The sequence below is a fragment of the Micromonospora lupini str. Lupac 08 genome (assembly GCF_000297395.2).
GTDB classification, from domain to species: Bacteria; Actinomycetota; Actinomycetes; order Mycobacteriales; family Micromonosporaceae; genus Micromonospora; species Micromonospora lupini.
The window spans coordinates 3,975,822-4,033,492 of sequence record NZ_HF570108.1; the positions used below are offsets into that span (position 1 = coordinate 3,975,822).

The following is a 57,671-nucleotide window of genomic DNA, read 5'->3' on the forward strand; positions in this document are numbered from 1 at the left end:
GGCGGCGCTCAGCCGCCCGACGGCCGGGGCGAGCGGCCCGAGGACGACGGTGTCCGCCGCGGGCGGCACGGGAACGGCGGCCAGGTGCCGGGCCGCCCCGACGACCAGCCCGGCGGCGGCCAGCGCGGGCGCGAGAGCGGGATGCGGCGGGGCACCCGCGGCGTCCAGCCCGACCACTGTCACCAGCCCCTCCGGGCCGCGCCACGCTCACCAGCGCCTCCGGGTTCGCCAGCGGGTCCGGGGACGTCCGGCTCATCGGGGCCACCGCCCGGACGAGGCGACCACGTGCGCTCCGGCGAAGTCGACCATCGCCACGTCCACGGTGACCGTCGGCCCGGCGAAGCGTCGCAGCACCTGGCCGACCCGCTGGCAGAGCAGGTCCCCGGCCGGGCCGAGCAGCCCGGCGGCCTCCCACAGCTCGTACGCGTGCCGACCGGTGTTCGCCTCGGTCACGGCGGCGACCAGCGCCGGGTCGCCACCGGCGTCGGCCGTCACCGCGCCCAGCAGGGACAGGTCCACCTTGGAGCGGGTGTAGTGGGTCATCAGGATTCCGGCGGCGAGTTTGGCGAGCTTGCCGGCCATGCCGACGAAGACCACCCCGGTCATCGCGTCGCCCACGGCGGCGGTGACGGCGGCGCCGGTGAAGTCGCCCACCTCGACGAAGCAGACCTCGGGCAGGTCGGGCAGCAGCGCGCGGGCGGCCCGCTCGGTACGCCCGCCGGTGCACAGCACCACGGTCCGCTCGCCCTGGGCGGCCATCACGTGCACGGCCTGCACGACGCTGGCCCGCCAGGAGGCCGTGGAGAAGGGGCGGACGATGCCGGTGGTGCCGAGGATCGAGATGCCGCCGAGGATGCCGAGCCGCCGGTTGGTGGTCTTGCGGGCCATGATCTCGCCCCGGGGCACGCTGATGACCACGCGGACACCGACCTCGGTGAGGTCGACGACCTCGGCCACCGCCTCGCCGATCATCCGGCGGGGTGTGTCGTTGATGGCCGGGCCACCGACCGCGAGCCCGAGGCCGGGTTTGGTGACGGTGCCGACGCCGGGACCGCCGGCCAGCCGCAGGCCGGGGGCGTCGGTCCAGTCCACTGTGGCGGTCAGCTCGGCGCCGTGGGTGACGTCCGGGTCGTCACCGGCGTCCTTGACGACCACCGCCTCGGCGCGCACGGGTGGGGTGCCGGTCACCTCGCAGCGTTCCACTCCGAAGCGCACGCGCCGGCCCGCGGGCAGGCCGATCTCCACGTCCGGCTGAATCTCCCCGGTGACGAGGGCGGTGACCGCCGCCTTCGCCGCCGCCGTCGCGCAGGCGCCGGTGGTCCACCCCGTCCGCAGGGCGGTGGGCCGGACCTTCGCCGTACGCGGCAGGTCCGGCTCGCGCAGCGGCGGCTCGGCGTACGTCACGGTGTGCCTGTTCCCCCGGCGCGGCCGCCGGTCTGGCGGCGCAGCTCGGCGCGGGCGGCCGGCTCGGCGCGACGGAAGGTGTGGAAGTGCCCGGGGTGGTACAGGTGCGAGCGGGTGCCCTCGGCGGCGAGGGCCGGCCCGACCAGGAAGAGGGTGTGCTTCCACAGTTTGTGCTGCTTGACGGTGGCTTCCAGGGTGCCGACCGTGCAGCGCACCACCAGCTCGTCGGGCCAGGTCGCCTGGTACGCCACCACGGCCGGGGTGTCCTCCGGGTAGCCGCCGGCCAGCAGCTCGGCCTGCACCTGGCCGGAGCGGGCGGCGGAGAGGAACAGCGCCATGGTGGTGCCGTGCCGGGCGAAGTCGCGGACCCGCTCGCCGGGCGGCATCGGGGTCTTGCCGCCTTCGAGGCGGGTGAGGATCACCGACTGGGCGACCTCGGGGACTGTCAGCTCCCGCCCGACGAGGGCCGCGACGGCGGTGAACGAGGACACCCCGGGCACGATCTCGACGGCCAGGTCGAGGGTCCGGCACAGGTCCAGTTGCTCCTGCACGGCGCCCCAGAGCGCGGGATCCCCGGAGTGGATGCGGGCCACGGTGAGCCCCTGCGCGGCGGCGCGCTCGTACAGCGGCAGCACGCCCTCGATGGGCAGCTGCGACGAGTCGACGATCTCCGCGTCGGGGCGGGCGTGGTCGAGGACGTCGGCGTGCACCAGGCTGGCCGCCCAGATCACGATGTCCGCCGCGGCGATCACCCGGGCGGCCCGCAGGGTCAGCAGGTCCGCCGCACCCGGGCCGGCCCCGACGAACCACACCTTGCCGTTGCGTGTCACAGCTTTCCTCCTCGGTGCTCGCGGCGGGCCGGAACCAGCAGCGTCGACAGGTACGGCAGGTCGTGGTCGGTGTCGTCGACCGGTCCGATCCGTTCACCAGGCAGCCCGAGGCTGCGCCCGAGCACCGCGTCGGCGAGGCGGCCCTGCCGGCGTAGCTCGGCGAGCAGCTCCGGGTGCCGCCGCCAGCCCTTGTAGGCGACAACGGTGCCCGGCCCGGCGAGGGCGTCGGCGAACAGCGCCAGACCGGCGGTGGCCGGCAGCAGCGTCAGCGGTTCGCGTCCCTCGCAGAGTGGGGTGCCGCTGCGGGCGGCCAGCTCCTGCATGGCGGTCACGCCGGGCACTGTCGCCACCCGCACGGCGGGACGCAGCGCGCGGACGCTCTGCGCCAGGTAGCCGAAGGTGGAGTAGACGTTGGGGTCGCCGATGGTGGCGAAGGCCAGGGACCGCGCGCCCGCGTCGATCGCGTCGACCACCGTCCGGGCGGCGTCGTCCCAGGCGGCCGCCCGGCGGGCGGTCACCCCACCCCGGTCGTCGAGGGCGAACGGCAGCCGGCGCAGCCGGTCCGCCGGCACGTACTCCCGGACTGTCGCCTCGGCCCGCCCGGCCTCCGCGCCCGGCGGCGTCGCACCGGCCGTCGCGGTCGGCTCGCCCCGGTCCGCCATCACGGGTACGAAGACCACGTCGGCCTCGCGCAGGATCCGCACGGCCTTGACGGTGAGCAGTTCCGGGTCGCCCGGCCCGACACCGACGCCGGTGAGCGTGGCGTCGGCGCTCATCGGCACGCCTCGACCAGCCGGCGGGCCGCGGCGGGGTGGCCGGCCCAGTGGGTGTGCAGGTAGGAGGCGTGCACGCGGCCGGCGACGAAGCCGTGGTCGGTGCCGTTCCAGCGCCACGCCGCCCGCTCGCCGTGCTCCGGGTCGGTGATGGTGCGGTGGAACTCGTGGCCGCGTACGGGCTCGCCGGCGCGGGCCACCGGGCTGTCGGTGACCGCCGTCGCCTCGCGGTAGCCGAGGGTCAGCCGGCCGGTCATCCGGGCGGTCAGGTCCAGCCGACCGCACATCGGTACGCCGTCCAGGGTCCGCCCGAGGTAGAGCAGCCCGGCGCACTCGGCAACGACCGGCCCGTCGAAGTCGGCCAGCTCGGCCCGGAGCGTGCCGTTGCCGGCCAGCGCCTCCGCGTACGCCTCGGGGAAGCCGCCGCCGATCACTACCGCGCGTGTGCCGGCGGGCAGGGCCGGGTCGCGCAGCGGGTCCACGGTGACGACGTCCGCGCCGGCGGCGGTGAGCAGCTCGGCGGTCTCCGCGTACGAGAAGGTGAAGGCGGGGCCACCGGCGAGGGCGACCCGTGGCCGTTCGATGCCGGCCGGTCCGCCGACGGCGGTGATCGGGTCCCACGCCGGGGTGGTCAGCGGCGGGGCGCTGCGGGCCAGGTCGAGGACGGCGTCGAGGTCCACGGTGGCCTCCACCAGTTCGGCGAGGGCGGTGACGATCGCGACGGACTCGGGTGCGCGCTCGGCGACCGGGACGAGGCCGAGGTGTCGGGCCGGCGCGGCGACCTCGGCGGCGCGGGTGACCGCCCCGAGCACCGGTACGCCCACCTCGGCGAGGGCGTCGCGCAGCAGCGACTCGTGCCGGGGCGAGCCGACCCGGTTGAGGACCACCCCGCCGATGCCTACCGCGGGGTCGAAGGCGGCCATGCCCAGCGTCAGCGCGGCGGCGGAGCGGCCCTGCGCGGTGGTGTCCAGCACCAGCACCACGGGTGCCTCGATCAGCCGGGCGACGTGCGCGGTGGAGGCGAAGTCGCGGCGGCCCACCGCGCCGTCGTGCAGGCCCATGACGCCTTCCACGACGGCGATGTCGGCGGGCGTCGGGACGCTCGCGCCGTGGCGCAGCAGGGCGGCGATCCGCTCGGGCCCGACCAGGAACGGGTCGAGGTTGCGGCCGGGCCGCCCGGCGGCGAGGGCGTGGTAGCCGGGGTCGATGTAGTCCGGGCCGACCTTGTGCGGGCTGACCGTCAGGCCGCGACGGCGCAGCGCGGCGAGCAGCCCGGTGGCGACAGTCGTCTTGCCGTGGCCGCTGGCCGGCGCGGCGACGACCACCCGGGGCAGCGCCCAGGGCGCGCTCACCACTCGATGCCCTTCTGGCCCTTCTGGCCGGCGTCCATCGGGTGCTTGACCTTGGTCAGCTCGGCCACCAGGTCGGCGGCGGCGACGAGGCGCGGGTCGGCGTCCCGGCCGGTGATGACGACGTGTTGGAAGCCCGGGCGGTCGGCCAGGGTGGCGACGACCTCGTCGACGTCCACCCAGCCCCACTTCATCGGGTAGGTGAACTCGTCCAGCACGTACAGCCCGTAGCGCTCGGCTGCCAGGTCACGCTGGATCTGCCGCCAACCCTCCAGGGCGTCGGCGGCGTGGTCCGCCTCGCCGCCGCGCTGGATCCAGGACCAGCCCTCGCCCATCTTGTGCCAGGCCACCGGCGCGCCCTGGCCGGTGCTCTCGTGCACCTCGCCGAGGGCCCGGAAGGCGTTCTCCTCCCCCACCCGCCACTTGGCGCTCTTGACGAACTGGAACACCCCGATCGGCAGGCCGGCGGTCCAGGCCCGCAACGCCAGCCCGAAGGCGGCCGTCGACTTCCCCTTCATCTGTCCGGTGTGGACGATCAGCAGCGGCCGGTGCCGCCGCTGACGGGTCGTCAACCCGTCGGCGGGCACGTGACTCGGCTGTCCCTGCGGCATCAGTGGTCTCCTCATCCCGCGGGCACTCCCGCGACCGTGCGGTTTCTGTTGGTCATCTGCGCGCGTGGTCCGTCATGCCGCGACAGGAGGTGCAAGATCGCGGGGGTGGGTGAGGGCTTCCAGGGGGGTTCGGGGGGCGTTCAGCTGGGTGGCCAGGCGGGCGGCCAGGTGCAGGCGGACGGGGCCGGACTCGCAGTCGACGACCACGCACGGGGCGGCCGTTGCCGCCAGGACCTTCGCGGCTGCCGCCGCGCGGTCGAGCGGGCGGGTGCCGGCGGTGGCCCGGCCGTCGGTGACGATGAGGACCAGCGGACGGCGCTTCGGGTCGCGCAGGCGTTCCACCCGCAACAGATCGGCGGCGGCGAGCAGCCCCTCGGCCAGCGGCGTACGCCCACCGGTCGGCAGTTCGGCCAGCCGGGTCGAAGCGGCAAGCACCGACGAGGTGGCCGGCAGCAGCGTCCGCGCGCCGGCTGCCCGGAACGCGATCACCGCGACCTTGTCCCGCCGCTGGTACGCGTCGGTGAGCAGGGCAAGGACCGCGTCCTTGACGGCCGTCATCCGCTGCCGGGCGCCCATCGAGCCGCTGGCGTCCACCACGAACAGCACGAGGTTGCCCTCCCGCCCCTCGCGGACCGCCTCCCGCACGTCGTCCGGGCGCAACCGCAGCGGGCCGGCCAGCCGTCCCCGCAACGCCTGGTGCGGCGCGGCGGCGCGAATCGTGGCCGGCAGGTGCAACGCGCCGACACGGCCCTCCGGCACCCGGGCGCCGGTCGTGCGGCCCCGACCGGTGCGGGCACGCGAACGCCGGCCGGGCACCCCGTCACCGACGCCGGGCGCGGTGAGCAGCCGGGCCTTCAACCCACTTCGGGGTACGGCCACCGACGGGGAATCCTTGCCGCGAGTCGGGTCGTCGTCGCCGGTCGCCGACTCCCGGCCCCCGCGCGGGCGCGAGTTCTGACCGTCGTCGCCCAGGTCGCCCGGCCGGCGCTGCGGCCAGCTCTCGGCACCGTCGGGGCCGTCGGTGCGCCCGTCGGGGCCACTGCCGTCGCGCGCCGCCGAATGCCCGGCCGACCCGGGTCCACCCTGGTCGGCCCCGTCGCCGCCGTCGTCGCCCTGTGGGCCGCCACCACTCGGGCCGCCACCACTCGGGCCATCGCCACTGGGGCCGCCACCGCCGGCCGGGCCACCGCCCTGCGGGCCCCCGTCGTCCGGGCCACGGTCCTGGGGGCCGTCGTCGTCCGGGTCGTCGGGGTGCGCGTCCTGGGCGCGCTGCAACGCCTCGTCGAGACGCTTCTCGTCAAGCCCCGGGGTGTCGAACGGGTCGCGGCGTCGGCGGTGCGGCAGGGCCAGGCGGGCGGCGACCCGGACGTCGTCGATGGTGACCCGGTCCCGACCGTGCCAGGCCGCGTGGGCGAGGGCGGTACGGGCGGTGACGATGTCGGCGCGCATCCCGTCCACGTCGAACGCGGCGCACACCTCGGCGATCTGGCGCAGGGCGGCGTCGGGCAGGCGTACCCCGGGAAGCCGGCGGCGGGCGGCGGCCACCTGGCCGGCGATCTCCGCGTCGGCGTCGGCCCACCGGGCGGCGAACCCGGCCGGGTCGGCGTCGGCGGCGAGCCGGCGGCGCACCACCTCGACGCGGACCTCGGGGTCCCGGCTCGCGCCGACCTCGACGGTGAGCCCGAACCGGTCGAGCAGCTGCGGGCGCAGCTCCCCCTCCTCCGGGTTCATGGTGCCCACCAGCAGGAACCGGGCCGCGTGGCTGACCGAGACGCCTTCGCGCTCGACGTGGCTGCGACCCATCGCCGCCGCGTCGAGCAGCAGGTCGACGAGGTGGTCGTGCAGCAGGTTGACCTCGTCGACGTAGAGCACCCCCCGGTGGGCGGCGGCGAGCAGACCCGGCTCGAAGGCGCGTACGCCCTCGCCGAGGGCCTTCTCCAGGTCGAGCGAGCCGACGACCCGGTCCTCGGCGGCGCCGACCGGCAACTCGACGAGACGGGCCGGGCGGGTCTCGGCGGCGGCGTCGGCCGGATGCGGACCGTCCGGGCAGGCCGGGTCCGGCTCGGCCGGGTCACAGCCGAAGCGGCAGCCGGCGACCCGGCGCACCGGGGGCAGCAGCGCGGCGAGGGCCCGCACGGCTGTGGACTTGGCGGTCCCCTTCTCACCGCGCACGAGGACCCCGCCGATCGCCGGGGACACCGCGTTGAGCAGCAGCGCCAACCGCATGTCGGCCATGCCGAGCACCGCGCTGAACGGATAGGTGGTGCTCATGCCCGGTCCTCCAGGTCGCCCTCGCTGGCCAGGTACGTGTCGCGCAGCCGGTCCAGGGTGGCCGGCTCCGGTTTGGCCCACAGCCCCCGGTCGGCGGCCTCCAACAGGCGCTCGGTGATGCCGCGCAGCGCCCACGGGTTGGACTTCTCCAGGAACTCCCGGGTGGTGTCGTCGAAGAGGTACGCGGCGGCCAGGTGCTCGTACATCCAGTCGTCGACCACGCCTGCGGTGGCGTCGTAGCCGAACAGGTAGTCCACGGTGGCCGCCAGCTCGAACGCGCCCTTGTAGCCGTGCCGGCGCATCGCGGCGATCCACTTCGGGTTGACCACCCGGGCCCGGAACACCCGCCGGGTCTCCTCACCCAGTGTGCGGGTGCGCACGTCGTGCGGCATGGCCGAGTCACCCACGTACGCCTGCGGTGACGTGCCGGTGAGGTGACGGACCATCGCCACCATCCCGCCGTGGTACTGGAAGTAGTCGTCGGAGTCGACGATGTCGTGCTCGCGGGTGTCCTGGTTCTTCACCGCCACCGCGATCCGGGCGAAGGAGCGCTCCATGTCGGCGCGCGCCTCCCGCCCGTCCAGGCCCCGGCCGTACGCGTAGCCGCCCCACACCGCGTACACCTCGGCCAGGTCGGCGTCGCTGCGCCAGGTCCGGGCGTCGATCAGGGGCAGCAGGCCCGCGCCGTACGCCCCGGGCTTCGAGCCGAAGATCCGGGCGGTCGCGCGCCGCTCGTCACCGTGCTCGGCGAGGTCGGCGGCGACGTGCGCCCGCAGGTAGTTCTCCTCGTCCGGCTCGTCCAGCGCGGCGACCTGCCGCACGGCGTCGTCGAGCAGCGCCACGACGTGCGGGAACGCGTCACGGAAGAAGCCGGAGATGCGCACTGTCACGTCGACGCGCGGGCGGCCCAGCTCGGCGGTCGGCACCACCTCGACGCCGGTGACCCGCCGGGACCGCTCGTCCCAGACCGGGCGGCAGCCCACCAGCGCGAGGACCTCGGCGATGTCGTCGCCCTGGGTGCGCATGGCGCTGGTGCCCCACACGGTCAACCCCACCGAGCGGGGGTACGTGCCGGTGTCGGCGAGGTGCCGGGCCAGCAGCGAGTCCGCGAGGGCCACCCCGACGTCCCAGGCGTTGCGGCTCGGGATGGCCTTGGGGTCGACGGAATAGAAGTTGCGGCCGGTGGGCAGCACGTTGACCAGGCCCCGGGTGGGTGAACCGGACGGGCCGGGCGGCACGAACCGACCGTCGAGCGCGCCGAGGGTGTTGGTCAGCTCGTCGGTGGTACGCGCCAGCCGGGGCACCAGTTCGGTGGCCGCGAAGCGCAGCACGGCGGCGGCGTCCGGGATCGACTGCCCGGTCACCTCCACGACCACCGCGTCGACGACGCCGGCGTCCCAGTCCAGGGTCTCCATGCCGGTGACCAGCCGTCGCGCGAGGGCCTCGATCAGGTCGACCGCGTCGGCGGCGGTGCCGGCCGGCCCGTCGACCGCGTCGGTCAGCGTGACCGGTAGGGCGATCCGCTGCCCGGGCGAGGCGAGCAGCTCCTGCTCGTCGAGGCCGTACGCGGCGGCGAGCGCCTGCCGCAGGCCGGGCAGGGCGTGCTTGCCGCCCCAGATCTGCGGGGCGCGCAGCACGGCGAGCACCAGGTTGACCCGGGGCTCACCGACGGGCGCGTCGGCGAGGATGTGCAGCCCGTCGCGGATCTGCACGTCCTTGACCTCGCACAGGTACCCGTCGAGGTGCAGCACGAAGTCGTCGAAGTCGTCGGCGTCGGGCATCGCCTCGGCGTGCAGGTCGTGGTGCAGCTCGGCGGCGCGTACGAGGTCCCAGATCTGGGCCCGCACGGTGGGCACCTTGGCCGGGTCGAGCGCCTGCACTGTCGCGTACTCGTCGAGCAGTTGCTCCAGTTTGGCCAGGTCGCCGTAGGTCTCGGCGCGGGCCATCGGCGGCACCAGGTGGTCGATGACCACGGCGTGCGCGCGGCGCTTGGCCTGGGTGCCCTCGCCGGGGTCGTTGACGATGAACGGGTAGACCAGCGGCAGGTCGGCGAGGACCGCGTCGGGCGCGCAGTCGGCGGCCAGGCCGAGCCCCTTGCCCGGCAGCCACTCCAGGGTGCCGTGCTTGCCCAGGTGCACCACGGCGTCCGCGCCGAAGCCGCCGTCCGCGACCGGCGCGGCCAGCCAGCGGTACGCGGCCAGGTAGTGGTGACTCGGCGGCAGGTCCGGGTCGTGGTAGATGGCGATGGGGTTCTCCCCGAAGCCGCGGGGCGGCTGGATCAGCAGCACCACGTTGCCGAAGCGCAGCCCGGCGAGCACGATGTCGCCGCCCTCGGTGTACAGCTCGCCGGGCGGCTCACCCCAGTGCTCCCGCATCCGCTCGCGCAGCTCGGCCGGGACCGCCTCGAACCAGCGCCGGTACGTCCGCCCCGGTATCCGGGCCTCGGCGGCGGCCAACTGCTCCGGGGTGAGCCACTCCACGTCGTGACCGCCGGCGGCGATCAGCGCGTGGATCAGCGCGTCGCCGTCCTCGGGCGGCGGCGCGTCACCCAGGTCGTAACCCGCTTCGGCGAGCGCGGCGAACAGCCGGACCGCCGAGACCGGGGTGTCCAGCCCGACGGCGTTGCCGACCCGGGAGTGCTTGGTGGGGTACGAGCTGAGGACGACGGCGACCCGCTTGTCGGCGTTGGGCACGTACCGCAGCCGGGCATGGCGCACGGCGATCCCGGCGACCCGGGCGGCCCGCTCGGCGTCGGCGGCGTACACCGAGAGGCCGTCGGCGTCGATCCGCTTGAACGAGAACGGCACCGTGACGATCCGGCCGTCGAACTCGGGGATCGCCACCTGCATCGCCGCGTCCAACGGGGACAACCCGGCGTCGCTGCCGGCCCACTGCTCGCGGGTGCTGGTCAGGCAGAGCGCCTGGATGACGGGCACGTCCAGGGCGGCGAGCGCGCCGACGTCCCACGCGTCCTCGTCGCCGCCCCCGGAAGCGTCGGCGGCGACCGCGCCGCCGGCCGCGAGCACGGTGACCAGCAGCGCGTCACACCGGGCGAACAACCCGAGCGGGCCGGCGCCGGTGGTCAGGCCGCGCAGCGAGCCGCAGAAGATCGGCAGCGGGTTGCCACCGGCCGCCCGCACGGCGTCGGCCAGCACGTCGACGAAATCGGTGTTGCCGGCGAGGGCGTGCGCCCGGTAGAAGACGATCCCCACGGTGGGCCGATCCGGGTCGGTCGGGTGCTCGCCGTGCACCCCGTACGCCGGGGTGGGCGCGGGCGGGGCGAACCCCTGGCCGGTGAGCAGCACCGTGTCGCCGAGGAACCGGGCCAGGTGCCCGAGGTTGTCCGGCCCGCCCTCCACCAGGTACGCCAGCGCCTGGGTGACGACTCCGGACGGCACGGTGGAGACGGCCATCAGCTCCGCGTCGGGCACCGCCTCGCCGCCCAGCACGACCGTCGGCACGCCGGTGGCGAGCACCGCGGCGAGGCCGTCCGGCCACGCCTGCCGCCCCCCGAGCAGGCGTACGACGGCGAGGTCGACCCCGTCGACGAGGGCGGGCACCTCGTCGGCCGCCACCCGGGCCGGGTTGGCGAGCCGGTAGTCGGCGTCACTGGCGCGGGCGGCCAGCAGGTCGGTGTCGGCGGTGGAGAGCAGCAGAACGCGCACGGCAGGCTCCGGACGGTAACGTCGGCACGCTCGCGGGAGCGGCCTGGCGACGTGGGATGGGCGCAGGGTTCAGCGGAGGCCGCGATCCGGCCGGCTCACCGGCGTGCGGCCGGGGACGACAGACGACGCGGTCCGGAACTCAGCGGTGAACGGAGTCGATGCCGATCGCGGCGGCGACACGGCCGCGGTGGGGAAAACGGCAATCGCCGTCGATGATGGAGACGCCAAGCGTCATCGGGTCCTCCTCGGGTGTCCACGCCCTGGGGTACGTCCCGACGGCCGAAGTATCCTGGCTTCCGGATCGACGCTCTCCCCCGGCCTTCCAACCGCAGACACACGGCCGTGACTCACGAGGGGGGATCGCTCCCCGGTGACAGTGGCGGGACCGCGTCGGATTCGCACCGACTTCCTTCACTGCCGTCAGGCCGCGAATGCTGCCACACCCGTCCGCCGCCGGTCAACGCAGGTCCCGGCATCGCCGGCCGCGCTCACCTGCTCCGCAGCGCCGGCGCGACGAGTCTCACGTCACGAGTCGCACGCCGTCCCACGCCACGAACGCACGTCTGCGGCAGGCGCACACGTCGCCACTCGCCGACCCTGCGGATGCCGCCGTCGCGGGCCGCCGAAGGCAGGGCCGGCCGGTGGCACGGCCGGCCGGTGGCACGGCCGGCCAGCCGGTCGCCGGGCGCTCCTGCCAGCGGGGAGGGTGCGGGTCCCTGGGCCCTTTGGAGCTGATGTCGTAGACGACATCGCTCTGACTCCCGCTCCCTGACCCCGTTCACTGCCGCAAGCCCTGGTCGCCCTGCCTCCCGCTTCCCGACTCCCGTTCACTGCCGCAAGCCCCGATCGCCCTGCCTCCCGCTTCCCGACTCCCGCCCACTGCCGCGGGCCCACCCGCTTCCTGACCCGTCCACCGCGCCCGCCCCGTCCACCGCACCCGCCCCGTCCACCGCACCCGGCCCGTCCACCGCGCCCGGCCCGTCCACCGCACCCGGGTTTTCCTGAGGCGCGCCAGTCGGTTGGTTTCGCTTCCGCGGCGATGTCGTCAACCGCATCAGCTCCAAAGGCATCGAACACCAGCCGCGAAGGGTCGAGCGGTGCTCGGCTCCGCGCAGGACGCCCGGTGCGGGGCGACACCCGATCAGCAGGCACGGGCGCTCCAGCCGATCGGCGGGCACGGGCGCTCCACCCGATCAGCGGGCACGGGCGCTCCACCCGATCAACGGGCACGGCCGCCCAGCCGATCAACGGGCACGGCCCCCAGCCGATCAACGGGCACGGCCCCCCAGCCGATCAGCGGGCACGGCCCCCCGGCCGATCAGCGGGCGTGGCGCTCCGGGTGAGCGCGGTTCCACACCCGCATCCGCTCCGGGTAGCCGGTGCGGGCCGCCTCGTACAGCGGAACCGCGTGCTTGCGGGCGATGGCGCCCGCCGCGCGCGGGGTGCCGGTGCGGCGGCGGATCCACTCGCCGTCGTGGGCGATCGCCACCACCGTGGTGTCGGTCGCGGTGGTCTCCGGTTCCAGGTAGAACTCCACTCCCCGCCGGCTGGCGACGAACGCCTCCAGCGCGGCGAGGTCGTCCCGGGTGGCCTCGCGGTCCAGCTTCGTCGGGGTCGCCTCGGCGCCCCGTGACCGCCGGTTGAACCAGCTCATGCCCAGCCCCTCTCCTCGGACGCCTCTCCAGTTCAGCACCGATTCCTGGCAATACGCTGCACGCCGGGTGGGAGAAATCTGACTCGCCGGACCACTGGCGGAACCTGGGGCACGCGGGCGGTGTCAGCACTGTGAGGAATCGGAGGTCTCCCTGGACGACGACGTGCTCGTCACCCGCGCTCGGGCCGGTGACCTGGAGGCGTACGACCTCCTGGTTGCCCGGCACACCGCGTCCGCGCACCGGACGGCGGTGCTGCTCGGTGCGGGCTCCGACTCCGAGGACGTCATCCAGGAGGCGTTCGTGAAGGGGTACCGCAAGCTGTCCCGTTACCGGGGAGAGTCGTCGTTCCGATCCTGGCTGCTCGCTATCGTCGCCAACGAGACCCGCAACCTGCACCGCTCCCGCGTACGCCGCGACGGCCTGGTCCTGCGGACGGCGGCGGCGAACCCGACGTCGGAGGTCGCCGAGGACGACGCGGTCGGCGCGGTCCTCGCCGGTGAGCGCCGCGCCGCGCTGGTGGCGGCCCTTCGTCAACTTCCGGTACGCGACCGTGAGGTGATCGTCTGCCGGTTCTTCCTCGACCTCAGCGAGGACGAGACGGTGGCGACACTGGGCTGGCCCCGGGGCACGGTGAAGTCACGGACCTCACGTGCCCTGGCGAAACTGCGCGCCCTGCTCGCCGACGAGGAGGTGCGCCATGGGTGACCTCGACCGCCGCGCAGAGGGCCTCGAAGCCGAGCTGCGCGACCTGTCCGCCTGGCTGGAGACGCCCGACCCGCCGGACGTGACAGCAGGCGTACGCGCCCGCCTCGTCAGGGGCGTACGCCGGCGTCGCCGTTGGCGCTCCTATGCCGCGGCGGCGCTGGTTGCCCTGCTGGTCGCGGTGCTCCCGCCGACGCGTGCCGCCATCGCCGACGCCCTCGGGGAGGTGTTGCGCTTCGCCGGCGTCAGCATCGCCACGTCGCCCACGCCGTCGCTGCCCGCGGGCGAGCCGTCGCCGCTGCCGTCGCAGCGGACGGTCGGGCTGGACGAGGCGCGGCGGGCGGTGCGCTTCCCGATCCGGATGCCGTCCGCGCTGGGTCCACCCGAGCGGGCGACGGTCGCCGCCCCGGACGGCACCGGCACGCATCGGGTGGCGACGCTGCTCTACGACGGCGGCGCGCTGCGCCTCGACGCGTTCGACGGTCGCCTCGACCTGACCTTTCACAAGCAGACCAGCCGACCGGGGGCGGAGTGGACGGAGGTCAACGGCAGCTTCGCCATCTGGGTCGACGGCCCCCACGTGGTGTCCTACGTGGACCGGTCGGGACAGGTCCGCAAGGAGACCGCCCGGCTCGCGGCCTCGACCCTCATCTGGGAACAGTCCGACGTGACGTACCGCCTGGAGGGCTCACTCACCAGAGCCGAGGCGCTCAAGATCGCCCGGTCGCTCCCCTGACGACCGCCTGGACGTCTGTCGGAAGGCGGCCAGACGCTCAGAGTGGCAGCAGGCGGAGCCGCTGCACGACCTGTAGCGCTTCGGCCGCCCGGCCCTGTGCGCGCAACAGGACGACCAACTGCTGCCAGGCGTCGTGGGCCTCCCGGTTCTGCCCGAGGCTCTCGTGCAGGCCACCCAGGCTGTCCAGGCAGTCCGCCTCGCCCCGGGTGTTGCCGACGTCGTGGTAGACCGCGAGGGCCTGCCGATAGTAGGCCAACGCGGCGTGCTGCTGACCGGTGTTGTGCGCGATCAAGCCGAGGCTGTGCAGTGTGTCGGCTTCACCATCGGGGTGCCCCTGTTGCCGGAACAGGGTCAAGGCGCGCATGCAACTGTCCTGCGCCTCCTCGTTGCGCTCCAACTGGGCGCACGCCCAGCCGATCGCGTTCAGGACCCGGGCTACCTCCACCGTGTCGGCGAGATCCTGGAACTCGGCCAACGCCTGCAGGGCATGGACCAGCGACTGTCGAGGGTCACCAGCGTGATCTGCGGCTACCGCCAGCGCGTAGTGACCTCGTGCCAGTTCGGCGGCGTCGCCGGCCTCGCGGGCGCGGTCGACGGCCAGCCGCAGGTGGCGCAAACCCTCGTCGCGCTCACCATTCTGGCTGTGTGCCTGGCCGAGATAGCGGTGCGCCATGGCTCGTGCCGAGGTGAGGCCCCCCTGCTCCGCAGCGGTCAGGCCCATGTGCCACACGGCCATCTGATCGGTGACCTGGCGACGTCGGGCGTGGAACGTGACCAACGTCCGGGCCAGTTGCCAGACCTGTGGATACCACAGCCGTTGCATGGCCAGGCGCTGACTTTCCAGCATCCGTTCGTGTTCCGCGTCGAACCAGGACATCGCCATGCTCGCATCCGTCAACGCCACTGGGGTGCAGCCGGGTGCCGGCTCGCCGAGTACGAGTGGGGGACGGCGCGGATCGAGCAATCGGTCGGCCGCACAGGCCGTGTGCAGATAGAAGTCGACAAGCCGTCGCACCGCCTCCCGGTCCTCGCCACCCTGCTGGGTCCGGCCACGCTGCGCGCTGTAGAGATGGACCAGGTCATGCATCCGAAAGCGGCCGGGCGCGTGCTGACGTACCAGCGACGTGTCTTCCAACTCCCGCAACAGTTCCTGTGCCCGTTGCGTGGAGGTGGCGGTCAGGCTGGCCACGGCGGGCAGGCTGATGTCCACCACCGGAACCAGGCCGAGGAGGTCGAAGACCTTACCGGCCGGCGGGCTCAGGGCCCGACAGGACCAGGAGAAGACCGAGCGTAGGTCGGCCCGCAGCTCTCCGGTGGTGAGGGCGTCGAGTCGGACGGTGGTGTCGCGCAGGTCACGGACCAGGCCGTCGAGAGGGTGGTCGGGATGCGTGGCGGCCCGGGCCGCCACGATGGCCAGCGCCAACGGCAGGCCGCCACAGTGTCGCACCAGTGCGTCGAGGGCTGACCGGTGCTGGAGCGCCCGCGCCTGACCGAGGTGGGCGGCCAGCAGTTCCCGCGCCTCCGCCTCGGAGAGCCTGTCCAACGTGAGCGTCCTGGCTCCGTGGGTGACGGTCAGGCCGCGTAGCTGGTGACGGCTGGTGACGAGGACAGTGCAGGTCGGGCTGCCAGGTAGCAAGGGTATGACGTGGTCGGTGTCGCGGACGTTGTCGAGCAGCACGAGCATGCGCCGCGTCGCGACCAGACTGCGAAACAGAGCGGCCTGAGCATCCACCGGATGCGGTACCGACGCGGGCGGAACGCCCAGCGCCTGGAGGAAACCGCGCAGTGTCACAGTGGCGGGTACCGGGGTGAGGTCGGGCCCGAAGCCGCGCAGATCGGCGTAGAGCTGCCCGTCCGGGAACTGGTCGGCGTGCATGTGGGCCCACCGCAACACCAGCGAGGTCTTCCCGATCCCGCCCGCGCCCCCGACGGCCGAGATCAGGACCGTCCTGCTCGGCGGATCTGGTTGGCCGACGGCGGCATCGAGGAGGCGCAGCTCGTCGGTTCGTCCGATGAACAGCGCCGGCGGGGCGGGCAGTTGTCGCGGCACCGGTGTCGCCGCGCTGGCGCCGCCGATGTCGAGAGCCGGGGTGGTGGCCGCGGCCAGACGGTTGCGGGCCGCCAGCCAGGCACGGATGTCCTGGGCCGGCGCACAGGCACGGACAAAGGCGATCAACGTATCCGCCCGGGGAAGTGAGTCGCGGCGCAGTGTGTCGGCGATGGTGCTGCGGGCCAGCACATCGCCGCGCCGGGCCGCTCGCATCTCCAACTGCCGGTAGGTGTAGCCCGAATCTTCCTTCAACCGCCGCAGAAGAGCCACGAACTCCGCCACGTCGCGTGCTCCGTCGGGTCCCCCGCCTGCCGCAACCATTCTCCTCATGTTCCGGGTCGTGCAATTCCGGTGCAACCCCGCTCGATCGCTGTCCGGTCCGGTGGTCGGGATGGGCCAACGCCTGTACCACCCGGGCCTATGCGTTCAGCGTCAGCGAACATCAAGGAAATCACGGGCACGCCATCGCTTCGGCGACCTGACGCGGAATCATCACCGGCGTGTGCCTGCACCGAGTGACGGACGTCGGTGAGGAACCTGCCCGACGCGAGCGGTGTCTTTCTTGTGCAAGGCACACGTTCCTCGAAAGGGGCGCAATGGTCACCTGGAGCAGGTTTCTGCTGGGGTCGGTTCTCCTGCTGGCGGGCTGCGCGGCCGCCGACCCGGCCACAACGCGGGCCGGCGGCCCGGGATCGACGCCGGCCGGCGACGCGGCCGTGACGCCGGCCGGCACGCCGTCGGTGCGGGCGGCGACCGGCTGCGCGTCGCGGGTCGAGACGGGGTCGCTGCCCGACTGGGCGGACGAGGGCTTCCACGGGGACACCCGGATGCCACACGTCTTCGGCGCGCGGGGCGACATCGTGGCGGTGCTGTTCACCCATCCGCTGGCGCAGGGCCGAACGGACGGGTCGACCAACAAGATCCTCTGGGTGTCCCGCCCGGTCACCACGTCGCCCGCCACGGACTCACCGGTCACGCTGGTGATCACCGCGACGCTGGACGGCACCGACACCCGGGTCACCCGTGAGGTCGCCGGCGGGCCGGGCCCGTCGATCATCGACATGCCGCGCGCGGGCTGCTGGCACCTCGACCTGCGCTGGGGCGGGCGCGCCGACACGATGGATCTCGTCTACGCCGAACGGAAGCCCTGACCGGGAGATGCGGCCGGGAGGGGCGACACACCTCCCGCCATATCCAACATATACCGCATGGGGGGACTTGCGGCAAGGCCCCAGGTGTACCGCAGAATTGCCCGTCCAAGGCCGGGACCTGCGGAAACGAGAGCCAGCACATGCACAAGTCGTCGGCGGCGGACGCCGTGTTCGACCTTCCCGACAACCTCGCCGCCAAGGCCGATCCGGCGCTGATCGCCCGGGACGAGCAGCACTTCGCCGTCATCGCGGCGAGCCTGGAGCAGTCGATCGCGGACCTGTCCGACCGCCTCGACGCCGAGCGCCGGGCACCCGCCGGCAAGGGCCGCCAGGCGGTCGCCCGGGACGAGGAGGTCCGTCGGCTGACCGCTCGCCTGCGCGCCCTGCGTCGCTTCGGCCTGGACCTGTGCCTCGGACGCATGGTCAGCGCGGACGACCCGGAGCCCGTCTACATCGGGCGCTTCGGCCTCACCGACGGCAGTGGTCGTCGGCTGCTGCTCGACTGGCGCTCCCCGGCCGCCGAGCCGTTCTTCGGAGCGACCCACGCCAACCCGATGGGTCTGGTCAGCCGCCGCCGGTACCGCTGGACCCTCGGCCGGATCCGCGACTACTGGGACGAGGTGTTCACCCCGGACGGGTTCGAGGGGCACGCGGCGCTCGACGACCAGTCCGCGTTCATCGCCAGCCTCGGCGGCAACCGGTCGGCCCGGATGCGCGACGTGCTCGGCACCATCCAGGCCGACCAGGACGCCATCATCCGGGCCGGATCGCGGGGCGCCCTCGTCGTCGACGGCGGTCCGGGCACCGGCAAGACCGTCGTGGCCCTGCACCGCACCGCGTACCTGCTCTACTCCGACCCGCGCCTCGGCCAGCGCCGCGGCGGGGTGCTGTTCGTCGGGCCGCACCAGCCCTACCTGGCGTACGTCGCCGACGTCCTGCCCAGCCTCGGCGAGGAGGACGTGCAGACCTGCACCCTGCGCGACCTCGTCCCGGAGGGCGCCGCGGCGACCGTCGAGACCGACCCGGACGTGGCCCGGCTGAAGTCCTCCGCCGACCTGGTGCGCGCGATCGAGGCGGCCGTGCGGTTCTACGAGGAGCCGCCGACCACGGCGATGACTGTCACGGCCGGCGACACGGACGTGCGGCTGAGCGCGGACGACTGGGCCCAGGCGTTCGAGGCGCCCGGACCCGGCACCCCGCACAACGAGGCGCGGGACGAGATCTGGGAGGAGCTGCTGGCGATCCTGGTCGGGAAGTACGACGGCGACGAGGCGGACGAGCTGGTACGCCTGTCGCTGCTGCGCAATCGGGACCTGCGCACGGCGTTCAACCGCGCCTGGCCGCTGCTCGACGCGACAGACATCGTCGCGGACCTGTGGTCGGTGCCCGCGTACCTGCGCCGGTGCGCCCCCTGGCTCGGCCCCGACGACGTCCGCCGGCTGCGGCGTGCCGACGCCCGCGCCTGGACGGTGTCCGACCTGCCGCTGCTGGACGCGGCGCGGCAGCGGCTCGGCGACCCGGAGACGTCCCGGCGTGCACGCCGCCACGAGGCCACCATCGCCGCCGAGCGCGCGCGCATGGCGACTGTCGTCGACGAGCTGATCGAGGCCCACGCCTACGACGACGGCGAGGGCGTGCTGTCGAGCCTGCGCCAACTGGATCTGCAGGACGCGCTTGTCGACGAGGCCGTCCTGCCCGGCGCCGACCCGGATCTGCTGGCCGGCCCGTTCGCGCACATCGTCGTGGACGAGGCGCAGGAGCTGACCGACGCGCAGTGGCAGATGCTGCTGTCCCGCTGCCCGTCGCGCAGCTTCACCATCGTCGGGGACCGCGCCCAGGCCCGGCACGGCTTCACGGAGTCGTGGCAGGAACGACTGCGGCGCATCGGGCTCGACCGGGTCGCGATGACCTCGCTGAGCGTCAACTACCGGACGCCGCAGGAGGTCATGGCGCAGGCCGAACCGGTCATCCGGGCCGTGCTGCCGGACGCGAACGTGCCGACCTCGATCCGCGCCAACGGGATCCCGGTGACCCACGGATCGGTCCACGACCTGGACGCGATCGTGGACGGCTGGCTCGCCGAGCACGCCGACGGGATCGCCTGCGTCGTCGGCGCGCCCACGTACCGACCGACGACGGATCGCGTCCGGTCGCTGACCCCGGAACTGACCAAGGGGCTGGAGTTCGACCTGGTCGTCCTCGTCGACCCGGAGACGTTCGGCGACGGAATCCAGGGGGCTGTCGACAGGTACGTCGCGATGACCCGCGCGACCCAGCGACTCGTCGTCCTCACCGGGTCCTGACCTCGTAGGCTGCCGGACGTGTCAACTGATGTGCGGGAGGCGGCGGCGCACGACAACGCGCGATGGTGCGCCGCGGTGTGCGCCAGCCACGGGCTGACCGGTCGCATCGACGCCGACGCGTGGTCGGTGCCCCGCCGCTCTCCACAGTGGTATCCGGACGCGGTCACCCTGCGCCCCGGTGTCGACCCCGAGGCGCTGCTGGCGAGGATCGACGCCGGGGCCGGCGCGTCGGTGAAGGACAGCTTCGCCGACCTCGACCTCTCGGCGTACGGATTCCGGGTGCTCTTCGAGGCGCAGTGGATCCACCGTCGGCCGACCGACCCGCCGGCCGACCCGCCGCTAACCCCCGTCACCACCCCGGAAGGGCTGGCGGCCTGGGCGAGCGCGCACGGCGGCGGAGAGCTGTTCCGTCCGGCGCTGCTGGCCGACCCGCACATCCGCGTGCTGGCCCGCCACGACGAGCGGGGCGCGGTCGTCGGCGGGGCGGTGGTCAGCGGCGACGACCCGTCCGGCGTCTCCAACCTGTTCAGCCACGTCGGCGACCTTGGCACGATCTGGCGCGCGGTCGTCGCCACCCGGCCCGGCGTCGCCCTGGTCGGCTACGAGACCGCCCCGGACCTGCCCCCGGCCCGCCAAGCCGGCTTCCTCCCCGCGGGCCCCCTCCGGGTCTGGCTCCGGTGATCATGAGGTTGGCGGCACGACACGCCGGCATCGACGACAACAACCTCATGATCACCGGGGGTAGGGCTCACCCCAGGTGGGTCAGGTCTTCGGGGGTCAGGCGTAGGGCGGCGGCCGCGATGTTCTCCTCCAGGTGGGCCTTGTCGCCGGTGCCGGGGATCGCGAGGACGTGCGGGCCCTGGTGCAGCGTCCAGGCCAGGCGTACCTGCTGGGGGGTGACGCCGTGGGCCCGGGCGACCGCCTCGACGGCCGCGCCCTGTGCGGCGCTCGCGCCCCTCTCTCGATTCGTGCCGGCCAGCGCGAAGAAGGGCACGTAGGCGATGCCCCGCTCGCCGCAGGCGCGGACGAAGGCGTCCTGCTCCCGGTACGCGTCCACGCCGTAGTTGTTCTGCACGCAGACCACCGGCGCGATGCCCGCCACCTCGTCCAGCTGCTCGGGCCGGGCGCCGGACAGCCCGAGGTGCCCGATCAGCCCGGCGGCGCGCAGCTCGGCCAGGGCGCCGAACCGCTCGACCAGCGGCGCCGGACCCGGCCCCCGGCCGAGCCGCAGGTTCACCACGTCCAGCCGGTCGCGGCCGAGGCGGCGCAGGTTCTCCTCGACCTGGGCGCGCAGCTGCGCCCCGGTGGCCGCCTCGGTGAATCCGGTCGCCGGGTCGTAGCCGAAGCCGACCTTGGTGGCGATGACCAGATCCTCCGGGTACGGGGCGAGCGCCGCCCGGATCAGCTCGGTGGCGTACCGGGCGGGACCGGTGCCGACCCGCAGGGTGCCGCCGGGCGAGACGTAGAAGGCGGCCGTGTCGATGTGGTTGACGCCCAGCTCCACGGCACGGCGCAGCACCGCGATCGCCCGTTCGCGGTCCGGGTTCGCGGTGATCCGCATCGAGCCGAACCCCATCCGGTGCACGGTGCGGTCGCCCAGGGTCCAGCTGCCCGCCGCGGCGGCGGTGATCTCGTCGGTTGGCATCGGGCGACCGTAGCCAGCGCGGGCACGCGGCGCACTCGGCCGCGCACCCGATACCGCCGAACCCCGATCCGGGTTAGTTTTGTTGTGCTGCCGGAGCCGACTCGTCAGCCGTTTCCCGCGCCGCCGGAGCCGGCTCGCCGGTCCGCGGCGGGCGCAGCGCCGGCACCAGCGCCAGCGTCGGCAGGAGCAGCAGCGGCACCACCAGCAGCGCCCGCAGAGTGCCGACGTGGTCACCGAGCAGGCCCAACAGCGGCGGCCCGCCCAGGAAGGCCGTGTAGCCGATCACCGCGACCACGCTGACCCGCACCGCCGCGTGCGTCTCCTCGTCGGCCGCCGCGCTCATGCCGACCGGGAAGCCCAACGACGCGCCGAGGCCCCACAGCGCGACGCCGACGATTGCCACCGGCCCCGAGCCGGCCAACACGGCCAGAGCGGCGCCGGCAGCGGCGAGCAGGAGGGTGCCGCTGAGCACCGGCACCCGACCCCAACGGTCCAGCGCGACGGTGCCCGCGGTGCGCCCGAGGGTCATACCGACGACGAACACGCCGAAGACCGCCGCTCCGGCCGCCTCGCTCAGATCCCGACCGTCGACGAAGGCGACAGCCAGCCAGTCGTTGGCGCTGCCCTCGGCGAACGCCGCCACCAGCACGAACAGCCCGATGAGCAGGGTGCGCGGCTCACGCCACGCGGCGAGCTGGGCACGGCGGCGACCGGCCGGGCTGGTGTCCGCCGTCTGGTCGGCCGGGTCGACGACCGGTTGGGGCAGGAACATCCGGGAGGCGAGCACGGTGCCGACGAGCACCACCACCGCCACCGCGGCGAGGTGCGCGCCGACCGGCACGTCCAGGCGGGCGGCCCCGGCGCCGAGGCCCGCGCCGGCCACCGACCCGAGGCTCCAGGCCGCGTGGAAGCGGGGCATGACGGTACGCCCCAACCGCCGCTCCACGGTCGCGCCCTCGACGTTCATCGCCACGTCGCAGGCGCCCGAGCCGTAGCCGAAGGCCACCAGCCCCAGCCCGACGACGACTGCCGACCCGGCGACCGTCGCGCCCAGACCGGCCACGACCAGACCGACCGCGACCAGCACGGTGGCGATCGTCACGCTGCGGGCCGAGCCGAGGCGCTGGGCGAGCAGCCCGGAGGTCGGCATGGCGAGCAGGGCGCCCATGCTCATCGCCAGCAGCAGGAGCCCGAGTCGCCCGGCGGAGAGGTCCAGCGCCTCGCGCACGGCCGGCACCCGGGAGAACCAGCTGCCGACGGCCAGGCCGTTCAGGGTGAAGGTGACGGCGACGCCGTTACGGGCGAGCCGGACGATCCGTGCCGGAACTGTGGTGTCCGGGGCGACGGCCGGGCTGGTGGGGGCGCTCACAGCTGTGGTTCCTCTTCCTCGGGGTGATCTCCTGGCACGATCGCACACCTGAGAGCGCTACCACCACAAGCGGGTACCACCCCTTACCGACGACACGCAGGTCGGGGGATGATTCCTGGCAGGCGTACGCCCGCCCCGGGTGGGCGCCGGGGGAGGGCACGATGACGGCAGCGGCACACCGGCCGGCCACTCTGGATGACGTCGCCCGGGCCGCCGGGGTCTCCCGGTCCACCGCCTCGCGGGTGATCGCCGGGACGGGGTTCGCCTCGCCGGACGCCCGGGAGCGGGTGGTGACGGCCGCCGACCAGCTCGGTTACGTGCCCAACCCGGCAGCCCGGGCGCTGGTTCGCGGCGGCGGCGTGCGGCTGGTGGTGGCCGCCGCGGCGACCAGCGCGGCGGTGCTGGACGACCCGTACGTCCACCGGGTGGTCGGCTCGGCCGCCCGGGTGTGCGCGCCGGCCGGAGTCGGGGTGGCGCTGCACTGGCTGCCGCTGGGCGACCCACGCGGCCTCGACCAGCTCGCCGCCGACCGCAGCGTGTGCGGCGTCGTGCTGGTCAACACCACCGAGGCCCTGCTGGACGCCGTCCCCCGGTCACTGCACGGCCGGGTCGCCTCGATCGGCATCGGCTCGGCCGAGGTGCCGTCGTTCGACGTCGACAACACCGCCGGCGCCGGGGCGGTGCTGCGTCACCTGTACGCGACGGGCCGCCGCCGGATCGCCATGGTGACCGGCCCGGCGTGGCTGCCGTGCTCGCAGCGCCCCGTGCAGGCGTACCGGCACCTGATGCGCCAGGCCGGCCTGCCCGAGCGGGTGGTGGACGGGGACTTCACGGCGGCGCGTGGCCGTGCGGCGGCCGAGGAGGCGCTGCGCCGCTGGCCGGACGTGGACGCGATCTTCGCGATCAGCGACGAGACCGCGTTCGGGGTCATCGCGGGCCTGCGCGACGGCGGTGTGCGGGTGCCCGGTGACGTCGCGGTCGCCGGTTTCGACGACATCCCGCTGGCCGGCATGACCGCGCCGGCGCTGACCACCGCGAGCCACCCGGTGGGCCGGATCGCCACCGCTGCGGCCACCGCCGTGCTGGCCGGCCGCCCGGCCGCGCCGGTGACCCTCTTCCCGTCCGCCCTGGTGACCCGCGACAGCGCCTGAGCCGGGCGCCCGCCGCCGCCCTGGCGACCCGCGACAGCGCCCGAGCGCCGAGCGCCCGGGGCGGCTCTGTGACCCGCGACCGCGCCCGAGCCGGCCGCCGGTTAACCGGCGGTCGGCCGGGTAACCGCCTCGCACCTTTCGTCGACCGCGAGGAGTGGTGACCTGTGTCCGACTCCGCGCCGGATCCCCGGCACGGCCGGTTGACCACACGCCCGCACCCGCCGGTGGTGTCGGGTCCCACCGGTCTGGTGCCGCTGCCCGGCGGCGACGGCGGCCGGCCGGCGACGGCGTACGTGCCGGAACCGGCCGCCGACGATGCCGCGTACCGGCTGGTGGTGCTGCTGCACGGGGCGGGCGGCTCCGCGCGGCAGGGCCTGGACCTGCTGCTCCCGGTGGCGGACGCGCACCACCTGCTGCTTGTCGCCCCGCAGTCGTCGGCGGCGAGTTGGGACCTGATCGCCGGCGGCTTCGGGGTGGACGTGCAGCACATCGACGCGCTGCTGGCCAGCGCCTTCGACGGCTATCCCGTCCGGGACGTGACGCTCGGCGGCTTCTCCGACGGCGCCTCGTACGCCCTCTCGCTGGGTCTGGCCAACGGCGACCTGGTGGACGGGGTGCTGGCCTTCTCCCCCGGCTTCGCCGCGCCGCCGCTCGTCCGCGGCCGACCGCGGATCTTCGTCTCGCACGGGGTGGACGACCGCGTCCTGCCGATCGACGTGTGCAGCCGCCGCTTCGTGCCGCACCTGCGCGGCCTCGGCTATGACGTCACCTACGAGGAGTTTCCCGGCGGCCACGACATCCCCGCCCCGATCCGCGCGAGGGCCACCGGGTGGCTCACCGGCGGGAGCGCCCGCTGATCGGTCGAGGTGCGGGAGGTCAGACGGCGGGCAGGCCGAGGGCCTCGTCCACGCGGGCCAGGACGGCGGCGTCGTCGTCGGGGTGCACGCCCCGCAGCAGGTCGATGGCCGTCGCCCGGATCTGACCGATGATCATGGCGAGTGGGAGGGTCTGGGTCGACCCGAAGAGCTGCCCGGCCGTGCGGACGGCGGCCAGCGCCGCCGCGTCCGCCCGGACGGCGTGCCGGTCGGCAGCCTCCTCCTGCCCGTCCAGGTCGGCGGCGAGCGCCGCGCCGGCCTCCCGGACCGCCTCGACCAGGCAGCGCAGCGCCTCGCCCAGCTCCGGCGGCGTGGGGGTCCGCAGTCGACTGAGCGTCACCCCGGCGCGGGCCAGCACCCGGACGTTGCGGACCACGTAGTCGGTCTGCCGGATCGACTCGTCCACCGACCGCAGCCGGCCGATGTGCCGGCGACGGCGCACGTTGAGCCGCAGCGCCTCACCGGCGGCGAGCACGCCCTCGCGCAGCCCGCCGACCCGGGCGTCCATGCCCCGGGCCTGCGTCAGCGCGGCCAGCGCCGCCGACTCGTCGCGCCCGTCCAGCGCGTCGGCGATGCCGTCCACCAGACCGGCCAGCTCGTCGAAGGTCCGCCGCACCTCGGCGACGAGGGGGGCGAGCGGGTGCCGGGCGTCGACGAGGAGGCTGACGGCGAGGGCGACCGCGCCGCCGACAAGCGCGTCGACGAAGCGGAACGGGACCAGCGACCCGTCCGGTGGCGCGACCACCACCAGGTAGAGCGCGGACACCGCGGCCTGGACCAGGGTCACGCCGGTGGCGCCGAAGGCGACCGCGAGCACAACGGTGAGCAGGATGACGGTGCATACCGTCCAGGTGCTGCCGGGGCCGAGCGCCTGCACGACCAGGTCCGCGACGAGCACCCCGGCGGCCACCCCGAGCACGACCTCGACGGCACGCCGGATCCGCTGCCCGCGGGCCTGACCGAGCACGATCAGCGCGGCGGCCGGCGCGAAGAACGGCTGCGGGTGCCCGAGCAGGCGGGTGGCGAGCAGCCAGGCCACTGTCGCCGCGACTGTCGCCTCCAGCACCGGCCGCCAGCCCTGCCGCAGCCGGTGACCGGCGACCCGCAGGCCCCCGAACCACGCCATCGCCCCCACCTCCCGCCCCCTCGACCACGCGCCGGGCCGTCCACGATCACGGTGGCCGGAGCGTCCCTGGCGATCGTCTACCATCGCGCGATGGACCCGCTCACCGGGCTGCTCGACGGTCCCCGCGCCCGGGGCGCCTTCCTGCTGCGCTCGGTGTTCGACCCGCCGTACGCCCTGCGGATCGAGGATCGGGCGCCCCTGACCGTGGTGGCGCTGGTGCGCGGCGCCGCCTGGCTGGTGCCGGACGATGCTCCCGCCGCGACGCTGCGCCCCGGCGACGTGGCGGTGCTGCGCGGGCCGGACGGCTACCTCGTCGCGGACGATCCGGGCACCCCACCGCAGGTGGTGATCCACCCCGGTCAGCGCTGCACCACGCTGCGCGGCGAGCCGCTGACCGAGTCGATGGCGTTGGGGGTGCGCACCTGGGGCACCGGGCCGCACGGGTCGACGGTGCTGCTGACCGGGACGTACCAGCTGCCCGGGGCGGTGAGCCGGCGGCTGCTCGGCGCGCTGCCGCCGCTGCTGGTGGTCCCGGCCGACGAGGGGCGCGGCCCGCTGGTGCCGCTTCTCGCGCAGGAGGTGACCCGGGACGCGCCGGGCCAGGCGGCGGTGCTGGACCGGCTGCTGGACCTGCTGCTCATCGACGCGCTGCGTACGTGGTTCGGCCGGCCGGACGCCGCGCCGGGCTGGTACCGGGCGGCCGGCGACCCGGTGGTCGGCCCGGCCCTGCGGCTGCTGGAGGACGATCCGGCCCGGGGGTGGACTGTCGCGGCGCTCGCCGCCGAGGTGGGCGTCTCCCGGGCGGTGCTGGCCCGCCGCTTCACCGAGCTGGTCGGCGAGCCGCCGATGGCGTACCTGACCGGATGGCGGCTCGCGCTCGCCGCCGACCTGCTACGCGAACCGGACGCCACGCTGGGCGCGGTGGCCCGCCGGGTCGGCTACGCCAGCCCGTACGCGCTGAGCACGGCGTTTCGTCGGGTCCGGGGAATCAGTCCGCGCGAGCACCGGATCGGCGCCCCGACGGGCTGATCCCCGGCGCGAGGCTCAGCTCCCGGTCAGGGCGCGCAGCAGCGTGCGAACGGCGCCGGCGAGGTCGGCGCGGCTGGCCGGGCTGTCGGGGGGCGGGGCGGTGAGCGCGCCGGCGCCGACGAGACGGTCGAAGAGCAGCCCGTCGACGAAGGCGACGAACTGGTCACCCTGCCGGTCGGGATCGGTGGCCCCGGCCCGGGCCAGCAGGTCCCGTGATTGCGCCCGCAGGCCGGTGCCGTGTTGCAGGATGCCGCGCAGCTCCGGGCGGTGGACCGCCTCCAGCAGACAGGCGTAGCGGGCGAGCGTCCGGCTGCGTCCGGTGCTCAGCCAGCGGTCGAGCACCTCGGCCACCCCGGTGGCGAGCCGGTCGAGGTCGTCGCCGTCGAGCCGGGGGCCCGGCGTCGGGGACGGCGGGTCGGTGGGCAGGTCGTACGCGGCCAGGTCGGTCCGGTCCCGCTCGGCGAGGCGTCCCACCACCGCCTCGATCAGCGCCTGCCGGGTGCGCAGGTACGCCGAGGTGGTGCCGGCGGGCAACCCGGCGCGGCCGTCGACGGCCCGGTGGGTCAGCGCCCGCATGCCGCCGTCGGCGATCAGTTCGATGGCCGCGTCGGTAAGCAACGCGATCCGGTTGGCGCGGGCCGTCACGGGTCTCCTTCCGGTCGAGGTCCCCGGGTAGTATCGCTCTTCTACAGGTGTAGAAGGGCGGACGGCATGGACGAACCACACGCGGTGGTGGTCGGCGGCGGCATCGGCGGGCTGAGCGCCGCGCTCGCCCTGCACCGGCGCGGATGGCGGGTCACCGTGCTGGAACGCGCCCCCGAACTGCGCGAGGTCGGCGCCGGGCTGACCCTGATGGCCAACGCGCTGCGCGCCCTGGACGCCCTCGGCCTGAGCCCGGCCCTGCGGTCCAGCACGCATGCCGAGGCCCCCGGCGGGGTCCGCGACCGGCGGGGCCGGTGGCTGTCCCGGGTGGACGCGGCGGAGATGATCCGGCAGCTCGGCACCAGCGCGCTCGGCATCCACCGGGCCACCCTGCACCGTCTCCTGGGCGAGGCGCTGCCCGCGTCGTCGCTGCACACCGGGGCCGACGTCGAGCACGTCGAGTCCGAAACCGACCACGCCACGGTGCGGTACCACGGTCCCGACGGCCCGCGAACCCTGGACGCGGACCTGGTCGTCGGCGCCGACGGTCTGCGCAGCCGACTGCGCGCCCAGCTCTGGCCGGAGATCCCCGCCCCGGTGTACGCGGGCTCGACGACCTGGCGGGCCGCCGTCGCGTTCCCCGAGCCGATCCCGACGGCGATCACCTGGGGGCCGGCCGCCGAGTTCGGCATGGTGCCGATCGGCGAGGGCCAGCTCTACTGGTACGGGGCGATCACCGCCCCGCCCGGCGGCCACGCCCCGGACGAGCTGGCGGCCGTACGGGACCACTTCGGCGCGTGGCACGAGCCCATTCCCGCGCTGCTGGCGGCGACCCCACCCGGGGTGGTCCTGCGCAACGACATCCACCACCTCGCCACGCCGCTGCCCTCGTACGTGCGGGGGCGGGTGGCGCTGCTCGGCGACGCGGCGCACGCCATGACGCCGAACCTCGGACAGGGCGCCGGCCAGGCGATCGAGGACGCGGTGGTGCTCGGCGCGGTCTGCTCCGGCGGCGCGCAGGGGTTGCCGACCGCCCTGGCGGCGTACGACGAGCAGCGTCGCCCCCGCAGCCAGTCCATCGCCCGCGCCTCCCTGCGCGCGGGGCGGTACGGCCAGCAACTGCACAACCCCGTCGCCCTCGCCGTCCGTGCCGCCGCGCTGCGCCTCACCCCGCCCAGCGCCACGCTGCGGAGCATGACGTGGTGCGCCGACTGGCGACCCCCGACAAACTGAACTCCGGTCACAAAGATCAGATTCGGGTGCGGTGGACCCAAAGCTCCAGTCTATTGTTTTGCGCCGCTCTCCGCCCCGGTCACATACGACAGTTCGCGGGTACAATCGGCGACTGCGTTGTGACCGATCGCTGACTGCTCATGGTGAAAGCGATCACACACACTGAGCACATGAACAGGAGAGTCAACCGCGGTAGGGCACTCCGCGTCGCGGTGTGTCTCCTTCTTCTCGCCGTGTTGAGCGGCTGCATGCAACTCAACATCGGGCTCACCGTCAACGCCGACGACACGGTCGACGGGCAGTTGCTGCTGACCGCCCAGAAGTCCGTGCTCAGCGCCCGGAACAAGAACATCTCGGCGGCGTTCGCGGAGCTGCGGCAGAACATTCCCGCGCTGCCGCCGGGCGAGGAGACAGGCTACGAGGACGCCAAACTCTTCGGCAGCCAGATCAATTACCGCAAGGCACCGCTGGCGGGCTTCGACAGCGAGAGCGTCAAACTGGTCCGGGACGGTGATTTCTACCGTTTCACATTGCCGCTGGACCCGAAGAAGTACGGCGGAAAAGTAGCCCAACAAAATCCGCAGCAGCAGCAGGCGTTCCTCACGCTGATGTCATTCGAGATCTCGGTGACATTTCCCGGCCGGGTGGTCGACACCAATGGGACCGTCAACGGTCGGTCGGTGACGTGGAAGGTGGACTCCAACCAACCCAAGCCGACTGAGCTGCGCGCCGTCGCCGAGGCGCCGCCCCGGCCGTCGGCCTCGCCGGCAGCCGCCGACTCCGACTCCGGCGGCTTTCCGTGGCTGCTCGTCGGCGGCGGCGTACTCCTGCTGCTGGTGCTCGCCGTGGTGGGCGTACTCCTGGTGCGTCGCCGTCGCCCGACGGCGCCGGCCGCACCCACGACGGCCGCATCCGGGCCGACCACACCCGGGCCGACCTCGCCGGGCCCGCCCGCCGGCACGCCCGGGCCCGGCTGATCCATCCGGTGGCCGGCCCCGCCGGCCACGTCCGGCCCCGGCCGCCCCGTGACGACGGCGACCGGCGCCGGTGCTCCGCCCCGGAGCACCGGACCTCACCACCACCACATCCCGGTCGCACCATCGCAGAAAAGGGGGATCGCCATGAACGATCTCTTCACCTGGGCCGCTCTGGGGACCATCGCCGGCGCGAGCGCCGCCACCCTGCTGGCCACCAACGTCATCGGCGCGCTGATCGGCCCGAGCGGCGACAAGGTCCGCAAGTGGATCGCCATCGCCATCGCGCTCCTGCTGTCCTACCTGACCGCGGCGTTCGCCGACGAGGTCGGCGGCGAGAAGTGGATCATCGCGTTCTTCAACGCGCTGGTGATCTTCTCCGCCGCGCTCGGCGTCAGCCAGTTCCCGCCCGGCAACCGGCAGGCGACGCCCACCCAGCTCGCGAGCGGTCGCGAGCCCCGTGTCTTCCGCTCGTGGGTCTGAGGAGTGACGTCATGATCTTCGGAATTCTCAGCGCGGTGATCCAGGTGGCTCTCGGCGCCGTCCTCGGCCTCCTGGCCGGCGGCCCGGTCGGCCTGCTCGTCGGCGCCGTCGTGGGCCTGGTGGTCGGCGTGGTGTTCGGCTGGGCGGTCACCTCCGCCGGGGTGTACGCGCCAGACGCCCGCGGCATCTTCCTCTTCGTCGTCGACCACACGTGGAGCCTGCTCAACACGCTCGTCGGCGCCATCTACCTGGCCGTGCACCTGATCTTCGGGCACTCGCTGGACCGGCCCACCTCGGCGGGCAGCGGCCGGGTCAGCGTGGTGGAGGGCGTCTCACCCCGCTACGCCACCACCATCGGCACCGTCTGCGCCGGCTCCAGCTCGGGCATCCAGCGCCACGAGGACGTCCACATCTTCCAGGGACGCCTGCTCGGCCCGCTCTACATCCCGCTGGTGCTGGCGAACTACGTGCTGTTCACCATCGCCCCGATCTGGCTGCTCTACCACGACCACACCAACGCGCCGATCAACCGGTTCACCCGCTACTTCGAGATCGGCGTCTACCCGCACGTCTGGAACGAGGCCATCGCGTACCGGATCCAGGGGACGCCGCCGCGATGACCACCGACGGGCGCGGACCGATCGAGACGGCCACCGCCGAGCTGGCCGCATGGCTGACCAGCGCGGCGGGGGCACCCGTCCCGGTCGGCCCGCCCCGCGCGTACGGCGACGCCGACGGATTGACCCTGTGGCCGTTGGAGTTGCGCCCGGCCCGACAGACGCGCTCCAGCGGCGCGGTCCGCGAGCCGTACCGCTTCACGGTCCGTTACCTGCTCTGCGTGGCCGGGCCGGCCGGGCTGGCCGTCCTGGACCGCGTGCTCACCGCCGCCACCAGCGACGGCAGCTACCCGGTGGTGCTGGAGGCCGGCGCGGCGCCGCTGTGGAGCGCGTTCGGCGCCGCGCCCCGCCCGGCGCTGCTGATCGACGTGCCGGCGCAGGTGGACCACCCGACGCCGGCCGCACCGCCGGTCCTGCAACCGCTGCGGCTGCGTCAGCTCTCGATGCGCACGCTCACCGGTCGGGTGGTCGGCCCCGAGAACCAGCCGCTCGCCGCCATGCGCGTCGAGCTGCCCGGCACGGCGTCCGCGACCCGCACCGGCCCCGACGGCCGGTTCCTGATCGTCGGGGTCCCGCACGACCCCGAACACCCCGGCCCGGTACGACTGCGACTCCGCGGGCGCGGGCTCGTGCTCACCGCCGACGTCGACGCGGGCGAGGACGACATCGTCATCGTCTGCGCGCCACCGACCCACTGACGCCCACCCGTACAGGAGGACCGATGCCCAGCTACTTCTCCCCCGGCATCTACGTCGAGGAGGTCCCCAGCGGCGCCCGACCGATCGGACCGGCGAGCACCAGCATCGCCGCGTTCGTCGGCGTCGCCCCGAACCGCGGCGCCCACCTGGGCAAGGCGGTACCGGTCAACAACTGGACCGAGTTCCTGCGGCTCTTCGCCGAGGGAGACGAGATCGAGAGCACCCCGCTGGCCCGGGCCGTGTTCGGTTTCCTGGACAACGGGGGCGCCCGCTGCTGGGTGGTAAACGTCGGCGAGGGCGGCGCCATCACCGGCGCCGGCCAGCGACGCGGTGGCCTGCAACTGCTGGAGGCCATCGACGAGATCTCCATCATCGCCGCTCCCGGCTTCCACGACGTGGTGTCCCACGAGGCGCTGCTCAGCATGGCCGAGCGCACCCGCACCATGGTGGCGATCTGCGACCCGGCGCCGGACATCGACGACATCTCCGCGCTGACCCGGGTCGCCACCCCGTCCTCCGGCAAGCCGCCCAAGCCGAGCGACGGCCCGGGCGGTGGCGCGGGAACTGGTGCGGGCGGCGGCGGTGGTTCCGCCAGTGCCGCCGGTCCGGGCGGCTCGGGTGGGCCCGAGGGGCCGGCGTTCCGACCCCGCCAGTCCGAGTACGGCGCGCTCTACTACCCGTGGCTCCAGGTGCGCGACCCGATCAGCGGGGAGCTGGAACTCACCCCGCCGAGCGGGCACCTCGCCGGCATCTGGGCCCGCACCGACGCCCTGCGCGGCGTGCACAAGGCGCCGGCCAACGAACCCGTCCGCGGCGCGGTCAACCTGGGCTACCTGGTCACCCGATCGGAGCACGACGTGCTCAACCCCAAGGGTGTCAACGTGATCCGCTACTTCGCCGGCGAGGGCATCCGCGTCTGGGGCGCCCGTACGCTCGCCGCCGAGGCCAGCGAGTGGCGCTACCTCAACGTACGACGCCTCAGCATCTCCATCGAACAGGCCATCGCCAACGGCACCCGCTGGATGGTCTTCGAGCCGAACGACTTCACCCTCTGGCGCTCGATCCGGCGCGACATCGGGGCGTTCCTCACCCGGGTGTGGCGCGACGGCGCGCTGCTCGGGCGCACCCCCGACGAGGCGTTCTTCGTCAAGTGCGACGAGGAGACCAACCCGGTGGACGTCCGCGACGCCGGCATGGTGATCGCCCACATCGGCATCGCCGTCGTCAAGCCCGCCGAGTTCGTGGTGTTCAAGCTGAGCCAGTGGGCCGGCGGCACCGAGACCGAGACGATCGGAGGCTGACCCATGCCCACCACAGCCACCCCGCAGCCGGGCGCCCCGGTCGACCCGTACCGGGCGTACAACTTCCGGCTCCTCATCAACGGCGTCACCAACGGCCACTTCACCGAGATGAGCGGACTTGAGGTGAACATTCCCGGGCAGCCGTACCGCGAACACGGCCCCGGACCGACGCGGATGGTCCCCGGCCAGGCCGAGTACGAGCCGGTGACACTGCACTTCGGTCTCACCGCGTCCCGCGAGCTGTGGGACTGGGTGAACGCCACCGCCCAGGGCACCCTCAACCGCCGCAACGTGTCGGTGGTGCTGCTGGACTCCGTGGGAACCGCCGAGGTGCTGCGGTGGAACCTGATCGACGCCTGGCCCACCCGATGGCGTGGCGCGCACCTCAACACGGTCAGCCACGAGATCGCCATCGCGTCGCTGACGCTGCGCTACGAGGGCCTGGAGTTGGAGACCGGCGGTGCCGCCGCGCCGACGCCCGCGTAGGTGGCTGGCCGGTCGGCTCCGCTCGGCGGCCGGCGCGGTGCAGCGCCTCGCCGGCCGCGTCGAGACCACAGGTGTGCCCGCGGAGGCGCCGCGTCGTCTCGGGGAGCCGCCGGCGCACTGGCTGAACCTGGTCGCCGCACACGCCCCCGGCCTGCTGCGCGAACTGGACCTCGACCCGTCCCATCCCACCACCGCTTGGGTAGGCGGCCGCGACGACCACCCTGGTTGGTCCGACGCCGACGACGTGGCGTCGACCGCCCCTCGGCAGTCCATGATGGAGGGGCAGCTCGGCTCCGTAGAGGAGGAGTCCTGGTCCCACGGTGACCGGGCCGGACTCCGCGCGCCCGGCACGGCCACGCAACCCGATGGTCGCGGCGATCGCAGCGGCGACGGCGGTCGTGGTGGTCGCAGCGGTCGAGGCGGTCGTGGCGATCGCAGCGGTGACGGCGGCGGCCGTGGCGGTGAAGGCGGTCGCAATGGTCGCGGCGGTCGCGGTGGCCGAGGCCCAGGGGCAGCCGGCCTCGACACGACAGGCGGCCTCGACGCTGCGAACGGGCTCGGCACTGCGCCCGGACCCGGCACCGCGATCGGGCTCGGCTCGGCCGAGAACCGCCGCAGGGCAGGCAATCTGAGCGCGGCGGGCTGGCCCGGCGCGGCAGGCGGCTTTCCGACGGTCGGCGGGTCGGACGCCGCCGGCAGGGCGGACGCCGCCAGCCGGGACGGACGGCCAACGGGTGAGTTCGGAAGGTCGAGCCGGGCGTCGGGTGCTACCGGCCGACCAGGCCGTTCGGGGATCGGCGGCGCTCTCCCGAGCGACGCCAACCTGAGCGGTGCGAACCTGAGCGATGCCAACCCGAGCAGCGCCAACCCGAGCGACGCCGGCCCGAGCGACGCCGGCCCGAGCGACGCCGGCCCGAGCGACACCGACGACGCCATTCGGGCGTCGGGCAGACGGGGCCCGCTGCCAGCGTCCTCGGACGGGAGCCGGCTCCTGCCGGGTCGGCTGGTGGATGGCTGGCGCCGTCGCGACCAGTCCCGGCGGGACGCGGCACCGCAGTCGACCGTGTCGGCAACGCCCGCCCACGCGGTGGCATCGACACCCCGAGGCGACACCCCATCCGTACGCGGACTCCCACCGGGCAGGCCCTCCCCCCGAGAGGCCCTCCCCCGGGAGATCTTGGAAGATTCCGGCCCCTCCCGGGGCACTTTCCTTCCACGATCTACTGCCGACGGCGGCGGCCGTGCCGCCGGGGGTGGGTGGTGGCCCGACCTGCCGGGCGAACCGGCGCGGCCGGGCGGCGAGCCGGGTAGGCGGCACGCCGAACACCTCCGGCGCAGCCACCGTGCCCCGGGCGCGACGAGTGGCCGGCAATCGTCGGCCGACACGGCGTTCCGGGCGGCCGAGGCGGCAGTCGTCGACCCGTGGCCGGAGCTGCCGGACGACGGACCGCTGTGGACGGTGCCCGGGGCGGGACTGGACGCGCCGCACGTGGACCGCCTGGACCGGGAACAGGCGGGCGACTGATGGAACGCGTCGCCTTCCTCATCGACTCCTCCGGAGAGCGGGTGGACTGCCTGCTCAACCCGGAGACCGTGCAGGTGACCCGGCTCGCCGGCGTCCGTCATCGGGGCGCGGGTGGTGGGCAGCTCACCGGGTCCGGTCTGGCCGACGACCCGCTGGTCTTCACCGGCGGTGGTCGTACGGAGCTGGTGCTGGACCTGCTGTTCGACGTCGACTTCGTCCAGGCGCAGGTCCGCCCCGCCGACGTACGGGTGCTCACCCGGCCGCTGTGGATGCTTGCCGAGAACTCCACCGCCGAGCACGGGTGGCTGCGCCCGCCGCTGGTCCGACTGGTCTGGGGCAAGACGTGGAACGTGCCAGGTGTGATCGTCGCGGTGGCCGAGCGGTTCGACGCGTTCACCGGCACGGGCTCGCCGCGGCGTTCCTGGCTGCGGTTGAAGCTGGTCCGGGCCGCCGAGACGGCCGATCAGGCGCAGGCGGGTTTCGAGGAGGAACTGGCCGCGGTGAGCACCCCGGCCGCCGCCCCGGGCAGCGCCGTGGTCGCCGCCGGTGACGGCGCCGCCGAGCCGGGCCGCTCCGGGGTGCGCTTCGACCTGCTGGCCAACGACGCGCTCGGGTCGCCGCTGCGGTGGCGGTTGCTGGCCGAGCACAACCGGATCGCCGACCCCCTCGCGGTGCCGGCCGGCACGACCCTCGCGGTCCCCACCGGCGCCCCGGGCGGTGGCGGGCCGGAGTCGACGCTTGCCGGGATGGCGCGGGCGGTGGCCGGCGCGGTGGGCGCCGGCGCGTCGTTCGTGGGCACCTCGATCGCCACCGCGAGCTGGGCCACACCGACCGGTACGACAGCCGCCAGCACCAACCCGGGCGGCACGCCATTCGGCACCGGCTCGGGGAGTACGCCATGACAAGCGTCGCGCCCCGCGCGCTGACCGTCCTGCTGGACGGCGTGGAACTGAACGCCGCGGCCCGACAGCGGATCCGCTCGCTGCGGGTGGCCGCACGACTCGACCAGCCCACCCAGGCCGAGCTGGTGCTCGCCACCGCTGCCGGGGGTGGCGCTCTCGACCCGGCGGCGCGGCCGGGCACGACCCTCGACGTCCGGCTCGCCGAGCATTCCGACGCGCTGTTCACCGGGGAGGTCACCGCCGTGGAGGTGGAGTACGCCGCCGACGGCGCGGCAGTGCTGCGCCTGCGGGCGTACGACGCGCTGCACCGGCTGCGCAAGCGGCAGGACCTGCGGGTCTTCACCTCGGTGACGGCGGCGGAGCTGGCCCGTGAGCTGTGCGGGGAGGTGGGGTTGACCGTGACGGCGGAGAGCGACGGGCCGCGACTGGACCGGCTGCTCCAGCACCGGCACAGCGACCTGGAGCTGCTGCGGGAGGTCACCGGCCGGGCCGGGCTGCACCTGGCCGCCGACGGCGACGACGTCCGGCTGATCACCCTCGCCGGCTACGGGGAGCCCGTCGCGCTGAGGTTGGGCGCGAGCGTGCACACCCTGCGGCTGTCCACGAACGCGGACCGGGCCAGCGGCGCCAGCGCCGCACTGGGCTGGCATCCGCAGCGGGCCGAGGCGATCAGCCAGCAGGCCGACGAGGCGCGCTGCGGCCGGCCGGCCGGTGACCGGCCGGACCCGGCCGACGTGGGCGCCGACGGGGTACGCACCGCCGTCGACCAGCCGGGGCGCAGTGACGACGAGTTGGCGGCCCTCGCTCAGGCGCGGCTGGACCTCCGCGCCGCCGCGCTGGCCACCGCCGAGGGGGTCGCCGAGGGTGATCCGGCGCTGCGGCCGGGCCGGCGGATCGACGTGACGGGTGTGCCCGACCCGCTCGCCGGTGCGTACGTGCTGACCGAGGTGGTGCACACGGTGGACGGCGACGGGCACCTGACCCGGTTCTCCACCGTGCCACCGGCCGCGCACCCCGGCACGGCGGGCGGCGCCGTGGTCACCCTCGGCACCGTCACCGACGTGGCCGACCCCGACGGGCTGGGCCGGGTACGGCTGACGCTGCCGGCGTACGGGGACCTGGACGCCGGCTGGCTCGGCGTCCTCTGTCCCGGTGCGGGACGCGGCAAGGGCCTGGTGGCGCTCCCCGATCCGGACGACACAGTGCTTGTGGTGCTGCCCGGCGGCGAGCCCGCCTCGGGCATCGTGCTGGGCTCGCTGTTCGGCGCCGTCGAGCCGTACGACGCGGGTGTCGACGACGGGAGGGCCCGCCGCTGGTCGCTGCGGACGGCCGGCGGGCAGTCGATAGTCGTGGACGACGTCCAGCGCAGCCTGCGGCTCGGCACCGAGGGCGGCAGTTGGCTGGAACTCACCCCCGACCTGGCCACCCTGCACGCGGCGAGCGATCTGGTGATCTCCGCGCCGGGCCGGGCCATGGTGATCCGCGCCCGCAGCGTGGACTTCCTGCACGCCGAGGCGACCGAGGATCCGACCACCGCGGCGCAGCAGGCCCGTTCGCTCGCCCGCGCCCACCACGAAGGAGGCGGCTGATGCGCTGGATCCACCGCGACTCGATGATCACCTGCGACCACGACGGCCGGGTCGAGAACCAGCCGTCGCAGCGGTGGGTGACAGTCACCGCCGTGCCGGTGCTGGTGGACGACGACCCGGAGGGACGAAAGATCATCGCCTGCCCGAACTACGGACCGACCATCAAGCCGTGCGCAAAGACGCTTACCGTCCGGGTCGGTTACAGCGACTGGCTGCGCGTCGACGGCCACAAGGTGGTGCTCTCCCACCTGGAGGGGTTCACCGACGGCACACCACCGGGCATGGTCCACCACACCGTCCGCGACCCCCGACAGCAGTTTGTGGGGGCGGACCGATGAGGGCGTTCCGTTTCGTCGGCGCGGGCTTCGACGCCGGCCGCAGCGGCGGGCTGGCGCTCACGGCGGCCGGTGGCCTGGCCATGACCGAGGGCGACGAGAGCGTACGCCAGGCGCTGTTTCTGTTGTTGTCCACGACGCCGGGCGAGCGGTTGATGCGACCCGGGTACGGGTCCCGGCTGCACCGGCTGATCTTCGCGCCCAACGACGACACCACTGCCGGTCTGGCCATCCACTACGTCCGGCAGGCCATCGCCCGGTGGGAGCCCCGGGTCGAGGTCATCGACGTCGACGCCGGGCCGGACCCGGACGACGCGTGGCGGCTGGTGATCCGGCTGGACTACCGGGTGCGGGCCAGCCTGACGCCCGGGCAGTTGATGTTCTCCGTGGACCTGCTCCCCGCCGACGACTCGGGAGGACAGTCATGACGCTGCCCGTTCCGCACCTGGACGACCGTGGGTTCCTCGACCTCGTCACCGAGGCCCGCGAGCGGATCCAGCAGTCCTGCCCCGCGTGGACCGACCTGTCGGCGCACGACCCGGGCATGGCGCTGGTGGAGGCGTTCGCGCACCTGACCGAGGTGATGATCTACCGGCTGAACCAGTTGCCGGAGAAGGCGTACGTCTCGTTTCTGAACCTGCTCGGGGTGGCGCGGCACGCGCCCACCGCGGCCTGGGCGGACGTCGTGTTCACCCGCGCCGGCACCGACCGGGGCACGGTGCGGATCCCGGCCGGCCTGCGGGTCGCGGCGGCGCGCGGCGCCGATCCGCGACCTGTCGTGTTCGTCACCACCGAACCGGCGGTGCTGGCCGCCGGGGAGGCGTCGGTGACGGTCCGGATGCACCACTGCGAGCCCGTCGCGGCCGAGCTGCTGGGTGTCGGCACCGGCCAGCCGGGCCAGGTGCTGCGGGCGGCCCGCGCCCCGCTCGCACACACCGGCGAGCCACTGGACCTGCTGCTGGGGGTGGAGGTGCCGGCCGGCTCGGTGGAGCTGGGGGCGGCGGCCCGCGAGCACGACGGCCGCACGTTCGAGATCTGGCAGCCGGTGGACAGCTTCGCCGGGCTCGGCCCGCAGGCCAAGGCGTACCTCGTCGACCGCTGCTCGGGCACCGTCACCTTCGCCCCGGCCCTCGACCTGCGACCGCCCACCGGTCCCGGCGAACCCGCCGCCGCGGGCGGGCCGACGTCGGTGACGGTGACGGCGGTGCCGCCGGCCGGGCGGCAGGTCCGGCTCTGGTACCGGGCCGGTGGCGGCCCGACGGGCAACGTGGCGGCCGGCACGCTCACCAGCATGCGCGACCCACTGCCCGGGGTACGGGTCGACAACCCCGCGCCCGCGGCCGGCGGCCGGGAGATGGAGGCGCTGGAATCGGTGCTGCTGCGCGGCCCGTACGAGTTCTTCGCCCAGCAGCGCGCCGTCACCGCCCGCGACTTCGAGGTGCTGGCCACCAGCTCCGGCGCGGTGGCGCGGGCCCGCGCGTTCACCCGCTCGGCCGTGTACAGCTTCGCCCGCCCCGGTGAGGTCGAGGTGGTGCTGGTGCCGTACGTGCCGCCGACGGCCCGCCCGGGTGGCCGACTGCCGGTGGCGGTGCTGCGCGAGCACGAGGTGCCCGAGGCACGCCACCGCGTCGAGGGGGACCTGGAGCAGCGCCGGATGGTCGGCATCCGCTCCCGCGCCACCTGGGCCCGGTTCAAGGCGGTGTCGGTGCGGGCCCGGGTGGTGGTGCGCCGCGAGGAGGACGTGGACGCGGTCCGGCGACGCATCCACGACCGGCTGCACCAGACGCTCAGCCCGCTGCCCACCGCGCTCAACCCGACCGGATGGCCGTTCGGTGAGCCGCTGCGCGCGTCGAACGTGTACCGGTTGTTGGAGCACGCCGAGCCGGGCGTGCGCTACGTCGAGTCGGTGCGGTTCGTGGTCGACGAGGCGCCCGACGCCGACGTGCGCGCCCTCGCCGTCGACCAGTACCAGCCGCGCACCTGGTACGCCGGGCGCGGCCCGGTGCTGTTCCGCTCCAGCAACGGCGGCTCCGGCTGGGAGCCGGCCGGCCGGTTCGACGACGAGACGGTGCTGCGGGTGGCGCCCGCTCCCGCGCCGGTGCGACCGGGCATCGTCCCGCGTCCCGGCTCGGTGGCGGTGGTGACGCTGCGCGCCTCGGGCGGCTCCCGGGTGCACCTGAGCACCGACCTGGGTGAGACGTGGTCGCTGCTGACCGACCTGGACTCCCGCATCTCGGACGTGGCGTGGCTGGACCGCGACGGCGCCGGCGCGCTGCTGGTGGCGACCGACACCGGGCTGTACGAGGTGTCGCTGCTGCCCGGTGCGGTGCCGTTGCAGATCCTCGTCGACCCGTCCGACGCCGACCGGGGCTTCTACGCCGTCCGCGCGTTCGTCTCCGAGCGGGGCGCGCCCGGTGTGGCGGTCGCGGCGCAGGCCAGCTTCGGGGTGTACCTGTCGACGGCCGGCGGCCGGCCGGGCAGCTTCGCGCACGTCGGGCTCTCCAACGTGGACAACCGGGTCCTCGCCGTGCAGTACGACGGCCCGGCCACCCTGTTGTGGAGCGGCGCCGGCGAACCGGACCCGAAGAAGCCCGGCCAGGGCTGCCACCGCACCCGGCTGTTCGAGTCCGACGTGCAGTGGCAGACCGTGCAGGCCGGCTGGGTCGGCGGGACCTGCCGGGACCTGACGTTCGCCGGCGGGCTGGCCCTCGCGGCCACGCAGAGCGGTGGGGTGTTGCGGCTGGACACCCTCGCGGCCCAGCCGCAGTGGCAGTCGGTGTCGGTCAACTGCGGGCTGCCGTTGCGCGACCGGACCCGGTTCGTGCCTGTGGACGGCGTCGCCGTGAGCGGCCCGGCGACAGTCGGCGCGAGCGGTCCCACGGCAGCGGACCGCCTGGTCCTGGCCTGCGGTGAGCGCGGCGTGTACCGCAGCGCCGACGCGGTCAACTGGACCGCAAGCGCCAACCAGGCCACCGCCGACGTGGTGACCGTCCCGGACACGTGGCTGCTCTGCTCCGGCGAGCACGACATCGAGGTGGTGCGCCAGGATGCGACGCTCGGCGATTGAGCGGCTGCTGCCCGCCGCCTACCAGCGGGCGTGCGTGCCGGGCAGCGTGCTCTGGGCGCTGCTGGACGTCATGGAGGGGCTGCACGCTCCGGACGAGGCCATCCTCGCCGAGGTGGACGCCCTGTTCGACCCGTACCGGGCGCCCGACCACCTGGTCGTGCGGCTGACCCGCTGGGTGGCGATGGACCACGTGGTGGCCTCGCCCCGACCGGACGCCCCGCTGCCGCTGCCGGTGGGCCGGCTGCGGGACCTGGTGGCCAACGCCGCGCTGCTGGCCCGGTGGCGCGGCACCCCGTACGGGCTGCGCCGGGCCCTGGAGCTGGCCACCGGGTTGCCGGGCTTCGTCATCGACGAACCCGACGAGCGGCCCTTCCACATCGTGGTGCGGGTGCCGGCGGCCGCCGCCGGTCAGCTCGCCGTGATCACCCGCATCGTCGAGGCGGAGAAGCCCGCGTCGACCACCGCCGAGATCGTCGTCGCCGCTTCACCGCCGGCCACCACGCCGAGCGCGGCACCGACCGCAGAGGAGCCGTCATGACCACCGAATGGACAGTCGTCGCCGCCGCTTCGCAGTTCACCCTGGACGCCGCCAACCACGGCGAGTTGACCTTCACCGTCTCCAATCCGGGGATGGCGCCGGACACCGTGGTCTTCGACGTGGCCCCCGGCGAGGGCAGCCAGCGGGCCTGGTTCACGGTCACCGAGCCGCAGCGGGTCGTCCCCGGGCAGGGCTCGGTCTCCTTCCTGGTCCGTCTCGCCGTACCGCCGGGCACCGCGCCGCGCCGCTACGACATGACCGGGTTCGCGTACTCGGCGAACACCGCGCCGGAGGAGAGTTCCCGCTCCAGCGGCCGGGTGACGTACGAGGTCAAGGCGGTGGCCGCGCCGAAGCGGACGCCCTGGCCGTGGATCGCGGCCGCGGTGGCGCTGGTGCTCGTGGTCGGCGGCGTGGTCGGCTACCTGCTGACCCGACCCGACGGCACCCCCACGCCCGGCGCGCCACGGGTGGTGACACTGGAGGCGGAGAGCCTGGTCGACGGCGCCCGGATCGAGTCACCGGCGAAGACCGCCGCGGCGGTCGGGGCGCAACCGAACTGCTGCGACGTGACCTGGTCGGGCGACAAGCAGCTGTTCTTCACGGGCCTGGCGCCCGGCGACCGGGTGAGTGTCACAGTCGACCTGCCCGCCGACGCCGTCTGGCGGTTCTCCACCAGGCGCACCACGTCGTTCGACTACGCCAACACGATCTGGCAGGTCGACGGCACGCAGCTCGGCGGCACCTTCTTCGGCTTCACGCCGACGGTGATCCTGCAGGACTTCACCGACGTGGGCACCGTCCGGCTCGGGTCGGGGCGGCACACGCTCACGCTTGTCGCGGTGGGCAAGACGCAGGGCTTCGACAGGTACTTCGCCGGCGTGGACCAGATCCGCTTCACCGAGGTGACCGGGGCGGTCGCGCAGCGATGAGCGGTCGGCAGAAGGTGCTGCTGGTGACAGTGGCGGCGCTGCTGGTGGCGTTCTTCGTGCTCGCCGTGGGCGTCTCCGGCGGCGACCGGGGCCGCGCGGACGATCCGCCGGGGTTCGTCGAGCGGCTGGGCCGGCTCGCCGGTGGGAGCACGAGCGTCGACCCGGCGACCGTGCAGGCCGACTGCGACCGCACCGGTGACGTGCTCAGCTTCGTCGGCGGCTGCGCGGTGCGGGTCGCCGACCCGGGCGAGCTGCGGACGCTTGTGCTGCGCAGTGGCCGGCCGTTCGTGGTGCGCGCTCCGGCGCCCCGCGACGCCGACCTCACCGTGCGCTCCGAGGTCGAGCCGGACGACGGCGGCGAGGCGGTCGCCCGGATCGCCGTCGACAGTGCGGTCACCGTGCTGCTGAGCTGCCCGGGAGGTGTCGGATGCACGGTCACCGTCGCCGCCGACTGACCACGCCGCCGGCGGGTCGCGCGCCCGCCTCCCGAGACGACCGCGAGGAGACCCGACATGGGTGACCTGCGCAAGCCCTTCCTGCTGCTCGCGCTTGTCGCGGTCACGCTTGTGGTCCTCATCGAGGTCGGCTCGTCGCTGCTCACCGGGGGCGGGGACGCCACCGGCGCGCTGCTCGCCAATGCGGCGGACCTCGGCGTGGAGGTGGACGGCGGCGGAATCAGCGAACCCTCCGGACGGGGCACGAGCTACCTGGCCCTGATCGACGTGGTGGCGCTGTGGACCACCGGCCTGTTCTGCCTGAGCCTGGTCGTGCCCGAGCGGGTGCAGGGCCGGATCCAGGGCGTGGCGACGCTGATCTTCTCGATCCTGCTCATCCTGGGCTCGCTCGTGCTCCTGATCATCGCCTTCGTGGAGCTGACCATCATGGTGTCGCTGTTCCTGGCGGTGCCGTTCGGCACCCTGGCGTACCTGGCGTTGTGGGGCTTCTTCCCGGTGGGCGAGGCGAGCCTGCTGCTGGGCCTGGCGCTGATGCTGAAGCTGGTCTGGGTGGTGCTGCTGCTGCTCGCCCAGCCACGCTTCGCGCAGAACAAGGGCCTCGTGCTGCTGGCGCTCACCACGCTGCTCTGCACCGTCGTGCTGGAGTTCCTGCACCGGCTCGTCCCGGTCATCGTGGTGAGCATCCTCGACGACGTGGGCGCGCTGGTCTTCGCCATCGTGGCCATCATCTGGGGCCTGGTGCTGCTGATCGGCTCCATCCCCGCCATCGTCAAGTCCGTGCGGGTGACCGCGGCCCTGCCCGCCCGCTGACCTTCGCGGTATCGGCAACGCGACGGTGAATTGTCTGTGACCCTGACGGCGTGGACGGGACGCCGGCGTGCGACGCGGTGGAGCTGCGCGTACACGGCATATCCGGGGTGAGCGCGGAACGGATCCTCGACCACCCGATGGTGATCCGCGTCGCCGGCGACCGGCACGCGGGCTTCTTCCGACCACGCCCCGGCAGCGGCACCGCCGGCGGAGCCGCCGCCGGGGTTGCCGTCGAGGCGTACCGCTGGGGGTCGCTGACCGCCGGCGCCGCCGTCCGGACGGCCTCGATGCTGCTGTTGCTGCCGTTCATGCTCAGCAACCTGGCGATCTGGATGCGGCCACCCGGGCGCGACAGGTGGGGGCTGCTCGGCATGCTGTGCCGTCTGCTCGCCGGCACCCTCACCACCACCTTCGTGTTGGCGATCGTCGGCGTCTCCCTGGATCTGATCGGCTGGCAGTGCGTCCCGTACCCCGGGTGCCGAGCCGGCCGTCCCTACCTGGCCTGGCTCCACACGCTGCCGTCCGGCCCGCGGCTGGCCCTGCTGTCGATCGTCCCCCTGGTCGCGCTTCGGGTGGTCTGGGCGATCGGCACCCGGTCCGCGCGGGCGTTCGAGGGTTTCGGTCCGTCGTCCGCCCAGCACCCCACCGGCGGAACCGACGATCTCGATGACGCGGGTTTCTGGAACGACGAGCAGACGACCGGTTGGCTGCGCCAGATCCACGTCGCCCTGGGCGTCGGCACCCTGGACGTCAGCCTGCTCGCGGGCATCTCGCCGGGCGGCCTCGGCGCAACCGGGCACCTCGTGCAGTTCGTCGCAGCCGTCGGGCTGCTCGTGCTCTGTGTCGTCCTACTCTGCCGGCCCGTGCCCACGAGTACGGCACAGAGCCGGCGTCTGCTGCGGCCGCTGTGGGCGGTCGTCGTCGCGGTGACCGCGCTGTGCCTCGTCTCGGCAGTCCTCGCCGGCGCGATGCCGTCCGGTTCCGGCAAACTGCCCGGCTACGAGGGCGCCGCCGCAGGGGTGGTCGCGGCGCAGGGTGTCCTGCTCATCGTCCTGACGGCCGTCACGTACGCCCGCCAGCGCGGCTCGTCGCCCGGCGACCACCGCCCCTTCCTCCACGGGCTCGGCACCCCGATCGTGGCAGCGGCGGCGGTGTGCGTCGGCGCGGCCTTCACCGCCAGCCTGGTCTACCGGACGGCCGACACCCTCGACCACGGTGACATTCCCGACCCGATCCGACCCAACGCGGCAATCGTCGGCCCGCTGGAGCCGCCGGTCGCCTACTGGTGGGCGGCGCTCGCCGGACTCGCCGCGCTGCTGATCGGCGCGGCGGCCGCCTCGGCAACGCTCCTGCTGAGCCGTCGGCGGCGGCGCGGGCTGGCCGCGAACATCATCGAACGGGACTATCCGAACGCGTCGCCGGAGGACGCCCACCGGCTGCGGCTGGTCCGGGAGACCATCGCGCGGTCCCGCGTCACCGAGGAACTGGGACCGGTGCTTGTCGCGTTCCTGGTGATCGCGTCGCTCGGCCTGGCCACCGTCGCCCTCGACGTGATCGGGATCGGTCCCACCCAACTCGCCGCCCGCCTCGGCGGAGGGGGTGGTGCCGCGGGGCTGCTCGTGGCGTATCTGACCGACGCGGGTGTCTGGGTGATCAGTCTGCTGGTGGTCTGCCTCCTGATCCTCGGTTTTCGCGCGTACCGGTCGTCCCAGACCCGTCGGCTGGTGGCGGTGCTGTGGGACCTCGGCACCTTCTGGCCGCGTACGGTGCACCCCTTCGCGCCGCCCTGCTACGCCGCCCGCGCCGTCCCGGAGCTGGCGAAACGGGTCACCGGGCTCGCCAGGCGGGGGCCGGTGATCCTCTCGGGGCACAGCCACGGCTCGGTGCTCGCCGCCGCCACGATCCTGCAGCTACCGCCCGCAGTGCTGGCCAGGGTCTCGTTGCTGACCTACGGCTCGCCGCTGGGGCGCACGTACGCCCGGCTCTATCCCGCGTACCTGGGACCGCGGACGCTCGGCGACCTGGGCGAACGGATCGGGTGGCGGTGGCGCAACCTGTGGCGGGACACCGATCCCATCGGTGGGCCGGTCTTTCCCGCCGACGCACCGCCGCCGCGCGCCGACCCGGCGGCCGGCGAGGTCGACATCCGGCTCCGCGATCCCCGAAGCCTGACCATCGACCCGGCGGACACCGTGCCACCCCCGATCGAGCGGCACTGGCCGTACCACACCCAGGCCGCGTACCAGGTGGCGGTCAGCGAGCTGGCCGACCGGTCCCGCTGATCAGCGCCCCGGCGGTGGCGACGTCCAGAGCGCCGTCGGCGACGACCACCCGGTGTCGGCCGTGTCGCGTCTCGCCGGCCCCGACGGTGACCGGTCGCTCGAAGGCGAAGGCCACCCCCACCCCCGGATACATCGCGGTCCGCGTGAACCATCGGTCGCCGTCACCCAGACCGTCGAAGACCAGGGTGTACGTCCGCCCGTCCGGCCCGGCGCCGACGAGGGCGACCCACGGCTCGGCGGAGCCGTTGACGGCCTCCTCCCCCGTCGCGGAGGCGCTGAACACCGAGGCGGGAGCGGCCGAGACCGCCCGCCAGAAGAACCCGCCGTAGCCGGCCCCGCCGGGACGACCGTTGGTGGCCGGACTCCCAAGCCGCACGTCCCGCCCGGCGGGGGCGCTGAGCGTGTAGTCCACCTCCAGCCGCCAGGCCGACAGCTCCCCGGCCGGCCCCGGCCCGGTCAGGGCGACGGCCGCGAGGTGGCGTCGCTCGGTGAGCAGCACCGCACCGCCCGGGTCACGCCACTCCAACCGGTGGGCCAGTCGGTCGTCGGCCCGCTGCGACCAGCCGGTGTGCGCGATCCGCCCGTGGTCGTCGCGCCACGTGTAGCCGACGTCGCGCACGTAGGTGCGCCCACCCCAGAGGTTGGTGCCGTTGACGTCCTGCACGGCGAGCGAGGCGCCGAGATGCCACACGTGGTCGGCGGGGTGCGCGTCGGTGACCACCGTCCCGCCGAGGGTGCGTACCGGATGCAGGTACGGCCGGGGACCGTGCCGCGCGTCCACCGCCGGGTCCACCACGTACCGGGCCACCTCCGTCCCGCCGACGAGCAGCCGCGCCGGCGCCTCGGTGGCCGTCGCGACCTGCGCGGGGCCCGCCCTGTCGCTGCCGGGATCGGGGCCCGCCGCGGCACTGCCGGCGGCGGTCGGGCCGGCGCTCACGGCAGCTCCGGCTGGGCGGAGACCGGCCGGCGCCCTGCGACGGCAGCGGACTCCGACCGCCTTCCGTCCACATCGCTGGGAGCCGGCCGGCGGCCGGCGACGGCGTGCAGGGCGGCCACCGTGTAGCCGGCGAGGATCGGCACGGCGACCGGGGTGACCAGGACGGCGAGCAGCCCGGCCAGCGTCGTCACCCCGGTGAGCGCGGCCCAGCGGGTGGGCGCGTCGAGGCAGGCGCGGGCGGCGGTTCGGGCCGCGACCCGCCACCGCCCGCCCCCGTCGCCGCCCACCTCGACGACGACCAGCCCGGCGTACCCGGCCAGACCGGCCGCGACAAGCGCGGTCACCGCCAGCGCCGGCGGGCCGCCCCGGCACCCGGCCGGCGGCCAGCGCCGCCAGGTCGGCGGCGAGCAGCCCGGCCACGGCGAGCGCGACCAGGCTGACCGGCACGCTCGGCAGCACCGCGCGGCCGAACCGGCGTACGGTCGCCCGGGCCGACGGCCAACTGCCGGTACGCGTCCAGTCGTGCACGGCCGCGCTGGCCGCGCCGGCCGCCGCGGCGGCGGTGAGCACCGGCGCCGCGGCGAGGGTCAGCAGGATGCCGAGCAGCGCGAGGTCGGCGGCGTCGCGGGCGACGTCGCGCCAGTCCCGCCGCCCGACGGTGTCGACGGGTTCGGCCCCTGATGCCGGTTCAGCCCTTGATGCCACTGGTGTTGATCCCCTCGACGAGCATCCGCTGGAACGCGACGAAGAACAGGAAGACGGGCAGCAGCGACAGCACCGACATGGCGAACATCGGCCCGACCGCGCTCTGACTCGTCGAGTCGATGAACAGGGTCAACGCGACAGGCACGGTGTAGTCCTCCAGTTGGGACAGGAAGACCAACTGGCGGAAGAAGTCGTTCCAGGTCCAGATGAACGAGAAGATCGCGGTCGTGACCAGCGCGGGTCGGCTCAGCGGCAGGATGATGTGCCGGAAGATGCCGTACGGGCCGGCGCCGTCGATGCGGGCCGCCTCGTCCAACTCGCGCGGGACGCCGCGCATGAACTGCACCATGAGGAAGACGAAGAACGCCTCGGTGGCCAGGAACTGCGGGATGAGCAGTGGCAGGTACGGCCAGTCGCCGCCGACCAGTCCGAGCGTGCGGAACAGGATGTACTGCGGCACGATCAGCACGTGCTGGGGTAGCAGCAGCGTGCCGATCATCACGGCGAACCACATGCCGCGCAGCCGGAAGCGCAGCCGGGCGAAGGCGTACGCGGCCAGCAGGCAGGACAGCCCGTTTCCGACGACGGTGAGCAGGCTGACCAGGGCGCTGTTGACGAAGAACCGGCCGAAGCCGACGTCGAAGTTGGACCACCCGGCGGTGTAGTTGCCGGGGGTGAACCGCTCGGGCAGCAGCCCGATGTTGTTGACGATCTCCTCCTGGGACTTCACCGAGGTGCCCACCATCCAGATCAGCGGGTAGAGCACCACGGCGACGATCACCACCAGGATCAGCAGCCGCAGCACCGGCCGCCCGGTCGGACGTCGCCGGGCGACAGGCGTCGGGGTCGCGGTCACCATCACCGGTCCTCCCCGTCGGAGTAGTGCACCCAGAACCGCCCGGTGCTGAAGAAGATCGCGGTGATGGCCGCGATGGCGAGCAGGAACACCCAGGCCATCGCCGACGCGTAGCCCATCTGGAGTTCGGTGAAGCCGGTGATGTAGAGGTTCAGCGTGTACATCAGGGTGGAGTCGACCGGGCCGCCGGTGCCGTTGCTGAGCACGAACGCGGCGGTGAAGCCCTGAAAGCCGTTGATCGTCTCCAGCACCAGGTTGAAGAAGATGACCGGGGAGAGCATCGGCAGGGTGACGTTGCGGAACTGGCGGAACCTTCCGGCGCCGTCGACGGAGGCTGCCTCGTACAGCTCGGTGGGCACCTGCTTGAGCCCGGCCAGGAAGATCACCATCGGTGCGCCGAACTGCCAGATGGCCAGCACCATGAGCGTCTCCAGGGCCCAGTCGGGGTCGTTGACCCAGGGCCTGCCCTCGATGCCGACGAGGCTCAGCAGCGAGTTGAACGCGCCGTCACGGTTGAACATGTTGACCCAGACGATGGCCAACGCGACGCTGCCGCCGAGCAGCGACGGCAGGTAGAACAGCCCGCGGAACAGCCCCACCCCGCGCCAGGCGCGGTTGAGCAGCAGCGCCACGCCGAGCGCGGCGGCGAGCTTCAGCGGTACGGCGACAAGCGCGAAGGTGAGGGTGACCCGCACGGCGTGCCAGTACGACGGGTCGGCGGTGAACATCCGCTCGTAGTTGGCCAGCCCCACCCACTCCACCTCGGAGAACGGGGTGAGGATGTCGTAGTTGGTGAAGCTCAGGTAGAGCGACAGCAGCATGGGGACCGCCGTGACACCCATCAGGCCGATGAGCCACGGCGACAGGAAGACGTACCCCGCCAGACCTTCGCTGTGCCGGATGGCGCCGGGCCCACGCCTCGCGGAGTGGGCCCGGCCGGATCCGGGGCCGCGTCGGGTCGGGTCGGGCGCCGTGGTCAACGCCACGAGCAGCTCCTCTCCTCGCCTCGCGAGACGGTCAGGCGATGGCGGACTTGCACGCCTCGACGAACTGGGCGGCGGCCTGCGCGGGGGTGGCCCGGCCGTACTGGGCGTTCTCGGCGGCCTTGATCAGCTCGGACTTGACCTTGCTGTGACCCTTGATCGGGACCTGCGGGGACGGGCCGAACTTCTGGGTCAGCTCCGCCTCGACGGCGATGGACTGCTTCATGGCCTGGTCGGTGGTGCCGTCGCTGACCACCCGACGCAGGTCCAGGTTGGACGGCAGGCCGCGGTCGGTGCCGAGCAGCTTGACCGCCTCCGGGTCGTTGTTCAGGAAGTTGATCACATCGACCGCGACGTCCCTGTTCTTGCTGCCCTTGAACACCGACCAGTACATCGAGGCCCGGGCCCACTGTGCGCTCGGGTCACCGGGGTAGGCGACCACGCCCAGCTCGTCCTTGGTGTTCTTCTTCAGGTCCGGCATCTGGTTGGCCCAGACCCAGGAGGTGGCCGCCTTGCCGGTGACCACCAACTGCTTGGTGACGTCGCTGGAGTTGCCCTCGTGGATGACGTCGGCGGTCGGGGTGGCCCTGCGGTCCCGGGCGCCCTTCCACAGGTCGAACCACTTGGTCACGTCCTCGGCGCTGAAGCCGAGCTCCTTGCCCTTGTAGAGGTCCTTGCCCTGCTGGCGCAGCCACACCCAGAGCGCCTTGTAGTCGGCGCTCGGGTCCTGCGTGCCGGGCATCCTGGTCGCGGCCGTGACCTGCTCGGCCCACGCGATGTGCTGCTCCCACGTCATCCCGGTGGTGGGCTCGGGCAGATTGTTCTTGATCAGCAGCGTCTTGTTGTAGACCAGGCCCTGAGTGTTCTCCCCGGCGGCCAGGCCGGCGAGCTTGCCGTCGACCACGCCGTACTGCCAGAGGCTCTCGGGGAACTTCGAGGTGTCCAGCTTGCCGGACTTCTGGTAGGAGGTCAGGTCGAGCGTGGTGCTGCGGGCCGCGTACTCCGCCAGGTAGTTGTCGTCGATCTGGAACAGGTCCGGCGGGTTGCCGCCGGCGGTGAGCGTCGCGAGTTTGTCGAAGTAGCCCTGGTTGGCCTGCCAGGTCGTCTCGAAGGTCACGTTCGGGTGCTTGGCGGTGTAGAGGGCCAGGGCGTCCTCGGTCAGCTTGGCCCGGGCGTCGCCGCCCCACCAGAAGATCGAGAGCTTGACCGGGGCGCTCGGGTCGGCGGCGCCGTCGTCGTCTCCGCAGGCGGCGGCGCCGAACAGCAGCGGCGCGGCGACGGTCGCGGCGAGCAGGCCGCGCAGGAGTCGCCGCCGGGGCACGGGGGTACCGTGACTGCGTCCGGCGGGCGTGTCAGTGGTGGGGGACGTTGCGGGGTGCATGTGCGCTCACTCCTCGGCATTAGGAGGCGACGGCGTCACCGGTGGCCGCGGTCGGGACGCCCGGGCCCGCAGGGCAGTGCGGGTCCGGGCCACGCGAAGCGGTCAGGGGACGTGCCGGTCGGGCGTGCGGGCCCGGGCCGGTCGAGTCGCGGATGACCAGGTCGGTCTGCAGCATTACCTGTGCGGTGGTACGACGGACGCCGAGCGCCGTGCCGGCACCGGGACTCCGCGCGGCGCGCGGTGACTCGATGTCCTGTTGCAGCAGCATGTCGACGGCCGTCCGGCCAGCGGCCCCGGTGGGTGTGGCCACCGTCGTCAGTTTGGGGCGGGTGAGCCGGCTCAGGGCGATGTCGTCGACCCCGACGACACTCACCTCCTGCGGCACCCGGACCCCGAGCGCGTCCAGCCCCTCGATGAGGCCGATCGCCATCAGGTCGTTGTAGGCGAGCACGGCGGACACGCCACTGCGCCGCACCTGCTCGGCGACGGCGAGGCCACCGGTCTCGGTGGGCGCGTTGGGGCCGAGCACGGTCAGCTCCGCGCCGCCGGTCCGGGCGGCCGTGGCGGCGGCGCGGCGCATCTCCCGGTTGGTCCACGAGCTGCGGGGGCCGCCGAGCAACGCGATGCCGCGGTGACCGAGACCGATCAGGTGCTCGATCGCCGCCCGGGCGCCCTGCCCGACGTCCATCAGGACGCAGGGCAGGCCCGTCACCTGGCGGTTCACCACCACCAGCGGCACCTCCCGGCTGAGCTGCTCGATCAGGCTGTTGCTCATCCGCGGACTGCACAGCAGCACCCCGTCGACCTGCTTGGCGAGCGCGTGGACCAGCTCCTCCTCGGCGGTCGGGTCCTCGTTGGTGTCGGCCACGAAGACGTGGTAGTCGCGGTGGCGGGCCTGACTCTCCGCGGCCTTGATCAGCGGCGGGAAGAACGGGTTCGCGATGTCGGCGATGATCAGCCCGATGTTGTGCGTACGCCCGGTGATCAGGGCCCGGGCGGCGCGGTTCGGCCGGTAGCCCAGGTCCTCCGCGCAGGCCAGCACCCGGACCCGGGTCTCGGGGTTGACCAGGTGCGGGGCGGAGAAGGTGCGGGACACGGTGGAGATGTGCACCCCGGAGGCGCGGGCGACGTCCCGGATGGTGACTGGCACGGCGGGCCCTTCGTCCGATGTGGCGACGGTCACGTGGGTGCCGCCAATTAATGCAAACGGTTGCTCCAGTGTCAACGGTCAATGGTTGCGCTTCTGTTGCGTCGACGCTCCTCGTGGTGACTTCCCACGCCGCAAACACTGACATTACTCGCCGATTACGCCGTCGTCGTTGACGTCATCGCATTGATCGTGATTACTTCACTGCAAACCTTTGCAGGGATCACCTGGGGGCGATCGCATGTCACCGAGATCCGACGGGCGAGTCCGGTACGCCGTCGTGGGCACCGGCGCACGGGCGGAGATGTTCGTCCGGGCCCTGGTGCTCGACCACGCCGACACCACCGAGCTGGCCGCCTTCGCCGACGTCAACCAGGCACGGATGGACGCGCACAACCGTTGGCTCGCCGAACTGGGCCACCGCCCGGTGCCGACCTACCCGGCCGACGGGTTCGGGGCCATGCTCGACGCCGAGCGCGTCGACGTCGTGCTGGTGACCAGTGTGGACGTCACCCACGACGAGTACGTGGTGGCAGCGCTGCACGCCGGCCGGGACGTGGTCACCGAGAAGCCGATGACTGTGGACGCCGCGCGCTGCCGGCGCATCCTGGACGCGGTGTCCGAGACCGGCGGCCGGGTGACCGTCGCCTTCAACTACCGCTACAACCCGCTGCACGAGCAGATGCGCCGCCTGCTCGCCGACGGCGCGGTCGGCGAGATCGGCTCGGTGCACTTCGAGTGGCTGCTCGACGTGCGGCACGGCGCCGACTACTTCCGCCGCTGGCACCGCGACAAGGCCACCTCCGGCGGGCTGATGGTGCACAAGGCCAGCCACCACTTCGACCTGGTCAACTGGTGGCTGGGGGCCACCCCGGTCGAGGTGTACGCCGCCGGCCGCCTGTTCTTCTACGGCGAGGACGGTCGACGGCACGGCTACGCCCGCGACTACGAGCGGGCGTACGGCTCCCCCGCCGCCGCCGACGACCCGTTCGCCCTGCGCCTCGACGCGCACCCCCGGCTGCGCGAGCTGTACCTCGACGCCGAGTGCGAGGACGGCTACCAGCGCGACCGCAACGTCTTCGCACCCGGCGTGAGCATCGAGGACGACATGGCGGTGCTCGCCCGCTACTCCACCGGCGCCACGATGACCTACCACCTCACCGCGTACGCCCCCTGGGAGGGTTACCGGGTGATGGTCAACGGCAGCCGGGGGCGCCTCGAACTGGAGGTGACCGAGAACGACTTCGTCGACCGGGGCACCGCCGGCGCGGTCAAGGGCGCCGCGCTGCACGGTGTCGAGGCGGCGGCCGAGGGCGGCGGCGCGACGCTCACCCTGCGCCCGTTCTGGGAACCGCCCCGGCAGATCCCCGTCGAGGGCCGTACCCGCCACGGGCACGGCGGCGCCGACGCCCGGATGACCCGGGTGCTCCTCGGGGGTCAGCCCGACCCGCTGGACCGCGCCGCGACGGCCGACGACGGCGCGCTGGCCCTGCTCACCGGGCTGGCCGCCAACCGGTCCTTCGAGACCGGGCAACCCGTCCGGGTCGCCGACCTGCTCACCAGCCGCTGATCCACGAGACGAGGAGCCCCCAACCCGTGTCGACGTCCGACCACACCGACCTGCTCCTGCCCGCCGAGCCGGGCCAGCGCGCGCTCGCCCGGGAGCTGTACGCGCTTGCCGCGCAGCAGCCGATCATCTCGCCGCACGGGCACGTCGACCCGGCCCTGCTCGCCGAGGACCGGCCCTTCCCCGACCCGGCGCAACTGCTCATCGTGCCCGACCACTACCTGACCCGGATGCTGCTCAGTCAGGGCGTACCCCCGTCGGACCTGGGCGTGCCGACCCGCGACGGCAGCCCCGTGGAGACCGACGGCCGGGTGATCTGGCGGCGCTTCGCCGCGCACTGGCACCTGTTTCGGGGTACCCCCTCGCGGCTCTGGCTGGAGCAGACCTTCCGCACCGTGTTCGGGGTGCACACCCCGCTCGGCCCGACCACCGCCGACGCCCTCTACGACGAGATCGCGGCCCGACTCGCCGAGCCGGACTTCCGGCCCCGAGCACTGTTCGAGCGGTTCCACATCGAGGTCCTGGCGACCACCGAGTCGCCGCTGGACGACCTCGCGCAGCACGCCAAGCTCGCCGCCGACGGGTGGGGTGGGCCGGGCGGCCGGGTGGTCACCACGTTCCGCCCCGACGACGTGGTGGACATGGAGCACGAGAGCTGGTCGTCAAACGTGGCGCGCCTCGGCGCACTGGCCGGCGAGGACACCGGCACGTACCCCGGTTATCTGGCCGCCCTGCGGGCCCGGCGGGCCGCGTTCATCGCCGCCGGGGCGACCTCGTCGGACCACGGCCACCCCACGGCCCGCACCCTGGATCTGACCCCGGCCGAGGCCGCCCGGCTGTACGACCGGGGCCTGCGCGGCGAGGCCGACGCGGCCGACGCGGAGGCGTTCCGGGCGCACATGCTCATGGAGTTCGCCCGGATGTCGCTCGACGACGGCCTGGTCCTGCAACTGCACCCCGGGGCGGTGCGCAACCACAACCGCTGGCTGTACGCCCGGCACGGCCGCGACGTGGGCGGCGACGTCCCGCAGGCCACCGAGTTCGTGCACGCGCTCGCCCCGCTGCTGGAGCGCCACGGCAACGACCCTCGCCTGCGGGTGGTGCTCTACACCCTCGACGAGGACACGTTCACCCGTGAGCTGGCGCCCCTCGCGGGTGGCTATGCGGCGCTGCTGCTCGGCGCGCCCTGGTGGTTCCTGGACTCCCCCGAGGTGCTGCGCCGGTTCCGGGAGACGGTCACCGAGAGCGCCGGCTTCTACAACACCACCGGGTTCGTCGACGACACCCGGGCGTTCTGCTCCATCCCGGTACGCCACGACGTGGCCCGTCGGGTCGACGCCGGCTTCCTGGCCCGGCTGGTCGCCGAGCACCGGCTGCCGTTGGACGAGGCCGCGGAGACCATCGTGGACCTGGCGTACCGGCTGCCGAAGCGGGTCTTCAACTTCGGCGGGGACGACAGGTGAGCGCGCGCAGCGCAGCGCAGCGGAGCCCCGCAGTCGCGAACGAGAGGCAGGCTCAGTGAGTGTCACCATCACCTCCGTCGAGGTGCACGACGTACGGTTCCCCACCGCCGCGCGGGGCGACGGCTCCGACGCGGTCAACCGCGGCGACTACTCGGCGACGTACGTCCAGTTGGGCACCGACGCCGGGCCGACCGGGGCGGGGTTCACCTTCACCAACGGCCGGGGCAACGAGATCACCTGCGCGGCGGTGCGTGCCCTGGCCCACCACGTCCGGGGCCGCACGATCGAGGAGATCACGGCCGAGCCGGTGGCGTTCTGGCGTTCGCTCAGCGCCGACGTGCAGTTGCGGTGGCTGGGCCCGGAGAAGGGCGTCATCCACATGGCGACCGGCGCGCTCGTCAACGCCGTGTGGGACCTGCGGGCCAGGATCGCCGGCAAGCCGATGTGGCGGTTCCTCGCCGAGCTGCCCACCGACGAGCTGGTCGCCAGCGTCGACTTCCACCACATCACCGACGCGCTCACGCCGGACGACGCGGCGGCGATCCTCGACAAGGGGCGCGACGGCCTGACCGACCGGTTGGCGATCCTCGAACGGGACGGCTTCCCCTCGTACACCACCTCGGTCGGCTGGCTCGGTTACCCCGACGACAAGGTGCGGGCGTTGACCCGCCAGGCGTACGACGACGGGTGGCGGGCCATGAAGATGAAGGTCGGCGGCCCGCCCGCCGACGACATGCGCCGGGCCCGCATCATCCGCGCCGAGATCGGCCCGGACGCGCTGCTGATGATGGACGCCAACCAGGTGTGGGACGTCGACGAGGCGATCACCGCGATGACGGCCCTCGCGGAGGTGGACCCGTACTGGATCGAGGAGCCGACCCACGCCGACGACATCCTCGGCCACGCCCGGATCGCCCGGGCCGTCGACGAGCTGACCGGCGGCCGGTGTCGGGTGGCCACCGGCGAGGTCGCCGCCAACCGGGTGATCTTCAAGCAGTTGCTCCAGGCCGAGGCGATAGGCGTGATGCAGATCGACGCGTGCCGGGTCGGCGGCGTCAACGAGGTCCTGGCCGAGCTGCTGCTGGCGGCGAAGTTCGGGGTGCCGGTCTGCCCGCACGCCGGCGGTGTCGGCCTCTGCGAGTACGTCCAGCACCTGGCGATCTTCGACTACCTGCGGGTGGGCGCCAGCCTGGACGGGCGGATGATCGAGTACGTCGACCACCTGCACGAACACTTCGTCGACCCGGTCCGCACCCGCGGCGGCCGCTACCTGCTGCCCGACCGGCCCGGCTACAGCGCCACCCTGAAACCGGCGTCGATCGCCGAGTTCCGCTTCCCGGACGGCCCGGCGTGGCAGTGACCGTCGGCGCCTCCCGCCTCGGCCTGGGCGTGCTGCGCCACCTACCCGTCGAGTCCCGTCCACTGATCCGGCCGGGTACGGTGCCGGTCGGCGTCGTACACCTGGGGTTGGGCGCCTTTCACCGCGCGCACCAGGCCGTCTACACCGAGGCGGCGGTCGGCGCGGCCGGCGGCGACTGGGGCATCGTGGCCGTCGCCCCGCGCAGCGTCGCACTTGTCGAGGCGCTCGCCGCGCAGGACAACCTGTTCAGCGTCAGCACCCTCTCCGCCGCCGGGAGCACCACCCGGGTGGTGGGGGCGTTGAGCGGCGTACGGCACGCTCCCAGCGACCCGGACGCCGTGGTCGCGTTGCTCGCCGACCCGGCGGTACGCGTGGTGACGCTCACCGTCACCGAGAAGGCGTACCAACTCGACCCGGTGACCGGCCGACTGGCCCCGGACGCCGCGCTCGCCGCGGACCTGGCCGGCGGCGGGCCCCCGACCACGGTGCCGGGGCTGCTGCTGCGCGGGCTGGCCGCGCGCGCCGCCGCCGACGCCGGGCCGCTGGCGCTGGTGAGCTGCGACAACCTGCCGGCCAACGGTCGGCGGCTGCGTGGTCTGGTCGACCAGGCGGTCGAGCGGGCCGCCGGGGTGCCCGCCGGGCTCGTCGACTGGGTGGTCGCCAACGTGACCTGCCCCGGCACCATGGTGGACCGCATCGTGCCGGCCAGCACCCCGGAGACCATCGACGCGGCCCGTCGGGCGCTCGGCGTGACCGACCTGGCGGCGGTGGCCGCCGAACCGTACGCGCAGTGGGTGATCGAGGACGACTTCCCCGGCGGGCGGCCGGGCTGGGAGCACGCCGGGGCGGTGCTCACCGACGACGCCGGGCCGTGGGAGCGGTTGAAGCTGCGCAGCCTCAACGGGGTGCACTCGGCAGTGGCGTACCTCGGCGCGCTGGCCGGCCGGGAGACCATCGCCGACGCCCTGGAGATCCCGCACCTGACCGACGTGCTGCGCCGGCTGATCGCCGAGGACGTCGCGGCCAGCTTCACACCGCCCGACGGGGTGCACGTGGTCGACTACGGCGAGCAGGTCCTCGCCCGGTTCGCCAACCCGGCGATCCGGCACCGCACCCTCCAGGTCGCCGTGGACGGCTCGCAGAAGTTGCCGCAGCGCATCCTGCACACCATCGCCGACCTGCGCGCGGGCGGCCGGTCCGCGCGCTGGGGCGCGCTGGTCGTGGCGTCCTGGTTGCGCTTCGCGCTGGGGTACGCCGACGACGGCACGCCGTTGCCGTTGCAGGACCCCCTCGCCGGGCCGATCCGGGCCGCCCTGGACGCGGGCGCGCAGAGCCCGGCCGGCGCGGTGGACGCCGTCTTCGCGCTGCGCGAGGTCATCCCGGCCGAGGTCGCCGACGACGACGAGGTACGCGCCGACGTGACCGCCTGGCTGACCGCGCTCGGACGACACGGCGTCGAGGCGACCCTGGCCGGCGCCAGGTGAGCAGTGCCGCGCCGACAGACGCTCCGGTGAGCGCGGCGGTCTTGGCCGGCGCTCCGACGGCGGTGGCCGGCGCTCCGACGGCGGTGGCCGGCCCTCCGGTGAGCGCGGCGGTCTTGGCCGGCGCTCGGTCGACGGTGGCCGGCGCTCCGACGAGCGCGGCGGTCTTGGCCGGCGTCCCGACGGGATCGGCCGGCGCTCCGGTGCGTCGGGTGACGCCGGGCGGCGCC

General features: G+C 73.9%; 49 protein-coding genes, 1 pseudogene and 1 riboswitch. Of the genes and pseudogenes, 30 read left to right on the forward strand and 20 right to left on the reverse strand.

What is annotated here, in order from left to right; translation table 11 throughout:
* From MILUP08_RS35405 to MILUP08_RS19435, 9 genes and pseudogenes are all read right to left on the reverse strand, one after another.
* Positions 1-183, reverse strand: a pseudogene (locus tag MILUP08_RS35405) (bifunctional cobalt-precorrin-7 (C(5))-methyltransferase/cobalt-precorrin-6B (C(15))-methyltransferase); the annotation flags it as partial.
* Positions 184-252: 69 nt separating this feature from the next.
* Entirely contained in the window at positions 253-1,404 is a 1,152-nt protein-coding gene (locus MILUP08_RS19400; RefSeq protein ID WP_007460711.1) for a cobalt-precorrin-5B (C(1))-methyltransferase, read from the reverse strand.
* Positions 1,401-2,234, reverse strand: a complete 834-nt coding sequence (gene cobM, locus MILUP08_RS19405; protein ID WP_007460712.1) for a precorrin-4 C(11)-methyltransferase — start codon at positions 2,232-2,234, stop codon at positions 1,401-1,403. Before cobM ends, MILUP08_RS19400 begins: the two co-directional genes overlap by 4 nt.
* Positions 2,231-3,010, reverse strand: a complete 780-nt coding sequence (gene cobI / locus MILUP08_RS19410; RefSeq protein WP_007460714.1) for a precorrin-2 C(20)-methyltransferase — start codon at positions 3,008-3,010, stop codon at positions 2,231-2,233. The genes cobM and cobI overlap by 4 nt, the downstream gene beginning before the upstream one ends.
* Complete coding sequence (locus MILUP08_RS19415; protein WP_007460716.1) at positions 3,007-4,362, reverse strand: cobyrinic acid a,c-diamide synthase CobB; 1,356 nt, start codon at positions 4,360-4,362, stop codon at positions 3,007-3,009. Before MILUP08_RS19415 ends, cobI begins: the two co-directional genes overlap by 4 nt.
* A complete protein-coding gene (gene cobO / locus MILUP08_RS19420; protein WP_007460718.1) occupies positions 4,356-4,967 on the reverse strand; it encodes a cob(I)yrinic acid a,c-diamide adenosyltransferase in 612 nt (203 codons plus the stop codon). The genes MILUP08_RS19415 and cobO overlap by 7 nt, the downstream gene beginning before the upstream one ends.
* A gap of 72 nt (positions 4,968-5,039) precedes the next feature.
* Positions 5,040-7,238, reverse strand: coding sequence for a VWA domain-containing protein (locus MILUP08_RS19425; RefSeq protein WP_007460720.1), 2,199 nt, complete (start codon positions 7,236-7,238; stop codon positions 5,040-5,042).
* Positions 7,235-10,903 carry a cobaltochelatase subunit CobN gene (cobN, locus tag MILUP08_RS19430; RefSeq protein ID WP_007460722.1) on the reverse strand — a complete coding sequence of 1,223 codons (3,669 nt, stop codon included), beginning with the start codon at positions 10,901-10,903 and terminating at the stop codon, positions 7,235-7,237. Before cobN ends, MILUP08_RS19425 begins: the two co-directional genes overlap by 4 nt.
* Before the next feature lie 260 nt (positions 10,904-11,163).
* Positions 11,164-11,340, reverse strand: a riboswitch (cobalamin riboswitch).
* 881 nt (positions 11,341-12,221) lie between these two features.
* Positions 12,222-12,557: a hypothetical protein gene (locus MILUP08_RS19435; protein WP_007460726.1), complete on the reverse strand. Its 336-nt coding sequence runs from the start codon at positions 12,555-12,557 to the stop codon at positions 12,222-12,224.
* Between the two features lie 163 nt (positions 12,558-12,720).
* Between MILUP08_RS19435 and MILUP08_RS19440 the strand changes: the two genes are divergently transcribed.
* Positions 12,721-13,263: an RNA polymerase sigma factor gene (locus MILUP08_RS19440; protein WP_007460728.1), complete on the forward strand. Its 543-nt coding sequence runs from the start codon at positions 12,721-12,723 to the stop codon at positions 13,261-13,263.
* Positions 13,256-13,996 carry a hypothetical protein gene (locus MILUP08_RS19445; protein ID WP_007460730.1) on the forward strand — a complete coding sequence of 247 codons (741 nt, stop codon included), beginning with the start codon at positions 13,256-13,258 and terminating at the stop codon, positions 13,994-13,996. The genes MILUP08_RS19440 and MILUP08_RS19445 overlap by 8 nt, the downstream gene beginning before the upstream one ends.
* A gap of 37 nt (positions 13,997-14,033) precedes the next feature.
* Here MILUP08_RS19445 and MILUP08_RS19450 read toward each other — a convergent pair whose 3' ends face one another.
* The gene (locus MILUP08_RS19450; RefSeq protein WP_007460732.1) at positions 14,034-16,328 is read right to left on the reverse strand and encodes an ATP-binding protein; all 2,295 of its coding nucleotides are present in this window, start codon (positions 16,326-16,328) and stop codon (positions 14,034-14,036) included.
* 314 nt (positions 16,329-16,642) lie between these two features.
* On the opposite strand from MILUP08_RS19450, the gene MILUP08_RS19455 reads away from it, so the two are divergent.
* From MILUP08_RS19455 to MILUP08_RS19465, 3 genes are all read left to right on the forward strand, one after another.
* The gene (locus MILUP08_RS19455; protein ID WP_007460734.1) at positions 16,643-17,197 is read left to right on the forward strand and encodes a hypothetical protein; all 555 of its coding nucleotides are present in this window, start codon (positions 16,643-16,645) and stop codon (positions 17,195-17,197) included.
* Positions 17,198-17,337: 140 nt separating this feature from the next.
* Positions 17,338-19,500 (forward strand): RNA polymerase recycling motor ATPase HelR, encoded by a 2,163-nt coding sequence (helR, locus tag MILUP08_RS19460; RefSeq protein ID WP_007460736.1) that lies wholly within the window; start codon positions 17,338-17,340, stop codon positions 19,498-19,500.
* 18 nt (positions 19,501-19,518) lie between these two features.
* Entirely contained in the window at positions 19,519-20,181 is a 663-nt protein-coding gene (locus MILUP08_RS19465; protein WP_007460738.1) for a hypothetical protein, read from the forward strand.
* A 67-nt stretch (positions 20,182-20,248) separates the two neighbouring features.
* Here the strand turns inward: MILUP08_RS19465 and MILUP08_RS19470 are convergent, their stop codons facing one another.
* The gene (locus tag MILUP08_RS19470) at positions 20,249-21,145 is read right to left on the reverse strand and encodes an aldo/keto reductase (RefSeq protein ID WP_007460740.1); all 897 of its coding nucleotides are present in this window, start codon (positions 21,143-21,145) and stop codon (positions 20,249-20,251) included.
* A 73-nt stretch (positions 21,146-21,218) separates the two neighbouring features.
* The gene (locus MILUP08_RS19475) at positions 21,219-22,514 is read right to left on the reverse strand and encodes an MFS transporter (protein WP_007460742.1); all 1,296 of its coding nucleotides are present in this window, start codon (positions 22,512-22,514) and stop codon (positions 21,219-21,221) included.
* A 161-nt stretch (positions 22,515-22,675) separates the two neighbouring features.
* Here MILUP08_RS19475 and MILUP08_RS19480 point away from each other — a divergent pair, with 161 nt between their 5' ends.
* Together MILUP08_RS19480 and MILUP08_RS19485 are read left to right on the forward strand one after the other, a co-directional pair.
* Positions 22,676-23,665 carry a LacI family DNA-binding transcriptional regulator gene (locus MILUP08_RS19480; protein WP_007460746.1) on the forward strand — a complete coding sequence of 330 codons (990 nt, stop codon included), beginning with the start codon at positions 22,676-22,678 and terminating at the stop codon, positions 23,663-23,665.
* Between the two features lie 164 nt (positions 23,666-23,829).
* Entirely contained in the window at positions 23,830-24,522 is a 693-nt protein-coding gene (locus MILUP08_RS19485) for an alpha/beta hydrolase (protein ID WP_007460748.1), read from the forward strand.
* Between the two features lie 19 nt (positions 24,523-24,541).
* Here MILUP08_RS19485 and MILUP08_RS19490 read toward each other — a convergent pair whose 3' ends face one another.
* On the reverse strand, positions 24,542-25,666 hold the full coding sequence (locus MILUP08_RS19490; protein ID WP_007460750.1) for an FUSC family protein: 1,125 nt from the start codon (positions 25,664-25,666) through the stop codon (positions 24,542-24,544).
* Positions 25,667-25,756: 90 nt separating this feature from the next.
* Between MILUP08_RS19490 and MILUP08_RS19495 the strand changes: the two genes are divergently transcribed.
* Entirely contained in the window at positions 25,757-26,695 is a 939-nt protein-coding gene (locus tag MILUP08_RS19495) for an AraC family transcriptional regulator (protein WP_039908371.1), read from the forward strand.
* Positions 26,696-26,710: 15 nt separating this feature from the next.
* Here the strand turns inward: MILUP08_RS19495 and MILUP08_RS19500 are convergent, their stop codons facing one another.
* Complete coding sequence (locus MILUP08_RS19500) at positions 26,711-27,340, reverse strand: TetR/AcrR family transcriptional regulator (protein WP_007460753.1); 630 nt, start codon at positions 27,338-27,340, stop codon at positions 26,711-26,713.
* Between the two features lie 66 nt (positions 27,341-27,406).
* Between MILUP08_RS19500 and MILUP08_RS19505 the strand changes: the two genes are divergently transcribed.
* The 18 genes from MILUP08_RS19505 to MILUP08_RS19590 all read left to right on the forward strand — a co-directional run bounded on the left by MILUP08_RS19505 (position 27,407) and on the right by MILUP08_RS19590 (position 45,561).
* Complete coding sequence (locus MILUP08_RS19505; protein ID WP_007460756.1) at positions 27,407-28,570, forward strand: FAD-dependent oxidoreductase; 1,164 nt, start codon at positions 27,407-27,409, stop codon at positions 28,568-28,570.
* Positions 28,571-28,818: 248 nt separating this feature from the next.
* On the forward strand, positions 28,819-29,547 hold the full coding sequence (locus MILUP08_RS19510; protein WP_051065753.1) for an LppM family (lipo)protein: 729 nt from the start codon (positions 28,819-28,821) through the stop codon (positions 29,545-29,547).
* Positions 29,548-29,691: 144 nt separating this feature from the next.
* Entirely contained in the window at positions 29,692-30,027 is a 336-nt protein-coding gene (locus tag MILUP08_RS19515; RefSeq protein ID WP_007460760.1) for a hypothetical protein, read from the forward strand.
* 11 nt (positions 30,028-30,038) lie between these two features.
* Positions 30,039-30,647: a hypothetical protein gene (locus tag MILUP08_RS19520; RefSeq protein WP_007460762.1), complete on the forward strand. Its 609-nt coding sequence runs from the start codon at positions 30,039-30,041 to the stop codon at positions 30,645-30,647.
* Entirely contained in the window at positions 30,644-31,342 is a 699-nt protein-coding gene (locus tag MILUP08_RS19525) for a carboxypeptidase-like regulatory domain-containing protein (protein WP_007460764.1), read from the forward strand. The genes MILUP08_RS19520 and MILUP08_RS19525 overlap by 4 nt, the downstream gene beginning before the upstream one ends.
* A gap of 23 nt (positions 31,343-31,365) precedes the next feature.
* Positions 31,366-32,643 (forward strand): phage tail sheath family protein, encoded by a 1,278-nt coding sequence (locus MILUP08_RS19530; protein WP_007460765.1) that lies wholly within the window; start codon positions 31,366-31,368, stop codon positions 32,641-32,643.
* Between the two features lie 3 nt (positions 32,644-32,646).
* Entirely contained in the window at positions 32,647-33,129 is a 483-nt protein-coding gene (locus MILUP08_RS19535; RefSeq protein ID WP_007460766.1) for a phage tail protein, read from the forward strand.
* A gap of 320 nt (positions 33,130-33,449) precedes the next feature.
* Positions 33,450-33,761, forward strand: coding sequence for a hypothetical protein (locus tag MILUP08_RS35410; RefSeq protein ID WP_144056966.1), 312 nt, complete (start codon positions 33,450-33,452; stop codon positions 33,759-33,761).
* Between the two features lie 892 nt (positions 33,762-34,653).
* Positions 34,654-35,556, forward strand: coding sequence for a CIS tube protein (locus tag MILUP08_RS19545; RefSeq protein ID WP_007460768.1), 903 nt, complete (start codon positions 34,654-34,656; stop codon positions 35,554-35,556).
* The gene (locus tag MILUP08_RS19550; RefSeq protein WP_007460769.1) at positions 35,553-37,145 is read left to right on the forward strand and encodes a contractile injection system protein, VgrG/Pvc8 family; all 1,593 of its coding nucleotides are present in this window, start codon (positions 35,553-35,555) and stop codon (positions 37,143-37,145) included. The genes MILUP08_RS19545 and MILUP08_RS19550 overlap by 4 nt, the downstream gene beginning before the upstream one ends.
* Entirely contained in the window at positions 37,145-37,483 is a 339-nt protein-coding gene (locus tag MILUP08_RS19555; protein ID WP_007460770.1) for a hypothetical protein, read from the forward strand. The genes MILUP08_RS19550 and MILUP08_RS19555 overlap by 1 nt, the downstream gene beginning before the upstream one ends.
* A complete protein-coding gene (locus tag MILUP08_RS19560) occupies positions 37,480-37,908 on the forward strand; it encodes a GPW/gp25 family protein (protein WP_007460771.1) in 429 nt (142 codons plus the stop codon). Before MILUP08_RS19555 ends, MILUP08_RS19560 begins: the two co-directional genes overlap by 4 nt.
* Positions 37,905-40,547: a putative baseplate assembly protein gene (locus tag MILUP08_RS19565; RefSeq protein WP_007460772.1), complete on the forward strand. Its 2,643-nt coding sequence runs from the start codon at positions 37,905-37,907 to the stop codon at positions 40,545-40,547. Before MILUP08_RS19560 ends, MILUP08_RS19565 begins: the two co-directional genes overlap by 4 nt.
* Positions 40,528-41,085 carry a phage tail protein gene (locus MILUP08_RS19570; RefSeq protein WP_007460773.1) on the forward strand — a complete coding sequence of 186 codons (558 nt, stop codon included), beginning with the start codon at positions 40,528-40,530 and terminating at the stop codon, positions 41,083-41,085. Before MILUP08_RS19565 ends, MILUP08_RS19570 begins: the two co-directional genes overlap by 20 nt.
* Positions 41,082-42,014 (forward strand): carbohydrate-binding protein, encoded by a 933-nt coding sequence (locus MILUP08_RS19575; RefSeq protein WP_007460775.1) that lies wholly within the window; start codon positions 41,082-41,084, stop codon positions 42,012-42,014. The genes MILUP08_RS19570 and MILUP08_RS19575 overlap by 4 nt, the downstream gene beginning before the upstream one ends.
* Entirely contained in the window at positions 42,011-42,469 is a 459-nt protein-coding gene (locus tag MILUP08_RS19580; RefSeq protein WP_007460777.1) for a hypothetical protein, read from the forward strand. Before MILUP08_RS19575 ends, MILUP08_RS19580 begins: the two co-directional genes overlap by 4 nt.
* A 57-nt stretch (positions 42,470-42,526) precedes the next feature.
* Positions 42,527-43,279, forward strand: a complete 753-nt coding sequence (locus tag MILUP08_RS19585; RefSeq protein WP_007460780.1) for a hypothetical protein — start codon at positions 42,527-42,529, stop codon at positions 43,277-43,279.
* A 50-nt stretch (positions 43,280-43,329) separates the two neighbouring features.
* Positions 43,330-45,561 (forward strand): hypothetical protein, encoded by a 2,232-nt coding sequence (locus tag MILUP08_RS19590; protein WP_007460782.1) that lies wholly within the window; start codon positions 43,330-43,332, stop codon positions 45,559-45,561.
* Here MILUP08_RS19590 and MILUP08_RS19595 read toward each other — a convergent pair.
* The 6 genes from MILUP08_RS19595 to MILUP08_RS19620 form a co-directional block, all read right to left on the reverse strand.
* Positions 45,533-46,498 carry a DUF6807 domain-containing protein gene (locus tag MILUP08_RS19595; protein ID WP_007460783.1) on the reverse strand — a complete coding sequence of 322 codons (966 nt, stop codon included), beginning with the start codon at positions 46,496-46,498 and terminating at the stop codon, positions 45,533-45,535. The genes MILUP08_RS19590 and MILUP08_RS19595 overlap by 29 nt on opposite strands.
* Positions 46,495-46,842: a hypothetical protein gene (locus tag MILUP08_RS36270; protein ID WP_007460785.1), complete on the reverse strand. Its 348-nt coding sequence runs from the start codon at positions 46,840-46,842 to the stop codon at positions 46,495-46,497. The genes MILUP08_RS19595 and MILUP08_RS36270 overlap by 4 nt, the downstream gene beginning before the upstream one ends.
* 344 nt (positions 46,843-47,186) lie before the next feature.
* Positions 47,187-48,062 carry a carbohydrate ABC transporter permease gene (locus MILUP08_RS19605; protein WP_039906313.1) on the reverse strand — a complete coding sequence of 292 codons (876 nt, stop codon included), beginning with the start codon at positions 48,060-48,062 and terminating at the stop codon, positions 47,187-47,189.
* The gene (locus MILUP08_RS19610; RefSeq protein ID WP_007460788.1) at positions 48,062-49,045 is read right to left on the reverse strand and encodes a carbohydrate ABC transporter permease; all 984 of its coding nucleotides are present in this window, start codon (positions 49,043-49,045) and stop codon (positions 48,062-48,064) included. The genes MILUP08_RS19605 and MILUP08_RS19610 overlap by 1 nt, the downstream gene beginning before the upstream one ends.
* 31 nt (positions 49,046-49,076) lie before the next feature.
* Positions 49,077-50,423, reverse strand: a complete 1,347-nt coding sequence (locus MILUP08_RS19615; protein ID WP_007460790.1) for an ABC transporter substrate-binding protein — start codon at positions 50,421-50,423, stop codon at positions 49,077-49,079.
* Between the two features lie 19 nt (positions 50,424-50,442).
* Entirely contained in the window at positions 50,443-51,573 is a 1,131-nt protein-coding gene (locus tag MILUP08_RS19620) for a LacI family DNA-binding transcriptional regulator (protein ID WP_039906315.1), read from the reverse strand.
* A 238-nt stretch (positions 51,574-51,811) separates the two neighbouring features.
* On the opposite strand from MILUP08_RS19620, the gene MILUP08_RS19625 reads away from it, so the two are divergent.
* Genes MILUP08_RS19625 through MILUP08_RS19640 form a run of 4 tightly spaced genes read left to right on the forward strand, consistent with a single transcriptional unit; the run spans position 51,812 to position 57,444 of the window.
* On the forward strand, positions 51,812-53,140 hold the full coding sequence (locus MILUP08_RS19625) for a Gfo/Idh/MocA family protein (protein WP_007460794.1): 1,329 nt from the start codon (positions 51,812-51,814) through the stop codon (positions 53,138-53,140).
* A gap of 26 nt (positions 53,141-53,166) precedes the next feature.
* Complete coding sequence (gene uxaC / locus MILUP08_RS19630) at positions 53,167-54,600, forward strand: glucuronate isomerase (RefSeq protein WP_007460795.1); 1,434 nt, start codon at positions 53,167-53,169, stop codon at positions 54,598-54,600.
* Positions 54,601-54,655: 55 nt separating this feature from the next.
* Positions 54,656-55,960 carry an enolase C-terminal domain-like protein gene (locus tag MILUP08_RS19635; protein WP_007460796.1) on the forward strand — a complete coding sequence of 435 codons (1,305 nt, stop codon included), beginning with the start codon at positions 54,656-54,658 and terminating at the stop codon, positions 55,958-55,960.
* Positions 55,951-57,444: a mannitol dehydrogenase family protein gene (locus tag MILUP08_RS19640; RefSeq protein ID WP_007460797.1), complete on the forward strand. Its 1,494-nt coding sequence runs from the start codon at positions 55,951-55,953 to the stop codon at positions 57,442-57,444. Before MILUP08_RS19635 ends, MILUP08_RS19640 begins: the two co-directional genes overlap by 10 nt.
* Positions 57,445-57,671: the final 227 nt, after the last annotated feature.

Bases quoted from the DNA above. Each gene is read 5' to 3' on its own strand.
- MILUP08_RS19470 (WP_007460740.1), bottom strand. From the start codon at position 21,145: ATGCCAACCGACGAGATCACCGCCGCCGCGGCGGGCAGCTGGACCCTG.
- MILUP08_RS19455 (WP_007460734.1), top strand. From the start codon at position 16,643: ATGGTCACCTGGAGCAGGTTTCTGCTGGGGTCGGTTCTCCTGCTGGCG.
- MILUP08_RS19525 (WP_007460764.1), top strand. From the start codon at position 30,644: ATGACCACCGACGGGCGCGGACCGATCGAGACGGCCACCGCCGAGCTG.
- MILUP08_RS19535 (WP_007460766.1), top strand. From the start codon at position 32,647: ATGCCCACCACAGCCACCCCGCAGCCGGGCGCCCCGGTCGACCCGTAC.
- MILUP08_RS19445 (WP_007460730.1), top strand. From the start codon at position 13,256: ATGGGTGACCTCGACCGCCGCGCAGAGGGCCTCGAAGCCGAGCTGCGC.
- MILUP08_RS19560 (WP_007460771.1), top strand. From the start codon at position 37,480: ATGAGGGCGTTCCGTTTCGTCGGCGCGGGCTTCGACGCCGGCCGCAGC.
- MILUP08_RS19505 (WP_007460756.1), top strand. From the start codon at position 27,407: ATGGACGAACCACACGCGGTGGTGGTCGGCGGCGGCATCGGCGGGCTG.
- cobO (WP_007460718.1), bottom strand. From the start codon at position 4,967: ATGCCGCAGGGACAGCCGAGTCACGTGCCCGCCGACGGGTTGACGACC.
- MILUP08_RS19625 (WP_007460794.1), top strand. From the start codon at position 51,812: ATGTCACCGAGATCCGACGGGCGAGTCCGGTACGCCGTCGTGGGCACC.
- MILUP08_RS19490 (WP_007460750.1), bottom strand. From the start codon at position 25,666: ATGGCGTGGTTCGGGGGCCTGCGGGTCGCCGGTCACCGGCTGCGGCAG.
- MILUP08_RS19585 (WP_007460780.1), top strand. From the start codon at position 42,527: ATGGGTGACCTGCGCAAGCCCTTCCTGCTGCTCGCGCTTGTCGCGGTC.
- MILUP08_RS19510 (WP_051065753.1), top strand. From the start codon at position 28,819: ATGCAACTCAACATCGGGCTCACCGTCAACGCCGACGACACGGTCGAC.
- MILUP08_RS19550 (WP_007460769.1), top strand. From the start codon at position 35,553: ATGACAAGCGTCGCGCCCCGCGCGCTGACCGTCCTGCTGGACGGCGTG.
- helR (WP_007460736.1), top strand. From the start codon at position 17,338: ATGCACAAGTCGTCGGCGGCGGACGCCGTGTTCGACCTTCCCGACAAC.
- MILUP08_RS19555 (WP_007460770.1), top strand. From the start codon at position 37,145: ATGCGCTGGATCCACCGCGACTCGATGATCACCTGCGACCACGACGGC.
- MILUP08_RS19575 (WP_007460775.1), top strand. From the start codon at position 41,082: ATGACCACCGAATGGACAGTCGTCGCCGCCGCTTCGCAGTTCACCCTG.
- MILUP08_RS19565 (WP_007460772.1), top strand. From the start codon at position 37,905: ATGACGCTGCCCGTTCCGCACCTGGACGACCGTGGGTTCCTCGACCTC.
- MILUP08_RS19515 (WP_007460760.1), top strand. From the start codon at position 29,692: ATGAACGATCTCTTCACCTGGGCCGCTCTGGGGACCATCGCCGGCGCG.
- MILUP08_RS19545 (WP_007460768.1), top strand. From the start codon at position 34,654: ATGGAACGCGTCGCCTTCCTCATCGACTCCTCCGGAGAGCGGGTGGAC.
- MILUP08_RS19435 (WP_007460726.1), bottom strand. From the start codon at position 12,557: ATGAGCTGGTTCAACCGGCGGTCACGGGGCGCCGAGGCGACCCCGACG.
- MILUP08_RS19520 (WP_007460762.1), top strand. From the start codon at position 30,039: ATGATCTTCGGAATTCTCAGCGCGGTGATCCAGGTGGCTCTCGGCGCC.
- MILUP08_RS19580 (WP_007460777.1), top strand. From the start codon at position 42,011: ATGAGCGGTCGGCAGAAGGTGCTGCTGGTGACAGTGGCGGCGCTGCTG.
- cobI (WP_007460714.1), bottom strand. From the start codon at position 3,010: ATGAGCGCCGACGCCACGCTCACCGGCGTCGGTGTCGGGCCGGGCGAC.
- MILUP08_RS19570 (WP_007460773.1), top strand. From the start codon at position 40,528: ATGCGACGCTCGGCGATTGAGCGGCTGCTGCCCGCCGCCTACCAGCGG.
- MILUP08_RS19480 (WP_007460746.1), top strand. From the start codon at position 22,676: ATGACGGCAGCGGCACACCGGCCGGCCACTCTGGATGACGTCGCCCGG.
- MILUP08_RS19495 (WP_039908371.1), top strand. From the start codon at position 25,757: ATGGACCCGCTCACCGGGCTGCTCGACGGTCCCCGCGCCCGGGGCGCC.
- MILUP08_RS19615 (WP_007460790.1), bottom strand. From the start codon at position 50,423: ATGCACCCCGCAACGTCCCCCACCACTGACACGCCCGCCGGACGCAGT.
- MILUP08_RS19425 (WP_007460720.1), bottom strand. From the start codon at position 7,238: ATGAGCACCACCTATCCGTTCAGCGCGGTGCTCGGCATGGCCGACATG.
- MILUP08_RS19605 (WP_039906313.1), bottom strand. From the start codon at position 48,062: ATGGTGACCGCGACCCCGACGCCTGTCGCCCGGCGACGTCCGACCGGG.
- MILUP08_RS19530 (WP_007460765.1), top strand. From the start codon at position 31,366: ATGCCCAGCTACTTCTCCCCCGGCATCTACGTCGAGGAGGTCCCCAGC.